Source organism: Vandammella animalimorsus (assembly GCF_002285265.1).
Classification (GTDB): domain Bacteria; phylum Pseudomonadota; class Gammaproteobacteria; order Burkholderiales; family Burkholderiaceae_C; genus Lampropedia.
Genome location: NZ_NSJB01000006.1, coordinates 1 through 57,073, shown reverse-complemented (window position 1 = coordinate 57,073; position 57,073 = coordinate 1). Strand labels below are relative to the sequence as shown.

The 57,073-nt window shown below is 64.7% G+C and carries 46 protein-coding genes (1 of these 46 cut by a window edge); 21 read left to right on the top strand and 25 right to left on the bottom strand.

Features of this window, described 5'->3' with window-relative positions; all coding sequences use genetic code 11:
* The 4 genes from CK625_RS09140 to CK625_RS09125 form a co-directional block, all read left to right on the top strand.
* Positions 1-122, top strand: the 3' portion of a protein-coding gene (locus CK625_RS09140; protein ID WP_095540011.1) for a chemotaxis protein CheW. It extends 451 nt beyond the left edge of the window; 122 of the gene's 573 nt are visible here — the last part of the coding sequence; the start codon falls outside the window, past its left edge; it ends in the stop codon at positions 120-122.
* A gap of 38 nt (positions 123-160) precedes the next feature.
* Positions 161-2,371, top strand: a complete 2,211-nt coding sequence (locus tag CK625_RS09135) for a methyl-accepting chemotaxis protein (RefSeq protein WP_095540010.1) — start codon at positions 161-163, stop codon at positions 2,369-2,371.
* A 184-nt stretch (positions 2,372-2,555) separates the two neighbouring features.
* Positions 2,556-9,449 (top strand): hybrid sensor histidine kinase/response regulator, encoded by a 6,894-nt coding sequence (locus CK625_RS09130; protein WP_143326242.1) that lies wholly within the window; start codon positions 2,556-2,558, stop codon positions 9,447-9,449.
* An 8-nt stretch (positions 9,450-9,457) separates the two neighbouring features.
* Positions 9,458-9,919: a DUF1841 family protein gene (locus CK625_RS09125; protein WP_095540009.1), complete on the top strand. Its 462-nt coding sequence runs from the start codon at positions 9,458-9,460 to the stop codon at positions 9,917-9,919.
* Positions 9,920-9,950: 31 nt separating this feature from the next.
* On the opposite strand, the gene CK625_RS13730 is transcribed toward CK625_RS09125, so the two are convergent.
* Positions 9,951-10,298 (bottom strand): hypothetical protein, encoded by a 348-nt coding sequence (locus tag CK625_RS13730; protein WP_143326241.1) that lies wholly within the window; start codon positions 10,296-10,298, stop codon positions 9,951-9,953.
* A 622-nt stretch (positions 10,299-10,920) separates the two neighbouring features.
* Here CK625_RS13730 and CK625_RS09120 point away from each other — a divergent pair.
* The 7 genes from CK625_RS09120 (at position 10,921) to CK625_RS09090 (ending at position 19,389) form a co-directional block, all read left to right on the top strand.
* A complete protein-coding gene (locus tag CK625_RS09120; RefSeq protein ID WP_095540008.1) occupies positions 10,921-11,379 on the top strand; it encodes a GspH/FimT family pseudopilin in 459 nt (152 codons plus the stop codon).
* Positions 11,380-11,384: 5 nt separating this feature from the next.
* Entirely contained in the window at positions 11,385-11,924 is a 540-nt protein-coding gene (pilV, locus tag CK625_RS09115; protein WP_172425128.1) for a type IV pilus modification protein PilV, read from the top strand.
* A gap of 9 nt (positions 11,925-11,933) precedes the next feature.
* Entirely contained in the window at positions 11,934-12,755 is an 822-nt protein-coding gene (locus CK625_RS09110; protein WP_095540006.1) for a prepilin-type N-terminal cleavage/methylation domain-containing protein, read from the top strand.
* Positions 12,752-13,345, top strand: coding sequence for a pilus assembly PilX family protein (locus tag CK625_RS09105; RefSeq protein ID WP_238945603.1), 594 nt, complete (start codon positions 12,752-12,754; stop codon positions 13,343-13,345). Before CK625_RS09110 ends, CK625_RS09105 begins: the two co-directional genes overlap by 4 nt.
* A gap of 35 nt (positions 13,346-13,380) precedes the next feature.
* Positions 13,381-17,865 carry a pilus assembly protein gene (locus CK625_RS09100; RefSeq protein WP_095540051.1) on the top strand — a complete coding sequence of 1,495 codons (4,485 nt, stop codon included), beginning with the start codon at positions 13,381-13,383 and terminating at the stop codon, positions 17,863-17,865.
* 27 nt (positions 17,866-17,892) lie between these two features.
* Complete coding sequence (locus CK625_RS09095; protein ID WP_095540004.1) at positions 17,893-18,306, top strand: type IV pilin protein; 414 nt, start codon at positions 17,893-17,895, stop codon at positions 18,304-18,306.
* Positions 18,307-18,447: 141 nt separating this feature from the next.
* Complete coding sequence (locus tag CK625_RS09090) at positions 18,448-19,389, top strand: CysB family HTH-type transcriptional regulator (protein WP_095540003.1); 942 nt, start codon at positions 18,448-18,450, stop codon at positions 19,387-19,389.
* Positions 19,390-19,468: 79 nt separating this feature from the next.
* Here CK625_RS09090 and CK625_RS09085 read toward each other — a convergent pair whose 3' ends face one another.
* The 17 genes from CK625_RS09085 to CK625_RS09005 form a co-directional block, all read right to left on the bottom strand.
* Positions 19,469-20,287, bottom strand: a complete 819-nt coding sequence (locus CK625_RS09085) for an ABC transporter ATP-binding protein (RefSeq protein ID WP_095540002.1) — start codon at positions 20,285-20,287, stop codon at positions 19,469-19,471.
* Complete coding sequence (locus CK625_RS09080) at positions 20,284-22,257, bottom strand: ABC transporter permease subunit (RefSeq protein WP_238945602.1); 1,974 nt, start codon at positions 22,255-22,257, stop codon at positions 20,284-20,286. The genes CK625_RS09085 and CK625_RS09080 overlap by 4 nt, the downstream gene beginning before the upstream one ends.
* Before the next feature lies 1 nt (position 22,258).
* Complete coding sequence (locus CK625_RS09075) at positions 22,259-23,311, bottom strand: branched-chain amino acid ABC transporter permease (RefSeq protein WP_095540001.1); 1,053 nt, start codon at positions 23,309-23,311, stop codon at positions 22,259-22,261.
* 23 nt (positions 23,312-23,334) lie between these two features.
* Positions 23,335-24,366: an FAD-binding oxidoreductase gene (locus CK625_RS09070; RefSeq protein ID WP_095540000.1), complete on the bottom strand. Its 1,032-nt coding sequence runs from the start codon at positions 24,364-24,366 to the stop codon at positions 23,335-23,337.
* A 4-nt stretch (positions 24,367-24,370) separates the two neighbouring features.
* Positions 24,371-25,432: a 4-hydroxy-2-oxovalerate aldolase gene (dmpG, locus tag CK625_RS09065; protein WP_095539999.1), complete on the bottom strand. Its 1,062-nt coding sequence runs from the start codon at positions 25,430-25,432 to the stop codon at positions 24,371-24,373.
* A 123-nt stretch (positions 25,433-25,555) separates the two neighbouring features.
* The gene (locus CK625_RS09060) at positions 25,556-26,506 is read right to left on the bottom strand and encodes an acetaldehyde dehydrogenase (acetylating) (protein WP_095539998.1); all 951 of its coding nucleotides are present in this window, start codon (positions 26,504-26,506) and stop codon (positions 25,556-25,558) included.
* Complete coding sequence (locus CK625_RS09055; protein ID WP_238945601.1) at positions 26,503-28,338, bottom strand: feruloyl-CoA synthase; 1,836 nt, start codon at positions 28,336-28,338, stop codon at positions 26,503-26,505. Before CK625_RS09055 ends, CK625_RS09060 begins: the two co-directional genes overlap by 4 nt.
* A gap of 11 nt (positions 28,339-28,349) precedes the next feature.
* Positions 28,350-29,510: an ABC transporter substrate-binding protein gene (locus CK625_RS09050; RefSeq protein WP_095539996.1), complete on the bottom strand. Its 1,161-nt coding sequence runs from the start codon at positions 29,508-29,510 to the stop codon at positions 28,350-28,352.
* Between the two features lie 64 nt (positions 29,511-29,574).
* Entirely contained in the window at positions 29,575-30,396 is an 822-nt protein-coding gene (locus tag CK625_RS09045; protein WP_238945600.1) for a 2-keto-4-pentenoate hydratase, read from the bottom strand.
* Positions 30,393-31,439, bottom strand: coding sequence for an NAD(P)H-dependent flavin oxidoreductase (locus tag CK625_RS09040; RefSeq protein WP_095539994.1), 1,047 nt, complete (start codon positions 31,437-31,439; stop codon positions 30,393-30,395). The genes CK625_RS09045 and CK625_RS09040 overlap by 4 nt, the downstream gene beginning before the upstream one ends.
* The gene (hcaB, locus tag CK625_RS09035; RefSeq protein ID WP_095539993.1) at positions 31,436-32,248 is read right to left on the bottom strand and encodes a 3-(cis-5,6-dihydroxycyclohexa-1,3-dien-1-yl)propanoate dehydrogenase; all 813 of its coding nucleotides are present in this window, start codon (positions 32,246-32,248) and stop codon (positions 31,436-31,438) included. Before hcaB ends, CK625_RS09040 begins: the two co-directional genes overlap by 4 nt.
* Before the next feature lie 12 nt (positions 32,249-32,260).
* A complete protein-coding gene (locus CK625_RS09030) occupies positions 32,261-32,824 on the bottom strand; it encodes a 3-phenylpropionate/cinnamic acid dioxygenase subunit beta (RefSeq protein WP_095539992.1) in 564 nt (187 codons plus the stop codon).
* Positions 32,821-34,239, bottom strand: a complete 1,419-nt coding sequence (locus CK625_RS09025) for an aromatic ring-hydroxylating dioxygenase subunit alpha (RefSeq protein WP_095539991.1) — start codon at positions 34,237-34,239, stop codon at positions 32,821-32,823. The genes CK625_RS09030 and CK625_RS09025 overlap by 4 nt, the downstream gene beginning before the upstream one ends.
* A gap of 26 nt (positions 34,240-34,265) precedes the next feature.
* Positions 34,266-34,613, bottom strand: a complete 348-nt coding sequence (locus tag CK625_RS09020) for a non-heme iron oxygenase ferredoxin subunit (RefSeq protein ID WP_095539990.1) — start codon at positions 34,611-34,613, stop codon at positions 34,266-34,268.
* 25 nt (positions 34,614-34,638) lie between these two features.
* Positions 34,639-35,478: a protocatechuate 3,4-dioxygenase gene (locus CK625_RS09015; RefSeq protein WP_095539989.1), complete on the bottom strand. Its 840-nt coding sequence runs from the start codon at positions 35,476-35,478 to the stop codon at positions 34,639-34,641.
* A 92-nt stretch (positions 35,479-35,570) separates the two neighbouring features.
* Entirely contained in the window at positions 35,571-35,867 is a 297-nt protein-coding gene (locus CK625_RS09010; protein ID WP_095539988.1) for an extradiol ring-cleavage dioxygenase, read from the bottom strand.
* Between the two features lie 4 nt (positions 35,868-35,871).
* Positions 35,872-36,690, bottom strand: coding sequence for an alpha/beta fold hydrolase (locus CK625_RS09005; RefSeq protein WP_095540049.1), 819 nt, complete (start codon positions 36,688-36,690; stop codon positions 35,872-35,874).
* 161 nt (positions 36,691-36,851) lie between these two features.
* On the opposite strand from CK625_RS09005, the gene CK625_RS09000 reads away from it, so the two are divergent.
* Positions 36,852-37,520, top strand: coding sequence for a TetR/AcrR family transcriptional regulator (locus tag CK625_RS09000; RefSeq protein ID WP_095539987.1), 669 nt, complete (start codon positions 36,852-36,854; stop codon positions 37,518-37,520).
* A 42-nt stretch (positions 37,521-37,562) separates the two neighbouring features.
* Here the strand turns inward: CK625_RS09000 and CK625_RS08995 are convergent, their stop codons facing one another.
* From CK625_RS08995 to argJ, 4 genes are read right to left on the bottom strand one after another with little or no spacing between them, the layout of a single operon-like run.
* Positions 37,563-38,114, bottom strand: coding sequence for a retropepsin-like aspartic protease family protein (locus CK625_RS08995; RefSeq protein WP_172425127.1), 552 nt, complete (start codon positions 38,112-38,114; stop codon positions 37,563-37,565).
* 42 nt (positions 38,115-38,156) lie between these two features.
* Positions 38,157-38,606, bottom strand: coding sequence for an NUDIX domain-containing protein (locus tag CK625_RS08990; protein ID WP_095539985.1), 450 nt, complete (start codon positions 38,604-38,606; stop codon positions 38,157-38,159).
* A complete protein-coding gene (locus tag CK625_RS08985; RefSeq protein WP_095539984.1) occupies positions 38,606-39,604 on the bottom strand; it encodes an ATP-binding protein in 999 nt (332 codons plus the stop codon). The genes CK625_RS08990 and CK625_RS08985 overlap by 1 nt, the downstream gene beginning before the upstream one ends.
* A gap of 8 nt (positions 39,605-39,612) precedes the next feature.
* On the bottom strand, positions 39,613-40,860 hold the full coding sequence (gene argJ / locus CK625_RS08980; RefSeq protein ID WP_095539983.1) for a bifunctional glutamate N-acetyltransferase/amino-acid acetyltransferase ArgJ: 1,248 nt from the start codon (positions 40,858-40,860) through the stop codon (positions 39,613-39,615).
* Between the two features lie 202 nt (positions 40,861-41,062).
* Here argJ and CK625_RS08975 point away from each other — a divergent pair, with 202 nt between their 5' ends.
* The 3 genes from CK625_RS08975 to lon all read left to right on the top strand — a co-directional run bounded on the left by CK625_RS08975 (position 41,063) and on the right by lon (position 46,407).
* The gene (locus tag CK625_RS08975) at positions 41,063-42,943 is read left to right on the top strand and encodes a glutamine--tRNA ligase/YqeY domain fusion protein (protein ID WP_095539982.1); all 1,881 of its coding nucleotides are present in this window, start codon (positions 41,063-41,065) and stop codon (positions 42,941-42,943) included.
* 31 nt (positions 42,944-42,974) lie between these two features.
* Entirely contained in the window at positions 42,975-43,826 is an 852-nt protein-coding gene (locus CK625_RS08970; protein WP_095539981.1) for a symmetrical bis(5'-nucleosyl)-tetraphosphatase, read from the top strand.
* A gap of 112 nt (positions 43,827-43,938) precedes the next feature.
* A complete protein-coding gene (lon, locus tag CK625_RS08965) occupies positions 43,939-46,407 on the top strand; it encodes an endopeptidase La (RefSeq protein WP_095539980.1) in 2,469 nt (822 codons plus the stop codon).
* A 270-nt stretch (positions 46,408-46,677) separates the two neighbouring features.
* Here the strand turns inward: lon and CK625_RS08960 are convergent, their stop codons facing one another.
* Positions 46,678-47,580: a DMT family transporter gene (locus CK625_RS08960; RefSeq protein WP_095540048.1), complete on the bottom strand. Its 903-nt coding sequence runs from the start codon at positions 47,578-47,580 to the stop codon at positions 46,678-46,680.
* A 528-nt stretch (positions 47,581-48,108) separates the two neighbouring features.
* Here CK625_RS08960 and CK625_RS08955 point away from each other — a divergent pair.
* Genes CK625_RS08955 through phnE form a run of 4 tightly spaced genes read left to right on the top strand, consistent with a single transcriptional unit; the run spans position 48,109 to position 51,719 of the window.
* Positions 48,109-48,978 carry a putative selenate ABC transporter substrate-binding protein gene (locus CK625_RS08955; RefSeq protein WP_095539979.1) on the top strand — a complete coding sequence of 290 codons (870 nt, stop codon included), beginning with the start codon at positions 48,109-48,111 and terminating at the stop codon, positions 48,976-48,978.
* 29 nt (positions 48,979-49,007) lie between these two features.
* Positions 49,008-49,913, top strand: coding sequence for a phosphonate ABC transporter ATP-binding protein (locus CK625_RS08950; protein ID WP_238945598.1), 906 nt, complete (start codon positions 49,008-49,010; stop codon positions 49,911-49,913).
* A gap of 19 nt (positions 49,914-49,932) precedes the next feature.
* Entirely contained in the window at positions 49,933-50,823 is an 891-nt protein-coding gene (locus CK625_RS08945) for a PhnE/PtxC family ABC transporter permease (protein ID WP_095539978.1), read from the top strand.
* 14 nt (positions 50,824-50,837) lie between these two features.
* Positions 50,838-51,719 carry a phosphonate ABC transporter, permease protein PhnE gene (phnE, locus tag CK625_RS08940; protein WP_095539977.1) on the top strand — a complete coding sequence of 294 codons (882 nt, stop codon included), beginning with the start codon at positions 50,838-50,840 and terminating at the stop codon, positions 51,717-51,719.
* Between the two features lie 84 nt (positions 51,720-51,803).
* On the opposite strand, the gene ubiM is transcribed toward phnE, so the two are convergent.
* Both ubiM and CK625_RS08930 read right to left on the bottom strand, forming a co-directional pair.
* The gene (gene ubiM / locus CK625_RS08935) at positions 51,804-52,979 is read right to left on the bottom strand and encodes a 5-demethoxyubiquinol-8 5-hydroxylase UbiM (protein ID WP_095539976.1); all 1,176 of its coding nucleotides are present in this window, start codon (positions 52,977-52,979) and stop codon (positions 51,804-51,806) included.
* 166 nt (positions 52,980-53,145) lie between these two features.
* A complete protein-coding gene (locus tag CK625_RS08930) occupies positions 53,146-53,547 on the bottom strand; it encodes a hypothetical protein (RefSeq protein ID WP_143326240.1) in 402 nt (133 codons plus the stop codon).
* Positions 53,548-53,802: 255 nt separating this feature from the next.
* Between CK625_RS08930 and htpG the strand changes: the two genes are divergently transcribed.
* Positions 53,803-55,836 carry a molecular chaperone HtpG gene (htpG, locus tag CK625_RS08925; protein ID WP_095539974.1) on the top strand — a complete coding sequence of 678 codons (2,034 nt, stop codon included), beginning with the start codon at positions 53,803-53,805 and terminating at the stop codon, positions 55,834-55,836.
* A gap of 240 nt (positions 55,837-56,076) precedes the next feature.
* Positions 56,077-56,922, top strand: a complete 846-nt coding sequence (hpnD, locus tag CK625_RS08920) for a presqualene diphosphate synthase HpnD (protein ID WP_095539973.1) — start codon at positions 56,077-56,079, stop codon at positions 56,920-56,922.
* The last annotated feature ends 151 nt before the right edge of the window (positions 56,923-57,073 follow it).

Sequence of the window (57,073 nt, the reverse complement as noted above, 5' to 3'; positions counted from 1 at the left end):
GCAGCACGGCGGCCGCGCCGTTTCTGGGCAACATCTATGCCGACGCAGAAGGCAGGCACTGGCAGGAATTGAATTTGCAGCGACTGGCCCAGGACAGCCGGTTTCTTGCCATCGGCCTTTGAACCAGGGCCTTTGACTGAGTGCACAGCACAACGACACCATGACGAAACAAACGACGAGCGAGGCTGCCGAGCAGCACCTGGCCGATGCAGCGGAAAACACGTGGAACTCCACCGTGATCGAGCCTGCCCCCAGTAGCGAGGAGCTGGCAGCCAAGGCCGCCGGCGGCGAGGCCGGCGCCGATGGCGCGGGCAAGGGCAAGGACAAGGCCAAGAAAAAGAAGTTCACTAGCCCGCTGGGCAATCCGACGATCGAGCTGCCTTTGCTGGGCAAGGGCAAGCTCGAGCGCCATTTGCTTTTTTCGCGGCTGTTGCTGCTGCTGGGGGTTTTGCTGTTCCTGTTCGGTGTGCTGCAGGGCATGTGGCATTCGCAGCGCGCGGGCTCGCTCTACAACACCAGCAGCGATGCCACGGAGCTGACCAGGCGCCTGGGGGTGGTGTCCTCGCTGGCATTGAATGGCGAAGCTGCGGCTTTGCAGGACGCCATCGACAGCGCCCGCTCGCTGGCCGATCAAATCGTCATCATGGGCGAGGGCCGCTTGGCCAGCAAATACGCGTTCTTCCCGGCTGTTGCCCAGCGTGGCGAGCAGATCAGGGCCTCGGCGCAGTTGCTGCAGGACGGGCGGCCCGTGCTGCGCGCGCGCGATACGGCATTGAGCTCCATGGTGAAGCTGGCCACCAGCACCCAGGATGTGCTGCTGCCCGTGGCGCAATCGGGCGCGGGGCTGCGTGAGCGTGAATGGGCCCAGCAGCTGCTGCTGGCTTTGCAGGCCATTGCAGGTGCAGCCCATGAAGTGCAGAGCACGGATGTGCTCAGCGTCGATAATTTGAAAATTTTGGGCTACAGCCTGAACCTGGCCGAGGGGTACGCGCTGCAATTGCGCGCCAGCACCAGCAATGCGCAGCTGGCCAATATCCTGCAGGCGCTGACCTACCAGCTGCAAGACAGCCAGACCGCGCTGCAAGCCCTGCAGGAGGCCCTGCCGGCGGTGAACGCGGCGCGTGACTCCTCGCGCAAGCTCTACCACCAATCCAATGCGGTGCTGCAGCCGCTGGAGACCATCAAGAACAGCCTGGCGGCCGAGGTGGGCCTGCAATGGTGGCAGATCGCGCTGATCCTGCTGGGGGGCTTGCTGACGGCTCTGGGCGGCTGGATCATGGCGTTGGCCTACATCCGCGCAGGCCGGCGGCGCTTGCTCGATGCGGCCCGCGTGCATGAGGCCACCTTGCTGAGTGAACAGGACGCCAAGCGTCTGAACGATGCCAACCAGGCGGCGATTCTGCGCTTGATGAACGAACTGCTGCTGGTGGCCGAGGGCGACTTGACCCAGGAGGCCACGGTGACCGAGGACATCACCGGGGCCATTGCCGACTCGGTGAACTACACCATCGAAGAGCTGCGCCACCTGGTGCAAAACGTGCACCAGTCGGCCGACAAGGTGACCAAGACGACGCTGTCGGTGGATGCCACATCGACCGAGCTGCTGGCCGCTTCCACCGAGCAGCTGCGCGAAATCCGCGAGACCGGGCGCGCCGTGCTGGAGATGGCGCAGCGCATCAACACCATCTCGGGCAACGCGCAGGATTCGGCGCAGGTGGCGCTGCAGTCGCGCAACGCGGCCGAGGCGGGCCTGCGTGCTGTGCAGGATTCGATCACCGGCATGAACGCCATCCGGGCGCAGATTCAGGAATCTTCCAAGCGCATCAAGCGCCTGGGCGAATCCTCGCAGGAGATCAGCGAGATCATCGAGCTGATCTCCGACATTACCGAGCAGACCAACGTGCTGGCGCTCAATGCCGCCATCCAGGCCGCCTCGGCCGGCGAGGCCGGGCGGGGCTTCTCGATCGTGGCCGAGGAAGTGCAGCGCCTGGCCGAGCGCTCGGCCGATGCCACGCGCAAGATTGCCGAGCTGGTGCACGCCATCCAGAGCGACACCCAGGATGCGGTGGCCGCCATGGAGCGCTCCACGCAAGGGGTGGTCGAGGGGGCCATGCTGGCCGATCGCGCCGGCACCCAGCTCACGGCCATCGACGAGGTTTCGCGCCAGCTGTCCATGAAGGTGGAGGAAATCTCCGGCGCAGCCTTGCAGGAAGCGGCGCTGGCCAACCAGGTGACGGAAAACATCCAGCACATTCTGGCCGTGACGGAGCAGACCAGTGACGGCACGCGCTCCACGGCCCAGCAGGTGCGGGCGCTGGCACACACGGCGCAGGAGCTGCTGCAATCCATTGCGCGCTTCAAAATTCAATAAGCCTTTTGCCGCATCAGCAAGGATGCTGTGTGTGGGGCGGGCGCCAATGCTGGCGCACAGCGCCTGCCACAGCCAGCTGGAGGGGGCGGGCCGCCGCTGCAGGCGGGGGCTGCGGGCTGATGCGGTGCCATGGCGCGGGTGTGCGCCACAGGCCGCAGAGCGGATCAGTATTTAGGGACAGACCATGAACACGACAACGCAACACACCGATACCGCCATCAAAGGGCAGGATCTGGGACCATTGGCGTGGGTGCTGACGGAGCTGCGGCAAACGTATGGGCAGGCCATTGAATACCTGCAGGGCTTTGCAACGCGCGTGGGCGATCCGGCGCAAAGCGAGGCCCTGGCCGAGCAAGCCGGCGATCTGGCGCAGGCCAAGAACCTGATCCACCAAAGCTGCGGCGCGCTGGAAATGGTGGGCGCCTTCATCCCCGCTTTTGTCTTGCGCCAGTGTGAATACGCCGTGGCCAAGATGGTGCAGCGCCCCCAATCGTGCTCGCCGCAGGCCGTGGCAGCACTGCACCGCGCGGGCATGGCCGTGGGCGAGTATCTGGAGAGCCTGCTGTTCGACGCCAGCCTCTCGCCCGTGCTGCTGTTTCCCGCGTATCGCGATGTGCATGCACTCACCGGCGCCACGCCGCCGGCCAGCCCGGCCGACCTGTGGCATCTGGAGGGGGACTTGCGCGAGCCCGAGCTGCCATTGCCGGCCAAGGCCATTGAGCCCAGCGCGCAGGTGCGCCAGCGCCTGGACCGCGCCATCTTGTCGCTGGTGCAGAACCAGCGTCTGCGGCAAAGCGGCCATGACCTGGTGCAGCTGTGCCTGGGGCTGGCGGCCAACAACCACGATTTTCGCGAGCGCACCTTCTGGAAGGTGGCCGCAGGCTTTTTCGAGGGGCTGGAGCAGCGCCTGATCAACAACGACGTGTACGTGCGCCGCGCAGCCACCCGGGTGCTGGTGCAGTACGCCTCGCTGGCCAGCAAGGGCGATACCCAGATCACGGCGCGCTGGATGCAGGATCTGCTGTTCTTCTGCGCCCAGGCGCAAAACGTGCAGCAGGACAAGTCCCCGGTGCTCTACGCCGTGCGCGAGGCCTTCGGCCTGGCCGAGCAAGCGCATGTGGACTACGCCAACAACGTCTTCAGCCTGTTGTCGCCGCAGCAGAAAAAAGATTTGGTGCAGCAGCTCAAGGCGCTGGCCGAGGACTGGAGCGCCGTGGTCGAGGGCGGCGACAACCCCTTGCAGGCCACGGCCGCCCATTTGCAGGCCTTCAGCCAGCAGATGCTCGAGCACCTGCCGGAGATGTCGGGCCTGCTGCAGACGCTGCAGCAAATCGTCGCGGCGCTGATTGCCAAGCAGCGCAAGCCCGCGCCGGAGCTGGCCATGGAAGTGGCCACCACCATCCTCTACCTGCAGGCCATGCTGGAGGACGTGCGCATCCGCGCCACGCAACTGCCCGAGCGCATGCAGGAGCTGACGCAGCGGCTGCGCAATGCCGCCAGCCAGGGCCACAGCGAGCCCCTGCCCGCGTGGATGGAGGACTTGTACACGCGCGTCAGCGATGGCGAGACCATCGGCAGCGTCGTGGGCGAGCTGCGCGCGCACCTGACGGAGGCGGAAAACTACATCGACCAATTCTTCCGCGACCCCAGCAACGCCACGCCGCTCAAGGATGCGCCGGGCATTCTCTCGCGCGCCCGCGGGGTGCTGGCCGTGCTGGGGCTGACGCCAGCGACCAAGGCCATCCAGCAAATCAACAAGGACATCCAGCAGCTGATCGAGGCGGCAGATCAGGAAGGCGCGCCTGCGTTGAGCGCATCCGATGAGCGTTTCGAAAAAATCGGCAGCAACCTGGGGGCCTTGAGCCTGCAGGTGGACATGCTGGCCTACCAGCCCACGCTGGCCAAGGAGTTGTTCGTCTTCGACGAGAAGGCCCAGCGCCTGCAGCCGCTCATGGGGCGGCTCAAGGTGTACGAAATCGGCGGGCGCGACATTTTCGAGCACGTCCAGGAATCGGCCCACGCCGCCGCTGCCGCAGGCACCGTGGCCACCGAGGGCGACGCCTTGCAGGAGGAATTGGCGCAAGGTCCCTCGTCCGGCCCGGACACCGAGCTGGACCTGCGCGATGCTTTTGCCAAGCCCACGGAGCTGGCCCCGACCCTGCCCGATGCCGCGCCCGAGACGACGCCTGAGACGCCCGCTGCTTCCGAGCCGCCTGCGCCGCTGACGCACGCCCCGCTGCAAGGGCTGGGCTCCGCCCCGGCAGTGCAGGCCCAGGCGCAGCCGGACAGCGCCATCGACGACGAGCTGCTGGATGTGTTCCTGGAAGAGGCGCATGAGGTGCTCGACAACGGCCGGCAATCGCTGGCGCAACTGGCCAATGCCCCGCAGGACGTGGAGCAACAAACCATTCTGCGCCGGGCCTTCCACACCCTCAAGGGCAGCTCGCGCATGGTGGGGCTGGAGACATTCGGTGAAGCCGCCTGGGCCATGGAGCAGGTGATGAACGGCTGGCTGGCCGAGCAAAAACCCTTCAATCCAGCGCTGCACCAGCTGTGCTCCGAAGCATTGGACGTCATGGCCCAGTGGGTGCAGGCCATCGCTGCGCGCGGCGATACCTCGGCATGGCACTCGGCGGCATTCGAGCAATCGGCCCAGGCCATGCGCAGCAGCGGCGCTTACGTGCCATTGCAGCCGGGCGGCCAAGCGCAGGGGGGCGAGGCACAAGCCGAGGCACTGCCCGCCGCCGGGCCGAGCGAGTCTGAAGCGCCGCAGGCGCAGCCAGAGATGGACCTGCCTCAAGCCCTGGAGATGGCCGAGCAGGCAGAGACCGAGGCCGAGCCCACCGAGCAAGCTGCGCCAGACGATGGCCAGCCGCCGGCCAAGGCCATGGAATGGGACATGGACGCGCTGGCGCTGGATCTGCAGCCATTCGACGATGCCGCCGCCAGCGCCGTAGGCAGCGCCCAGGATGGCGCCCAGGACAGCGACTGGACATCGGGCCTGCAGTCGGAGCTGCAGCCCATCGAGGCCAGCCCGGCGCCAGGCGATGCGCAGGCGCTGCACGACGACGAAGGCCAGGCCGCTGAGGCCGAGGCCATCAGCGACTCTCGCCTGGCAGAGGCCTTCATGGAGCTGGACAAGGACTGGGCCTCGCTGGAGCCCAAGCCCGAGCCAGAGGTCGAGGCCGAGGCCGTGCAGGCCAGCGCCGCGCCGGACTTCAGCGCCGAGGACGACAGCCACCTGGTCAACGCCATCATGGCCCTGGACGGTCTGGAGCAGGCGCAGCCGCAAGCGCGCCCCGGGGATGCCGACGAGGAGGCATCGTTGGAGCAGGTCGGCGGCGAGACAAGCCCGCAAGGCCTGCCGGAACTCGAGGAAGAGCCCGTCGCGCATTCGCAGCCACTTGCGCGGTTGGAGCAGCCGGAACAAACGCAGCAGGCATCGCTCGCCCAGGACGACGAAGCCCTGCTTGCCGCCCTGGTACAGCAGGACATGCCGCAGGATGCGCCGCCGCTGGCCGCTCCAGAGCTTGAAATCCCCGACGAGGCACAGGCCGAATCGCTGGCCAGCATGGTGTTCGATGCGCCGCTGGACTGGCAGGCCCCTGCCGCCGAGCCTGCGGCCGACGCCAGCGGCGCAGGCATGGAAGCGCTCGAGGCCACCGAGGCGCCTGCACAGCAGCCCGGTGATTTGCAGGCCACGGAAACCCTGCTCGATGAACTCGACAACAGCATTTCCGTCTCGCAGGAGGACGCCGAGCGTTGGGGCATTGGCTTCAAGGACACGGAAATCGCCGACCCTGCGCAGAACGAACAGGCCCTGGCCGATGAGCAGGCCGATGGGCATGGGCAGACAATCGATTTCAGCGGCGATGCCGCGTTGCTCAGCGACCTGGACGCGCTGGTCACCTCCATGCAGGAGCTGCCGCAGCTGGAGCCGGTGCAGCCCCCGTCGCAACAGCCGCACGCGCTGCACGAGCCGGACGTGTCGGACGACGACGCGCCCGAGGCAAGCCTGCCGGCCCAGCCCGCCGCCGCACCCTCGGCCTCGGTGCAGCAAATGGCCCGCACCGCCAAGGAATACATCGATTTGAGCCAGCAAAACGAGGCCACGCACTGGATGCTGCAGGCCTTGCAGCTGACCCAGGAGCTGGATGCGGAGCTGACCGCCTGGGCCAGCCACCCGGGCCTGCACCTGCTGTCGCCGCGCGTCGTGGGCAAAGGCAACCGCTTGGCGGCCACCGGCTCGCTGTTCAAGACCGATGCCAGCTTTGGCCAGTTGCTGCAGCAGATTGCCTCGCATCTGGCCCAGTTGAGCGTGCATGGCGCGCCCAATCCAGAGTGGGTGCGCAGCGTGCTCTCCAACAGCCTGCAGGCTGTGCAGGTGGCGCTGGACGAAATTGCCGCTGGCGTGGGCAATGGCACGATTGCGCCGCAGGAGTTCGAGCACCTCAATGAACTGGAATGGGGCGGTGACGCCGCGCGCACGGCACCGGCCGCAGCCCCAGCGCCCGAGCCGGCCGCCGCGCAGCCTGCCCCTCAGCCGGCCGAAGCGCAAGCGCCAGCGGCCGACCGGGTGGATCCGGACCTGTTCCCGATCTTCGAGGAAGAAGCCATCGAGCTGCTGCCACGACTGATTGGCGCGCTGCGCCGCTGGTCGGGTGAGCCGCAGTCGTTCGAGGCGCGCAGCGAGGCCTTGCGTGTGCTGCACACCCTCAAAGGCAGCTCGCGCCTGGCCGGGGCGCGCCAGATCGGTGAAATGGCGCACCGCTTCGAGTCGGAGATCGAGGTGCTGGAGGCCCGCGCCGAGAGTGCCCAGGCCATCGTTGCACTGCTGGCGCGCTACGACGAATTGCAGGATGCGTTCGATCTGCTGCGCCAGGCGGCCAGCGGCCAGCTGCACGGCACGCCCGCAGCGGCGCCGGCCCAGCCGGCGCAACCGGCAGCGGGCAAGGTCGAGGATGTGACCGGGCCGGAGCACCGCATTGCCGATCCGCAAAGCCCGGCAATCCCCTCATGGCAGGCATCGGAGCATGGCGCGCTGGCTGCGCCGCCGGCAAGCACGCAGGACAAGGCGCCGCCGGCCAAAGGGCAGCCGGCAGCAGGCCGGCCCGCCGCCGAACGCCTGGCTGCGCCGTATGCGCTGACGCTGGGCGCCTCCTTCGGCGATCGCCTGCCTGGGCCCACGCCGCTGGCCATCCAGCCCAACACCAAGCGCCATCAGCTGGTGCGCGTGCGCAGCACGCACATCGACCGGCTCATCAACCAGGCCGGTGAAATCCAGATCTCGCGCAGCCGGGCCGAATCGCGCCTGCGCCAGCTCAACGCGGCGCTGGAAGGCATGACGGTGGACCTCGACCGTCTGCGCCAGCAGCTGCGCGAGCTCGAAGGCCAGACCGAGTCGCAAATGCAATCGCGCCTGGCGCTGGGCAAGGAAAGCGCCAACTTCGACCCGCTGGAGCTCGACCGCTTCACCCGCGTGCAGGAACTCACGCGCATGATGGCCGAGACCGTCAACGACGTGGCCACCGTGCAGCGCACTTTGCAGGCGGCCATGGTCGGCACCGAGGACGACCTGGTGGCGCAAGAGCGCAAGGGCCGCGAGCTGCAGCGCGATTTGCTGCACACGCGCATGGTGGAGTTCGACAGCGTGGCCGAACGCCTGCACGCCGTGGTGCGTCAGGCCAGCGCCGACACCGGCAAGCAGGCCGAGCTGGTGATTGAAAACGGCTCCATTGAAATGGACCGCGTGCTGCTCGAGCGCATGATGGGCAGCTTCGAGCACATTCTGCGCAACTGCGTGGACCATGGCATCGAGGCCCCGGCCGAGCGCGAGCAGCGCGGCAAGGCGCGCATGGGGCGCGTGACCCTGACGGTCAGCCACGAAGGCAATGACGTGGCGATCACGTTCAAGGACGATGGCGCAGGCCTGGATCTGAAGGCCATTCAGCGCAAGGCCATCGAGCGCGGCCTGCTGGGCAAGGGCCAGATCATTTCGGACAAGGAAATTGCCGGCCTGATCTTCATGCCCGGCCTGACCACGGCGCAAGGGCTCACGGGCATTTCTGGCCGGGGCATCGGCATGGACGTGGTGCGCGTGGATGTCAGCGCCCTGGGCGGGCGCATCGAAACCAGCACCGAGCAAGGCCAGGGCACGACCTTCCGCCTGATCATGCCGCTGACGACGGCCGTCACCCAGGTCATGCTGGTGCGTGCCGGCACGATGACGGTGGGCATGCCCGCCAATCTGGTGGACGGCATCGAGCGCGTCAGCCACGACGAGCTGATGCGCGGCTATCAGCGCGGCAAGATCGAGATCGACGGCAAGCGCGTGCAGTTCTACTGGTCGGGCGCCATGCTGCATTACAGCCCCCGCTCCAAGGAGCTGGACAACAAGGTCTACCCAGTGGTGCTGGTGCGCAGCGCCGCGCAGGTGGTGGCCGTGCACGTGGACGAAGTGCTGGGCAACCAGGAAGTCGTGGTCAAAAACCTGGGGCCGCAGCTCTCGGCCCTGCCTGGTCTGGCTGGCATGTCGGTGCTGGCCTCGGGGGCGGTGCTGCTGATCTACAACTTCATCGCCCTGGCCAGCGTGTACGGCGCCGCTGCGCAGGCCCTGCAGCGCGAGGATGCACAAACTGCCGAGCAGCAACTGGCGGGCGCCGGTCTGCTGCACAGCGAGCAGGATGCCGAGGCGCAGACCCCGCTGGTGCTGGTGGTGGACGACTCCATCACGGTGCGCCGCGTCACCCAACGCCTGCTCAAGCGCGAGGGCTATCGCGTGGCCCTGGCAGCCAATGGCGCGCAGGCGCTGGAAATGCTGCAAGGCGAGCGGCCCATCGTCGTGCTCTCGGACATCGAAATGCCGCAGATGGACGGCTTCGAACTGCTGAGCCACATCCGCGCCGATGCCCGCATCGCCGACCTGCCAGTCATCATCATCACCTCGCGCACGGCACAAAAACACCGCGAACACGCCATTGAGCTGGGCGCCAACCACTACCTGGGCAAGCCCTATTCGGATGCCGAACTGCTCGCCCTGGTGGGCCAGTATGCGGACGCGATGCAAATGCAAAGCTGAGCGCCGCCATGCTTTTTGCCCCCACGCAGGAACAGGTGCGCCGCTTCTTTTGCGGCGTGTACGCCAAAAGCCAGGCCGGTGAGCCCCTGCAGGCCATCGAAACCCTGGCCGCCCTGTGGATTGCCGAACATCCCGAGTACCACGCAGACCTGGCCGACGTCGAAGCTGCCATCGCACGCAGCTACGACGCCTCCCGCGATGGACGCAGCAATCCCTTCCTGCATTTGTCCATGCACCTGTCCATCAGCGAGCAATGCAGCATCGACCAGCCCGCAGGCATCCGCCAGGCCGTGGAGCTGCTGGCCAGCCGCATGGACTCCTTGCACGAGGCCCATCACGAAGTCATGGACTGCCTGCAGGACATGCTGTGGCAAAGCCAGACCAGCCAGCGCCCACCTGACGCCGCAGCCTATGTGCAAGCCGTGCAGCGCCGCGCGACGCGCCGGCTTGGGAAAAACCTTCCGCGCTGAGACCGCGTAGCCAGCTTGGCCAGCAAGGCCATCAAGCCTGTGGATGCATGGCTTGTGCATCGCCGATGGCGCAAACCACACATTCGGCCCGCCCCGACCGTTGCCCATGGCTCCCGCGGCCAGCGCCATGGCACAGCAGAAGACGCGCCGCAATGTTCAACACGATGCAGATATCCTCAGACAAAAAACGGATTTTGTTGAACAGTTGACAATTTGTTGTTGTTCTGCAAGAATCCGCAGAACGGGTTTGAAGTGTGTTTCGCAAGAAGGCGCTTCGATACAGATCGAGAAGGGTCTCCCAGGTTTTTTCCGCTTGCAGCGGAACATTCCAGCTTTGTATGACTCTCATGTCGGTGAAGGTATGGGTGGTGCCCTTCATGGTTGTTTTTGACTGCGAGGCTTCCAGGCAACGCCTGGCTGACGACTCCCTTGGTGCTTCTCCTCCCTCACTCTCTATCTTCACCCTGGGTAGCCTCGCAGTCTTTTCTTTTCTAGTTTGAGCGCGCTTCGAGCGCGCTTTTTTGTGCCCGATTGAGACGTGTTGCGCCAAAGCCTGCTGACGCTCGGCGTTCTTGCCTGCGGCTTGTGGGGGGCTATCTACTTACTGTCTGATCAATCTGCGAGACGCAGGCTGTGCAACTTCCCAGTCGCGTTGTGACAAATTTCCTCAAGGGTGAGAACGTTTGAGCAAGGCTTGATACGATCGGTAGCCATTTGTCATCCTCGGCTAACCACTGATCTATAGGGCGTGGCTAGCCTTGGCCGTTCATGAGAAAAACCACCATGCCTAAAGACTAAATGCGGTTTTAGGGGTATGTGGAATTTCTGGACTTCATTGCGCGTGTAGCTAATGCGTTAATGCTGCAGTGGAACGGATGAAGTTTGACATCAAGTCTTTGAAGAATGGATGCCTTAGTCCTTTGAAGCGTATGCAAAAACATGTTCTTGATGTGGTGTGAATGATTGTCTTTTTTTACTACTGATTTTGAAGGCGCGAGAGAATGAAATTGAGATATGTGAATTTGAAGTCGGTGAGAGGCTTCACGTTGATTGAGTTGATGGTTGTGTTGGTTCTTATGGGGTTGTTGGCTGCGTGGGCGGCACCGTCATTTCGCACAATGATTGCCAATAATAAGGTTGCATCTACTGCCTCTGATCTTCAAAATTTATTGCTTTTTGCTCGATCAGAGGCTGCGCATCAGCGTTCTCAAACGGGAGCCTCTCTGGTAGGTGCAAAATGGCAAGTAAAAAAAGGTGGGGGTGTTATCCGTGAGTTTGACTTGCCGAATGGTGTTGCTGCTCAGGGTGCTAGTTCTGTCAACTTTCAATTGAATGGGACTGTGGCTGCGACAGCTAAGGTTAAGTTGACTGCAGATCACGCCAATCGACAGTTTTGTGTGGAAGTTACTCGATCTGGGCTGGTTCGATCTAAAAGACAAGATGTGGGTGAGCAATGCTGAAGTTAATGATTTTCGATGAACATATGTCTAAAAAAGTTTTAGATTCAGAAGGTGGTTTTAGCCTTTTGGAGGTTTTGATTGCCATCTTTGTCGTAAGCATTGGACTCCTCGGGGCTGCGGGAATGTACACCCGTGCTGTCGCATTTTCTCTCGATACAGAAAGGCGCCAGGTTGCTGCAATGCTGGCTGGTGAAATGCTTGAGATCATGCGCAGTGATGTGGTTCGTGTGATTGCCAGGAATGGTCTCCCTCATGCAGATCTCGGAGGTTATGCCAAGGCTTCTGGTGTGGCTTTGACGCCTACAGTGGATGAGGCCTGTGCCGATGTTCTGCCGGACTCCGTAGCTGGGCGGCTTAATTGTTGGGCTGGCCGGGCAAAAGGCCTTATACCAGATTTGACAGATGACTTAATTAATAGCCACTTTGTTATCTCGCAAAGTGCTGGTATTGTTTCTATTCAGGTGGCTTGGCCTGTCAAGGCTGGACAATGTTTAGATGGAAGTGACCATGAATATTGTACCTATAAACTGCAGTCTAGATTGTAAATAAGTCTTATGAAAAAAATGTCCTACTCTTGTTCTTCGTTGAAAAGAAAGCAGCGGGGGATCTCTTTGGTTGAAATAATGGTGAGTATGGCCATTGGTCTTATCATTATTATTTTGGTGAGTTTAATATATTTTGAAGGTATTCGAACCTTGGCGTTCAGGCAGGGGCAGAGCGAAAATCTTGGCAATGGTAGATATACACTTGAAACACTGGGCCTGGAGTTTGCGAAAGCTGGTTACCGAAGAGATCCGACGCAGTTGATGCGTGATGCATTCCCTGCAGAAGTTGCTTCAAATGAATGTGCCTTTACAGCAGGTCAGTCAATATATGTGACTTCGCAAGGTGCTTTGTGCATTCGATATCAACCACGTGATGATGGTGAGAAGGATTGTGCAGGCAGAAGTGGGGGGATTTCTGGCTTGGGCCCTTACAAGCAGGCAGATCACCCGAAAGAGGGTGGGGGCATGTTTGTTGAGAAATATTATGTTGCTAATGATAAGCTGTATTGCCAGGTTGGCAATGAACTAGTCGAAATGGCAGATGGAGTTCGGGATATTCATTTTGCTTTTGGTGTGGGTGGCTCTGTGAATGATCCATATCGACCGCGTGAGGTCGAGTCTTATAGAGACTCGGTGGATTCGGATGATGCTATTCGGGCATTGAGATTCTCAATTTTATTGGTTAGCAGCAATAGGGTGACTGGCGGTATTGAGTCCAACGTATGCTCTCGATGGAAAGAGGCCAGTGGGCGAGAAAATTGCGATGCTAGTAACGGCTATTTATATCAAATTGCTAGCAGTGCTTTGACGTTGAGGAATTTGATGCCATGAATAAATTTGCTTGTTGTTATACTGGAATGGTTGGCATGGGTAAAAATCCTGGATTAAAACAGGGAGGGGTTGTTTTGATCAGTGCACTGATCATGTTGTTGCTGACAATGATCCTTGCCATTGCGGGAATTCGTGCCATTACTTTGGAGGCTCGTATTACAGCCAATTTGCTTGATCAAAAGAGGCTTGAGGAAGTAGCTGATGGTGTATTGCGTGAAGGTGAGCGAAAAATAAATTTGTATGGGGTTGCATTGAGGCAGTGCGCTTCGGGGGCTGGAATTGTGCCCAGCGGTGGGGGTGTACCATGTTTTGTTTCTAATGCGATGACAGATAGCAATGGATTGAATACGTCTTTTGCTCAGTCGGATAAGGCAGAGGGGTTTTCTGAGCCCTATGGGTATTGGTATCCGCGTTACATTAATACAATTTGCCCAAAGGGTTCGGGAGCGACATCTGCTCTGGGTACTGCAGTCTCGGGTTGCACGGATTATTACGAAATAAATTCACAGGCAACAATGGAAAGTGGTCATGAGGAATGTGGTGAAAAGGCCCTGTGCCTTCGTTCTGCCGTAAGCCAATTCATTAGTTAACTATGGTTTTGAGTGGGGTGAATATGTGCAAGATCATGAGAAAGAAAAGCGTACTCCTGAGTGGTGTATCTTTTTTTGTTTTTTGCGGCAGCTTTGATGTTGCGGCACAAACCGATACTGCGTTGTCGCAGACGCCGCTGTTTATTAGCGAAAGCTATCCGCCTTTGAATATGTTGGTGATGGGGCGTGATCATAAGCTTTATTATGAGGCCTATAATGATGCGTCTGACCTGGATGGCGATGGCGTTGTGGATATCGGCTATAAACCGGATAGTATCGACTATTTTGGTTATTTTCATAATAGGGTTTGTTATTCGCACAGGTCTGGAATTTTTGTGCCTGTGGCGGCTGGTTTTGGGGATAATGGCAAACAGTGCGGCGGAGCCTGGAGTGGTGATTTTTTGAATTACTTGGCGACGTCGCGCATGGACGCCATTCGTAAAGTATTGTATGGTGGCTATCGAGTGATTGATACCGCTGATCGTACTGTTTTGCAGACGGCGTTCATTCCTCAAGATGCGCATAGTTGGGGTAAGGAATATTCGCCTGAGAGGGATAATTTTGATATTGCCAAGTATGCTCCTCTCTCGCCACCTGCCTCGGGACGACGCCACTTATTTGCAGTAACCACGCTAACCGATAACGGTATTCCTAGGCTTCGAGTTTTGCCAAACAGTGAGTTCAGGATTTGGCAATGGGTTTCTAAGCAAGCGCCAGTGGCTGGAGATACGTGTCAAGTAGGTGCGAGCCTGGGGAATGTTGGTACATGCGTACCCTCTGGTGCCAGCCCTATCCAGAATTATGATTTACGTGTTGAGGTCTGCAGTAGTGATGAAAATTTGAGGGATGCTGAGAGCTGTAAATCCTACCCCAATAATGGAAATACGGTTTACAAGCCATTTGGTCTGCTTCATGATTTTGGTGAAAATAAAAAAATGTATTTTGGCCTGTTGACGGGCTCATACTCTAAAAATATTGATGGGGGGGTGTTGCGTCGTAATGTTGGCTCTTTTGCTGACGAAGTGGATCTGGTTACTGGTCAGTTCAGGAGCGATGTTAAAGGCATTGTTGACAATATTAATCGCTTGCGTATTACGGGGTTTGATTATGCGGCAAATCCTCCTCAGTATCGTGAGTGTGGTTGGATTACTAACGGGCCAATTAATCATGCGAATGCTGCGAAATGTGCCATGTGGGGTAATCCCATTGGTGAAATGATGTTCGAAGCATTGCGCTATTTCTCTGGTGCTTCGGGTGGTCATTCCGCGTTTAGCGCTGGATCAATGACTGGTGATGATGCGTTGCAGTTATCAAAGCCTGCTTGGATTTCCCCTTATAAGTCCAAAAAACAAGGGGGTAGTGGGTATCAGCACTGTGCTCGTCCTGCCATCACTGTCCTGAGTGACATCAATCCTTCTTATGATGATAAGTTTCCAGGAAGTAATTTTTCAGCAGGGGTCAGTGCGGAAGCGCCAGAGCTCAGTGGTTTGAACGTGGCTACCGAAACCTCAGCAATCGGCAGTGCGGAAGCAATTGATGGAAGGCGGTTTTTTATTGGTCAATCTACATCGGCCAATGCGGATGGTGCGCCAACAGTAAAAACCATTAACAATCTCGCATGGGCTCGAGGGCTTGCGCCTGAAGAGCCGACGAAGCTGGGGAGTTATTATGCTGCCGGCGTGGCGCGGTTTGGCGCCAATAACCAGATAGCAGGTAATGCTCAGGGGAAGAATAAGGTCATGACGTACTCCGTGGCTATTGCATCTCCATTGCCTGAGATTCGCTTCCCTTTGCCTAATGGTAAGAGTGTTGTGATTTCTCCTTTTGCAAAGACAGTTGGCGCTGCCTGTGGGAGTACGTGTGTTAATGTTTGGGATCGTTTCCAGCCAACCAATCAAATTGTTGATTATTACATTTCTCGAATTGTCAACATGCCTGGTGGGGTGACGGACCTCTCTGTAAATAGTGGCCGGCCACAGATGGAGTTTAGTATTAACTTCGAGGATGTGGAGCAAGGGGCTGACCATGATATGGACTCTTTGGTGACATATATCATCTCGCTCAACTCTTCGGGAGGAATCGATGTCCGTCTTCGTTCTGAGTATGCGGCCGGTAACTATGTTCAGCATGCTGGCTATGTGATTTCTGGAACCACCCAGGATGGTACATATTTGGAGGTGCGTGACACAGACTATCCGCTGGTGAAGGTGGCGGCGAAGCTCAATACGCCCCCTGGACGCTTGCCTGGATACTGTATTAATACAGATAATCCTGGATGTAGCGATATGCCGCTGGATACGACGAGAACTTTCACGCCTTCTGCTTCTGCTACGGCTGGTGCATTTTTGAAGGATCCTCTCTGGTATGCGGCCAAATATGGTATGCCTGGCCGAGATCCAAGCTCTGTCACTGGTGATCCAGATAATTATTTCTTGGTTACGAATGCAGGAACATTGAAGGAGAAAATGGCCCGTGCCTTTAATTCCATCTTGCAAACAACAAACTCTGTGACCGCTGCTTCTGTGGAGTCCTCCGTTCCCAGTGTGCCCGGCGGAGTAGGAGATGCCTTTGTTTATCGCACTCACTTCGATGTGGATGGTTGGGCTGGTGACTTGATTAAGGAAAAAGTGGTTCGTAGCACAACTGCACATCATGATGAGCGCTCCCAAGTTTGGAGTGCCGCGAGTAAGCTGGCGAACCGAGCTTCTCCTCGAAAAATATTCTTTGCTGGAAAAAATTCGCATGGGGTTGCCGCACTTGTGCCATTCACCTGGGGTGAGTTGAATGCAGCGGGCGGCACACGGTATCCGCAATGGATGGCTGCATTGAACCGAGACCTTGCGGGTGTTGTGGATAACAAGGGGAAGCAGCGCATTGAGTTTTTGCGAGGTGAAAGCCATACGTTCCGTGAGCGGAGGCGTTTCGCTGATGGAGGTATCAATATTCTTGGTGATATTGTGAACTCCTCCGCGTTGCGAGTGAAGGGAGCTTCTTATGTTCCTGGTCGAGCAGAGCAGCTTGAAGGGCCGGGCTATGTTGCATTTGCCAATGCTCAGAATAGCCAACCGGAAATGGTTTATGTCGGTGCCAATGATGGCATGCTGCATGCCTTTGATGCGGCAAGTGGCGATGAAGTATTTGCTTATATTCCGTCTGGCGTGCGTGAAAAGTTGAATGTATTGACTGATCCACGCTATGGTAAGCCAGATGGCGCTGCACATCGCTATTTTGTCGATGGAAAATCCTTGTCGACAGATGTCTACTTTGATGGGGGGTGGCGAAAGATTTTGATTGGCACGCTGGGTGCTGGTGGACGTCAAATTTTTGCTCTCGATATTACTACTCGCAGTGATCCAAAGTTGCTGTGGGAGTTTGGGAGTGATCAGCACGCCTCCATGGGGTTTATGGCTGAGCCAGTTATTGCTAGGTTGAATGATGATGGTGTAAATAAAGGCAAGTGGGTTGCATTGGTTGCTGCAGGCTATCAAGGTAATGGCAGTGCGCAAGGGCAAGCGCGCCTTTTGGTACTGGACATCAAAGATGGCTCAGTAATTCGTGATTTCCAGCTTCAGGGAGCGGCAGGCATGTCCTCTGCGCAATTGGCTTCTTATCTGCCAATGGGTAATGGTCTTTCCAGGATCAATGCAGTGGATGGAGATGCTGATGGCAAGGTCGATGTGGCCTATGCTGGCGACATCTTTGGAAACGTCTGGCGATTTGATCTGAAGAGCGGAGCGAGTACCGCCTGGAGAGCAGACTTGCTGTATGTGGCCAAGGATGATAATGGCGCACGTCAGGCCGTTACGGCAGCGCCTTATATTGTTGATCATCCTTCGGGACATGGTGACTTGGTGGTTGTAGCCACAGGCCGTTATTTGACTTTGGAAGATAAGGGCAATGGCCAGCAACAAACAATTTATGGTATTTGGGATCGCTATGCGGCCAAGGATGCTCCTGCATTGCCGCCTACATTGCCTACTGCCAATAAGATCCGCTCTGACTTGCAGAGGCAATCGTTCAGTGCAGTGACTGGCCTGCAAGGAGCCTTTACATTGAGTGGCAATGATGTTGAATGGTTGCCGGGCGGGCAGAGTTCCAGTGCGGATGATGCACAGGTGCATAAATGGGGGTGGTATGTTGACTTGCCAGAAGCTGGAGAGCGTGTGGTTTATGACATGACGCTTTATGGCCGCGGCTTGTTTGTGACAACCATTCGCAATGAGGAAGACCCCTGCAAGCCTGGGTTGAGCGGCCGTTTGATCGCACTTGATCCTGGAACAGGTGGGGAGACTGATTACCTAGTTTTTGATGTCAATGGAGATGGTGTGATTGACAATAATGATCAGGTCAATGGCGAAGCCTTGAGTGCAATAGAGACAGGGGGCCCTGGTCAGCAGGCTATTCAGAGTGAGCATGCTTATGATCCTGCGGGTGGCCGTGTCTTGATTGCTTCTGGGGTGCAGTCTGGGCGCCAGAGCTGGCGTAAGCAGCCCCCCAATGCGGCGGCTACTACCCCTTAAGCCAGATCGCAGGAAGAGGAAACTGTTATGCGAAAAAATAGCAACAAAGGTTTTACCCTGATTGAGTTGATGATTGTGATGGTGATAGTGGGAATTTTGGCCGCTATTGCCTACCCTTCGTATCAGGAGTATGTGAGACGTGCTCGCCGGGCTGAAGCGCAGTCTTTGCTCAATGATGGCGCTGCACGACAGGAGCGCTATCGTGCGCAGAATGGCAAATATGCTGCGCCTGGAGAGGAAAGTAAGCTAAAGCTCGCTGGTAGCGATTACTATGATTTCAGCATTGTGTCGGCCAGTGGCGGGCAGAGTTATACTCTGAAGGCTAAGCGCAAAGGGCCGCAAACCAATGATCCACGCTGTGGTGACTTTGAGCTGGATCATGCAGGAATCAAGAAGATGAGTGCTGGTACGCCGGGATCGGTAGATGATTGTTGGCGCTAAAGGCTGAGATGATGAGCCTGATCTAAAGCTGGGGCCGAACGGCCCCAGCTTTTTTTGTAATCAAAGAGTTTCGTTTTTAAATAGTGGTGCGGGAGTGGAAAATGCTCGTATCACTCCAATTCACGATGCAAAACCTGATTTATGAATCTCCACCAATTTCGTTTCGTTCAAGAAGCAGTACGGCGCAATTTGAATCTGACTGAAGCGGCTAAAGCACTGCACACTTCACAGCCTGGAGTTTCCAAGGCGATCATCGAGTTGGAAGATGAGCTGGGGGTTGAGATATTCGCGCGCCATGGAAAACGGCTCAAGCGTGTGACTGAGCCCGGGCGGCATGTTTTGGCCAGTATCGAGATCATCTTGCGTGAGGTGGGCAATCTCAAACGCATTGGCCAGGATTTCAGCGTGCAGGATTCGGGCACGCTGCGCATTGCTACCACCCATACACAGGCGCGTTACGTGTTGCCTGAGCCAGTGGCGCGTTTTCGTGCGCAATTTCCCAAAGTCAGTATCAGCTTGCACCAGGCCACGCCGCATGAAGTGGCCAGCCTGGTGTTGAATGAAGCGGTGGACATCGGCATGGCGACCGAGTCGCTGGCCGATTACGAAGAGCTGGTCACCATGCCCTGTTATGAGTGGCAGCACGTGCTGATTTTTCCGCCCCAGCACCCCCTGGCGCACAAGTCGCGCATCACGCTGGAGGACATTGCCAGTGAGCCATTGATTACCTATCACCCATCGTTTACCGGGCGCGGCCGCATCGACCGTGCCTTTGCGCGCCGCAATCTCAAGCCCAACATCGTGTTGGAAGCCATCGACTCGGATGTGATCCGTACCTATGTCAGCCTGGGTCTGGGCGTTGGCATCGTGGCTGAAATGGCCGTGCAGGGCGATTTGCTGGGCCATTTGCAAGCCCGGCCCATGGGCGATTTGTTTGGCATGAACATGGCGCGGGTGGCGTTCAAGCGGGGGGCGTATTTGCGCCAGTTCGTCTACCGCTTTGCCGAGCTCATCAGCCCGCGCCTGAGCCGTGAGCAGGTGCAATTGGCCCTGAGCGGGCGCGAGAGCGATTACGAGCTGTAGTCAAAGGTCGCCACGGGGCGCAGCTTTTGCCCTGATCGGTTGTGGCTCGCCATGCTTGGCGGGCCCACACGCCCGCCATTCAAAGAGTGGCAGGCTGGCCGCTGCTGGCGGCCGAGACTTGCTTTTTGCCCAGATAGGCTTCGATGACTTGCGGGTGGTTGGCCACTTCCTGCGCCGGGCCGTGCAGGGTGATGGCGCCCAGCTCCAGCACGTAGGCGTAGCGGGCGGCGCGCAGGGCGGCGCGGGAGTTTTGCTCCACCAGCAAGATGCCCAGGCCCTGGGCGCGCAGGTCTTCGATGATGGCAAAGACTTCGTTCATGATTTTGGGCGCCAGGCCCAGCGATGGCTCGTCGAGCATGAGCGCGCGCGGGCGGCTCATGAGCGCGCGGCCGATGACGAGCATTTGCCGCTCGCCGCCGGACATGGTGCCCGCAGGCTGCTTGCGCCGCTCTTTCAGGCGCGGGAACAGGGCAAAGATCTCTTGCAGCAGGGCTTGGCGCTGGGCCGCGCCCTGGTGGCGCAGCAGGTAGCTGCCGAGGATGAGGTTGTCCTCCACGCTCATGCTGGCAAACAGCTCGCGCGTCTCGGGCACCAGCGCCAGGCCGCGTTTGACGCGCTGCTCCAGCGGCAGGGCCGAGACATCCTGCCCGGCAATGCGCACCGTGCCGCTGGCGTTGCCGTTGGCGGGCAGGCAGCCCATGAGGGCGTTGAGCAGCGAGGATTTGCCCGCGCCGTTGGGGCCGATGACGCATACCAGCTCGCCCTGGCCCAGTTGCAGCTGGGCGCCCAGCAAGGCGGCGCTTTTGCCGTAGCGCACGTGCAGGTTCTCCACGGCCAGCAACGGCGCGGCGGATACGGCTGGCGCGGCGGATGTGGGGGCTTGGTGGGCGTGGCTCATGCGCTGGCTCCTTCTGGGCGGCTGGCGGTTGGGGTGGCGGCGGTTGCTGCGTCTGCCGCGTCGGCTTGGGGGCTTTCCGGTGCGGTTTCCCCGTCGATCTCCACGCCGCCGAGGTAGGCGCGCAGCACGGCGGGGTCGTTGCGGATCTCCTCGGGCTTGCCCTGGGCGATGCGGCTGCCGAATTCCATGACGACGATGCGGTCCATCAGGCCCATGATGAAGTCCATGTCGTGCTCGACGATGAGCACGGCCATGCCTTCGCTTCGCAACTGCGTCAGCAGCCGCGCCAGGGCTTGCTTTTCTTGCAGGCGCAGGCCGGCGGCAGGCTCGTCCAGCAGCAACAGCATGGGGTCGGTGCACAGGGCGCGGGCGATTTCCACAATGCGTTGCTGGCCCAGGGCCAGGCTGCCCGCGCTTTGGTGCATCACGTCTTGCAGGCCCACGCGCTGGATTTGCCAGGCGGCCAGGCCCAGCAGGGCGGCTTCCTCATGGCGATCGGCCCGGATGGACGCGCCCAGCATGCTGGTTTTGCCGCGCAGATAGGCGCCGATGGCGACGTTTTCCAGCACGCTCATCTCCGGCATCAGGCGCACGTGCTGGAAGGTGCGGCCAATGCCGTGGCGCACGATTTCACGCGCGGGCAGGGCGTCGATGCGCTGGCCCAGAAAGCGGATTTCGCCGCTGGTGGCAGGCAGCACGCCGGTGATGAGGTTGAACATGGTGGATTTGCCCGCGCCATTGGGGCCAATGAGGGCTACCAGCTCGCCCGCGCGCACCTCGAAGCTCATGTCGTTGACGGCCACCAGACCGCCAAACTGCTTGCGCGCCTGCTGCACCGACAGCAGCGGCTGCCCGGCGGCAGGCTTGCTGCGCGAGGGCAGAGCTGGCTCGGTCTGCACCGGGCCGATGGCGTGCGCCAGGCGCGCGGCGGGCCGCCAGCGCGCGGGCAGCCGCCCCACCAGCGCAGGCCACAGGCCGCGCGCCGAGCGTTGCAGCGCCAGCACGATGATGGCGCCAAAGACCACCAGCTCCAGATTGCCCACGGAGCCAAAGAGCTTGGGCGCCCAATCCTGCAAAAAGCTCTTGAGCATGGTCAACGCCGTGGCCCCGACGATAGCCCCCCACAGGCTGGAGAGGCCGCCCACCACGGCCATGAACAGGTACTCGATGCCGGTGTTCAGCCCGAACGGCGTGGCGTTGATGGCGCGCTGCAAATGGGCGTAAAGCCAGCCGGCAATGGCAGCCATCAAGGCGGCGCAGACAAAAGTCCACAGCCGGTAGCTGGGCGTGTTGGCGCCCATGGCTTCGGCCATGCCTGCGCCGCCGTTGAGGGCGCGGATGATGCGACCGGGGCGCGAATCGAGCAGGTTGCTCACCAGCAGTAAAAACAGCGCCACCACCATCCAGATGGGGATGAGCATGGCGCGCGGCGAGTCCAGCGCCACGCCCAGCAGGCCGATGGGGGGGATGCCGCTGATGCCGTCGTACTTGCCCAGAATTTCCAGCGTGCCGAACAGGTAATAGATCGACAGCGCCCAGGCAATGGTGGCAATGGGCAGGAAGTGGCCCGAGAGGCGCACCGTCAGCGCGCCAATGGCAATGGCCGATACGCCTGCAATGGCCATGCCCGCCAGCAAGCCCAGCCAGGGCGAGAGGGCGTAATGCGTGCTCAGCACGGCGGTGGTGTAAGCGCCAATACCCACGAACGCGGCCTGGCCGAAGGAGGTCATGCCCGCCATGCCGGTGAGCAGCACCAGCCCCAGCACGACCAGGGCGGCGATGCCGACGTAGCCGCCGATGGTGTACCAGTAAGGCGGCACGGGCAGCCAGGGCAGCAGCGCAATCCAGCCGAAAAAAGCCGCGATGGCCAGGCGATCGATGCGCAGGAGGCTGCGCGCCGGGCTTTGCGGCGCTGAAAGGGGGGTAGAAGGTGGCACAGCAGGGGGGGCGGAAGAGGTCATGCGATCCATCTCAATGCTCCTCCGAATGCGGGTTTTGCAGGGAGCGCCAGACCAGCACGGGAATGATCAGCGTGAAGACGATGACCTCCTTGTACGCGCTGGCCCAGAATGAGCCAAAGCTCTCCACCAGCCCCACCAGCACCGAGCCGACCCAGGCCAGCGGATAGCTGGAGAGCGCGCCCACCATGGCTGCCACAAAGCCTTTGAGGGCGATGAGAAAGCCCGTGTCGTATTGCATCGTGGTCAGCGGCCCGGCCAGCACGCCCGCCAGCACGGCCATCAGCGTGGCCAGCGTGAAGGCGATGGCGCCCGATTGCGCTGGGGCAATGCCCATCAGCCGTGCGCCGGTGCGGTTGATGGCGGTGGCGCGCAGTGCCTTGCCGGTGAGGGTGTGCTCGAAAATCAGGTACAGCGCCACGATCATCGTCATGGAAGCTGCAATCACCAGCAGGCCCTGGCCGGAAATGCTCACCGCGCCCAGTTGCCATTGCCATTGGCTGAGCGCCTCGCTGCGCGCGCCCTCGGGGCCCAGCACCAGCAGGCCCAGGCCCAGCAGCATGAAGTGCACGCCCACGGCAATGATGAGCAGCACCAGGGTGGAGGCCTCGGCCGCCGGCTGGAAGGCCAGCCGGTACAGCATTGGCCCCATGGGCACCACCAAAAGCGCCGTCAGCAGCAGTTGCGCGGGCAGGCCGCTTTGGCCCAGGCTGGTGTGCGCCAGCAGCGCCCAGGCCAGCAGCGGCAGGCCGAGGTTGAAGGCGGCGCTGCGGCCCAGGTTGGCTGCGCTGCGCTGGGTGCCTGCGCGCAGCCGCCACAGGGTGACGGCGGCGTCCACGGCAAAGGTCAGCGCGCCCAGCCCCAGCAGCAGCCACAGCACGCCGGGCACTACGCCTTCCTGCAATTGCGCCATGGCAATGGCAGCAAAGGCAATCAGCTCGCCATGCGCCACGAAGATGACGCGGGTGACGGAAAAAATCAGGATCAAGGCCATGCCCACCAGCGCATATACCGCGCCATTGGTCAGGCCGTCCTGCAACAAAATGGATGCGATTGAAAAGTCCATTCGGTGCTCCTTGCCGCCTGCGCTCAGGCTTTCTGGAAAACAAAGGCATCGCTGAAAAAGCGCTCTGGCGCCAGCCCGGCTTGCACAAAGCTCTGGCGCGCGGCTTCCACCATCAAGGGGTTGCCGCAGGCATAGACCTCAAAGCGCGAGAGGTCAGGCCAATCCTCCAGCACCGCCTGGTGCACCAGGCCGCGGCGGCCGCGCTCTTGCGGCGGCGCGTCGGAGAACACGGGCACCACGCGCACGCCGGGGTAGCGCGTCTGCCAACTGGCCTCATCGCCCAGCGCGTACAAATCCTGGCGCTGGCGCCCGCCCCAATACAGCACGGCACCGCGCCGGGCCAGCTCGTCCAGGTGGGTGTGCAGAAAAGAGGCAATGGGCGCATAGCCCGTGCCGGAGGCCAGCAGCAGCACGGGCGCGTCGCCGCCTTGCAGCGTGAAGGAGCCAAACGGCCCCTCGATGCGCAGCATGTCGCGGGGCTTGAGCGCGTCGTAGGCGTGGGGCGAGAAGCGCCCGCCCTCGATGCGGCGGATGTGCCATTCGATCTCGCCCTTGTCGTTGGGCGCGTTGGCCATGGAGTAGCAGCGGCGGCTGCCGTCCTTGAGGATGAGGTCGGCGTACTGCCCGGCCTCAAAGCCCCAGCCCGTGGCCGGGGGCACCTGGGCCTTGACGACGACCACGTCGGCGCTGACGCGCTCGACCTGTTGCACGCGCGCCAGCGCCTTGACGATGCGCCGCCCCGGCTCGGCGGGCACGCCAGGGGCGTCCAGCGTCATGTCCGAATCGGGCACGGCCTGGCAGGCCAGGAACTGCCCGGGCGCCAGGCTTTGCAAGGTGGCAGCGTCGGCCTCGCCCTTGCCTTCGTCCGCACTGCGGTAATGAAACTGGCCGGCGAGCACCGGCATGGCGCAACTGCCGCAACTGCCCGTGCGGCAGCTATGGGGCAGCCAGTAGCCCGCCTCGGCGGCGGCCTCCAGCACGGTTTGGTCTGCGCGGCAGCTGAACTGGCCGCCCGCTGGCTCCAGCCGGATGTGGTGGATGGGTGCCTCGCTCATGGCCTTACCCCGCTTCGCTCATGACGGGGATGATGGGGTCGCGGTCATGGGCTTGCTGCTTGAGCAAGTCCAGCGCCACGTCCACGATCATGTCCTCCTGGCCGCCCACCATGCGGCGGCGGCCCAGCTCCACCAGGATGTCCACGGTTTTGAGGCCGTATTTGGCCGCGGCTGCTTCGCTGTGGCGCAAAAAGGAGCTGTACACGCCCGCGTAGCCCAGCGCCAGGGTTTCGCGGTCCACGCGCACGGGGCGGTCTTGCAGCGGGCGAACGATGTCGTCGGCAGCATCCATCAGGCGGTACAGGTCGCAGCCGTGGTGCCAGCCCATGCGCTCGGCAGCGGCGATGAAAACTTCCAGCGGCGCATTGCCCGCGCCTGCGCCCATGCCCGCCAGGCTGGCGTCCACGCGCTCGCAGCCTTCTTCCACGGCGACGATGGAGTTGGCTACGCCCAGGCTGAGGTTGTGGTGGGCGTGGATGCCCACTTGCGTCTCGGGCTTGAGCGTGTCCTTGAAGGCGCGGATGCGCTCGCGCACGCCGTTCATGGTCAGCGCGCCGCCGGAATCGACCACGTAGCACACGGTGGCGCCGTAGCTCTCCATCAGCTTGGCCTGCTCGGCCAGGCCCTGGGGCGTTTGCATGTGGCTCATCATCAGAAAGCCCACGGCCTCCATGCCCAGGTGGCGTGCGTATTCGATGTGCTGGCGCGCCACGTCGGCCTCGGTGCAGTGGGTGGCCACGCGCACGATGCGCGCGCCCGCGTCGTAGGCGGCCTTGAGGTCGTGCACGGTGCCAATGCCCGGCAGCAGCAAGGTGGCGATCTTGGCGTGTTGCACCACGCTGGCAACGGCCTCGATCCATTCCATATCGGTGTGCGCGCCAAAGCCGTAATTGAAGCTGCCGCCTTGCAGGCCGTCGCCGTGGGCCACTTCGATGGAATCGACCTTGGCCGCATCCAGCGCGCGGGCGATTTGCTGGGCTTGCGCCACACTGTATTGGTGGCGGATGGCGTGGCTGCCATCGCGCAAGGTGACGTCGGAAATATAGATTTTCGTGCCGCTGTTCATGGGGCGGATCTCCTGATGATGTGGGGCTGATGGGGAGGCCTGCCTGCCGGCAGGGGTGGGGGCAGGCCTTCAGTCGTTCAGAGGGGGCGCTCAGCCGTTGAGGCGGCTCAGGCCGGGCGGGCTTCAAGCGGCGTGGGCCATTTGCCGCGCCATGCGCTGGGCGATGTTCAGCCCGGCGCTGGTCATGATGTCCAGGTTGCCGGCGTAGGCAGGCAGGTAATGGGCTGCGCCCTCGACTTCCAGAAAGATGGAGGTTTTCAGGCCCGAGAGCGCCTGCCCCACGCCGGGGATGCGCAGGTCTTTGACGCGGTCGAACTGCACGCGCTGCTTGAGGCGGTAGCCGGGCACGTACTGCTGCATGGCCTCGACCTGCTGCTGCACCGATTCGGCGATGCGGTCTTCATCGGCCTCGTCGCTGAGGGTGTAAACGGTGTCGCGCATGATGAGCGGTGGCTCGGCCGGGTTGAGGATGATGATGGCCTTGCCCTTGGCCGCGCCGCCCACGGCCTCGATGGCGCGGGAGGTGGTTTCGGTGAACTCGTCGATGTTGGCGCGCGTGCCTGGCCCAGCGCTCTTACTGGCGATGGAGGCCACGATCTCGCCGTAATGCACGCGGGCCACGCGGCTGACGGCGGCGACCATGGGGATGGTGGCCTGGCCGCCGCAGGTGACCATGTTGACGTTGGGCGCGTCCAGGTGCGCATCGCCATTGACGGCAGGCACGCAGTACGGCCCGATGGCCGCTGGCGTGAGGTCGATGACGCGAATGCCCGGCTTGGCGCGGCGCAGCGCAGCGTCGTTTTCCACATGGGCGGCGGCGCTGGTGGCGTCGAAGACGAAGTCGATGTCGGCAAAGTCCGGGTGGGCGATCAGCCCCTGCACGCCTTCGTGCGTGGTGGCCACGCCCATGCGCGCGGCGCGCGCCAGCCCGTCGGAGGCGGGGTCGATGCCCACCATGACGCCCATTTCAATGGGGCCGCCGTGGCGCATGATCTTGATCATCAAGTCCGTGCCGATGTTGCCGCTGCCGATGATGGCCGCCTTGCGCGGGCGGCCTGAAGCTGTTTGGTTCATGTTTTGCCTGCCTTTCCAATGCCAATGATTTGCGGGTCGTTCTGGCCCGCGTACAGCCGCTGCACCTGGCTGGCGCGCCGCTCCAGGATGGCGCGCTGGTTGAGGTAGCCCTTGTCGGTGATTTCGCCCGCATCAACGTCTGGCGGCTCATCCAGGATCAGCAGCCGTGATGGGGCCTGGGCGCTGCCCGCGCCTTCGTCGTGCAGGCGCTGCAGGCCTGCACGCAGTGCGCTTTCGAGTTCTTCGCGGGGCACGGCATGCGCTGCCGGGTTGAGAAAGACCATCAGCCCGACCTCTTCACGGTTGTGGCCGGTGACGACCACGTCCTGCACATGCGGCGCCATGGCGCCGATGGCGCGCACGCGCAAGGGCCCGACCGAGACCCAGGTGCCGCTGGAGAGCTTGAAGTCCTCGGCCACGCGGCCGTCGAACACCACGCCGCTGGCTGGATTGCCTGGCTCCATGAACACGCCGGCATCGCCGATCTTGTAAAAGCCCTCTTCGTCGAAGGCCTGCTGCGTCAGCTCCGGCGCGTGCAAATAGCCCGGGAAGATGGATTGCCCGCGCACCCGCATCTCCAGCTTCTTGCCGTTGGGCAGGAACTTCAGCTCCACGCCCGGCACGGGCAGGCCGATGCAGCCGGCCTGCTCGGTGCGCCAGTGCAGTGAAGTCACCAGCGGCGCGGTTTCGGTCGCGCCCCAAGCGGTGGTGAACCAGATGCGACGCCCCGTCACGCGCTGTGCCACGGCCTCGATGCGGCTCCAGGTCGAGGCCGACAGCGCAGCGCCCGCGTAGAACACCAATTGCAGCCGGGCGAAGAACTGGCGCGCCAGCTCTTGGTCCTGCTCCAGCAGGGGCACCAGCGCATCGAAGCCGCGCGGCACGTTGAAGTACATATTGGGCTGGATCTCGCGCAGATTGCGCACCGACTTCTCCAGCAGCCCCGGCAAGGGGCGGCCCTCGTCGATGTAGAGCGAGCCGCCATGCGCCAGCACCATGTTGAAGTTGTGGTTGGTGCCAAAGGTGTGGCTCCAGGGCAGCCAGTCCACCACCAGCGGTGGCTGCTCGTGCAGAAACGGCCACACTTGGGCAATGGCCGCCTGGTTGACGCACAGCATGCGGTGGGTGTTGATGACGGCCTTGGGGATGCCGGTGGAGCCCGAAGTCAGCAGGTATTTGGCGTGGTCTTCGGGGCGGATGCGCGCGAAGTGCTCGGCCACGGCGGGCGTTTCGCGCGTATCCAGCAGCGACTGAAAGCCGCGCGCGCCCGGGATGGTTTGCGCGCCGGTGGTGAATACCTTGGGCACATCGGGCGCGGCCTCTTGCGACCGTGGGCCGTAGACACTGGCATCGGAGGCATACAGCAGCGCCGGATGCACCAGCGACAGCATTTGCTGCAGGCGCGAGGCATCTTTGGCCAGACGGGTGTAGGCGCTGGAGATGGTGCAAAACGGCCGGCCAATGTGCATGGTCGCCAGCATCAGCAGGGCGTGGTCGATGCTGTTGTCCGACAGCGCCACCACAGGCCTGCCCGGGGGCAAGTCCATGTCCAGCAGCGCCTGGGCGATCGCGCCCACGTGCTGCCGCACCTGGCGGTAGCTCAGGCGGCGCCATTGCCCTTGGGCGTCGCGCTCGGCCAGAAAGGTCTGCTCGGGGCGCTGGATGGCCCAGTGCTCCAGCCAATCGCCGATGCAGCGCACCGGCTCGGCCAGTGGCTGGGGTGAGCGCAACACCAGAATGCCGCCTTCTCGGTGGTGGACTTGGACTTCTTTGGGCGCAAGCTGGCCCGGGGCGGCGAAGAGATCGCGCCCCATGGGGGATGGGTGGTGCATGGCGCCCTCCTTTATTGGCTGCGCAGCTTCCAGCCGCCCTGATCCACTTCCAGCAGCACGCGAGAGCGCGCATCAAAGCCGGAGTGATTGCCCGGGGACATGCTGATCACGCCATGTGTGACCGCCAGCTCACTGACGTTTTCAAGTGCATCGCGCAGAGCCTGGCGGAACTCGGCCGTACCCGGCTGGGCGCTGGTTGCGGCCTTGGCCACCGCGTTGTCCAGCAGCAGGTAGGCGTCCCAGGCATAGGCGCCAAAGTTGTTGCGGCTGCCGGCGCCGTACTTGTCCTCGTAGAGCTTGACGTAGGCTGCGCCTGCGGCCTTGCTGGGATGGGCGTCGTCGAGCTGCTCGACCACCAGCACCGGGCCGGAGGGCAGGATGGCGCCCTGGCTGGCCTTGCCCGCCACGCGCAGGTAATCGTTGTTGGCAATGCCGTGGGTTTGGTAGATCTGCCCCTTGTAGCCGCGCTCATGCAGCGCGCGCATGGGCAGGGAGGCGGGGCTGCCGCTGGCGCCGATGAGCACGGCATCGGGGCGGGCGGCGCTGATCTTGAGTGTCTGGGCCGTGACCGAGGTGTCGCTGCGGCCATAGCGTTCGCTGGCCACGATCTTGAAGTCGCCGGCCTGCTCGCGCGCCTGCAGCGCCTTGAGCCAGGCCTCGCCCCAGGCGTCGGCAAAGCCTATGAAGGCCACTGTCTTGAAGCCCTTGGCCTTCATGTCATCGAACACGGCGCTGCCCATGACATCGACCGACTGCGGCAGCGGGAACACCCAGGGCAGGTGTTCGGGCTTGGGGGCGAAGGGGGCCAGCGCAATCTGCGGCGTCTTGCTGTGGGAGGCCACTTCGGCAATGGCCAGCGAAGGCGGCACGGCCGAAGAGCCGATGATCACGTCGGCCTGGTCGCTTTCAACCAGGCGGCGAGCGTTTTTGGCTGCTTGAGAAGGGTCGGTGGCGTCGTCCAGCACCACGTACTTCACCGGCTGGCCGCCCAGGGTCTTGGGCATCAGCTCGATGCTTTGCTTTTCCGGGATGCCCAGCGAGGCGGCCGGCCCGGTGCTGCTGATGGACACGCCCACCACTACGGGGGCGCCCTGGGCCAGGGCCTGGCCGCCGGCCAGGCCGACAGTCAGGCATGTGGCGGCAGCGACGGCAATCAATGTGCGACGTTTCATCGTGTGTCTCCTTTGGGTTTTATGGCCATGGGTTGATGGCAGGTTGGAATCGAAAAAAGGACGCTCAATCCAGGTAACAGCGCACGCGGCCCAGGCCGCCGATGTCCAGATCCAGGTGCTGGCCCGTTTGCAGCGGCGTCATCGGCCCCAGCGCGCCGGAGAGCACCACGTCGCCGGCCTTGAGCGGCTGGCCCAGCGCGGCCATGGTGTGCGCCAGCCAGTAGGCCGCGCGCAACGGGTGCTGCATGCAGGCCGCGCCGCTGCCGACGCTGACGGTGTGCGCGCCCGCGCGCAGCTCCATGCCTGCGCTGGCCCAATCGAGTGCGGTGAGCGCGCGCGGCTGCGTGCCCAGCACGTACAGCCCGCAGGAGGCGTTGTCGGCCACGGTGTCCACCAGGGTGATGCGCCAGTCGCGGATGGCGCTGTCGACGATTTCCAGCGCGGGCAGGGCGTATTCCACGCAGTGCAGAAACTGGCCCCAGGACAGGTGCTCGCCACTGGCATCGCGCCCCATGACGAAGGCGATTTCGCCCTCGGCCTTGGGCTGGATGAGACGGCCCAGCGCCAGCGTGTCGCCGTCGAGCAATTCCATGTCGGTAAACAGCACGCCATAGTCGGGCTGGTCCACGCCCAGTTGCTGCTGCACGGCGCGCGAGGTCAGGCCGACCTTGCAGCCCGCGATGCGCCGCCCCTCGGTCAGGGCGCGCTGGGTGTTGTGGCGCGCCACGGCATAGGCGTCTTGCAGGCTGTGGATGCCGAACTGCTCGGAGATGCGCTCAATGGGCGTGCGTGTCTGTCGTGCCTGATGCAAGGCGTCGGCCGCCTGGGCAATGGCCGCAGGCGATGCAGCCATTGCCGTGTTGGGGGAATTCGTGGAGGTGTTCATGCCTTGGCCTCTTGATGGGAATGCATTTTTTGGTAGAGCGCGCTGGCTTGCTCGCACTCTTGCGCCAGCGTGTGCAGATAGCCCGCGTGCAGCTCTTGCACGATGGCCGCCGCAGGTTGGGGCTGCTGCACGGCGCCTACGCCATGCCCGGCCGACCAGACGTGCTTCCAGGCCTTTTTGCCTGCGGCGATGTCGCCGGAAAAATCGATCCTGGCGGAGTCGATTTGTGCCGCTTCAGTCGCTTCGCTGGAGATACCCGCGCTCTCAAGCGTCTGGCGCAGCCAGTTGGCGGGCACGCCCGAGACAGCGCTGGTGAGCACCAGATCCTCCATGGCGCTGTGCGCCAGCAGCTCGCGGTAGGCGGGCGCTGCCAGGCTTTCCGTGGCGGCGATAAAGCGCGTGCCCGCCAGCACGAAGTCCGCCCCCAGCAACTGGGCGGCGCGGATGTCGCGCCCAGAGCTGATGGCCCCGGCCAGGCCCAGCGGCCCTTGCCAGAACTGGCGCACTTCGGCGATGAAGGCAAAGGGGTTGTACTGCCCGGTGTGGCCGCCTGCGCCCTGGGCCACGAGGATGAGCACATCGGCGCCCGCCTCGGCGGCCTTGCGCGCCAGCTTGGGGCTGATGACATCGGCGGCGACGATGCCGCCGTAGCCATGCACGGCATCGAGCACGCGCGCGGGGCTGCCCAGCGCGGTGGAGACGATGGCGGGCCGGTAGCGCTGCACCAGGGCCATTTCCTGCTCGAAGCGGTCGTAGGTGCGGTGCACGATCATGTTCATGGAGAACACGCTGCCAGGGCCGCATTGCGCCACGCCAGCGGCGGTGCGCGCCATCCATTCGTCCAGTTGCGCAATGGTGCGCGCGTTGGCGGCCGGGAAGCTGCCGGCCACGCCCGCTTGCGCGCAGGCGATGACCAGCTCGGGGCCGGAGACCAGGAACATGGGCGCGGCCATCAGCGGCAGCCGCCAGCCTTGCACCAGCTCCAGAAAGCGGCGCTGGGGCGCGCTGAGCGCTTGCAGGCGTTCGGGGGAATGGATCGTCATGGCGCGCTCCCGGCGCGGGCCGTGCCGCGAATTTCCCAGCCGCCATCGCTGTGGATGATGGTGGCGGTGGTGGCTGGCGAATTGGTGCGCGAGGCCAGCAGCACGTAGTGCCCGGTGTGGTCTTGCGGCTGGGCCATGAAGCCCAGCGGCATGGCATCGGCCACGGCCTGCTCGAAGCCCGGCAGGGCCGAGAGGCGCTTGTCGTGCTTGCCCAGGCTGGCCGGGCCGCGCAGTGGCGTTTGCGTGCCGCCCGGAGCCACGGCGTTGACGCGCACCAGCGGCGCCAGTTCGTAGGCCAGTTGGCGCACCAGGCCAACGCCCGCGTGCTTGGAGGCCACGTACAGCGGCCCGCCGCCGCCGGGGTAGAAGGCCGCGTTGGAGAGCGTGAAAATCATGCTGCCGCGGCTTTCGCGCAGTGCCTGCATGGCCGCGCGCGCAGCCAGTACATAGCCTTTGACGTTGACGGCGAAGATTTCGTCAAAGGCCCGATCCAGCTCCTCCAGCGAGAGCTTTTGCAGGCTGGCGAAAAAATCCCACACGCCGGCGTTGGCCACCAGGGTGTCGAGCTTGCCAAAGCGCGCCAGCGTGGCGTCCACGGCCCTCTGGTTGTCGCTGCCGCTGCGCACGTCGCCCTGCACGACCACGACGCGCTCGCCAAACTCCTGCTGGAGCGAGGCGACGTGCTCGTCGCTGCGCACCAGCGCGCCCACGCCGCGCGCGCCTTCGTCCAGAAATCGCTTGAGCACGGCGCGCCCGATGCCCGAGCCAGCCCCTGTGACCAGGGCCACATCATCTTGAAGCCATTGCATGCCGACCTCCGCTTACAAGAAGGTGTTGAGGTTTTTGGACATGAACAGCGATTGCGTGATGAGAATGGTGCGCCGCGCCAGCCGCCAACCGTGCTCGGTTTCGCGCCAGAGGTCTTCGCGGCGGCCCACCAGCATGTCGTTGTCGGCCTCGCCCCGGCTGCGGTAGTTGACGAAGTTGGAATGCACGCGGTATTCGCCCTCGACTTCGGTGCGAAAGCACTCCACATTGCTGATGACGTGCACGCAGCGCGTGGCCGGGTCTTCGGCCCAGGCCGATGGCTGCTTGAAGCGCGAGACGCGGATGGTCAGCTCGCGCAGGCTGTCGTCGTAGTACGCGCCGCGCCCGGGTTCCCAGGCGCCGAGCTTGTCGGCGCGGCGGCGGTTTTCCACGGCGGGCATCCAGTAGTGGATGTCTTCGGCCATCAGGGCCAGCCATTGATCCCACTTTTCCTCATCCAGCAGGCGCGCTTCGCGGTAGAGCAGTTGCTCAATGCGGCGCGCCAGTTCAGCGTCCACGGGGATTTCGGCGGGGGCGGCAGCGGCTGTGCCGGGGGTGTTGGTGGCGGGCTTGTTCATGCGGCCTCCTGCGGGGCATCGTGGTGGAAGGCGGATTCGTCCAGGCGGTTGGGGTCGCGCACGGGCACGTCGGCCCAGCTTTGCGCTTGCATCAAGTCCAGCCAGCGGCGGTAGAAGGCGCGCTGGTTGGCTTCGTTGACCTGGTTGCGATAGACGTTGCAGGGCAGCTCGGTGTCTTGCAGGCGCGATCCCAGCCCCAGGCCCATGTACAGGTTTTGCTGGCGGGTGAGAAAGCCGGCGTTGGTGCGGGTGGAGAACTCGAAGTTCTCGCCATCGTCCATCTCGAAAATGCCGCTGGGCGAGAAGGTCAGCATGGCCCCTTTGCGCCAGCGTTCCTTGATGTCTTGCGGGGCGGATTTGTTCACCAGCGTCCAGGTGTGCAATTCGATGCGCCCCGGCCCGCGCGGCTGCCAGACGCGGAAGGTGTTTTGCCCCGGCAGGAACGACATGTTGGGAAACACGCTGCACGAGGAGATGGCGCCAATCATCTTGGAGCGCAGCTCGCCCAGGCGAGAGGCCACGGTGGGCTGGATGCCGTAGAGGTATTTGCGCAGCTCCTTGTCGCCCAGCGTGGCGCAGTTGCCCACGGTGTCGAGGTTGAACTCCCAGCCGTGGCCGTTGTGGTTGACGTGGAAGGAGTGCTCGTCCTTGTACACCTCGGCCACGGCGCCGCCGAGCACGGCGCGGGCGGCGCTGTCGTGCGTCCACAGCGCGTGGTAGATGTCGCCAATGAAGTTTTCGGTAGGCACCTTCCAGTTGCAGTGGATGACCGATTTGACCGGGCCGCCGACGAACTCCGTGCCCTGGCCGTCCATGTCCAGCATCACATCCAGGTAGTAGCGAAAGTCGCCCAGGTATTCCGACAGCGGCGGCGCATTCGGGTCCATGTTGCCGAAGACCAGCCCCTTGTAGGAGGCCACTTGCGCCACCGGGTGCAGGCCGTGCTCGGCGCTTTTCATGCCGCTGGCGTCGAACAGCTCTTGTCCGGCCATGCCTTTGAGCGCGCCGTCGATGCCAAAGCTCCAGCCGTGGTAGTTGCACACGAAGCTGCGGGCGTTGCCAAAGTCGCTGAAGCTGATGCGGTTGCCCCGGTGCGGGCAGGTGTTGAGAAAGGCCTTGAGGCTGCCATCGCGCTGGCGCACCAGGATGACGTGGTCTTCGGCCATGTAGGTGGTGAGGAAGTCGCCGGGCTTGGGCAGTTGCGACTCATGGCCCAGGAACAGCCAGCAGCGGCCAAAGATTTTCTCCAGCTCTTGCTGATAGACCAGATCATCCCAGTACACACGCCGCGATAGGGTGCCGCGCTCGAAATCGGCCAGTTGCTCCAGGTTGGGCAGCGGCGGCGTGGAGGCCGGTTGCAGCAGGCGGTCGTGCGTGCAGTTGCCGCTGCAAGCTTTGTCGTGGGTGGTGCTCATCGTGGTGTCTCCGTCTCTTCTGGGGGTCAGATGGATGCCTGGCTGGCATCCGAAGGCTGGGAAAGATCGGCGTGAATTTCGTCGCCCTCTTCGATGATCTTGTAGGTCTGCAAGTCCACCTCGCAGGGAAAGCCCACGGCCTGCCCGGTGGGGATGTGGAACATGCCGTCGTGCACCGGGCAGGCGATCAGGTCGCCATCGACGATCTCGCCTTCGGACAGCGAGGCGGTGGCATGGGTGCAGATGTCGTGCGTGGCGTAGAACTGGCCTTCGACGCGGTACACGGCAATAGGGCAGCCGCCGGGGCTGACAACCTTGCGCACCTGGCCGTCTTCCAGTTCGTCGCGGCGCATCAGAAACACTTTTTGGCTCATGGCTGGTCTCCTTTCAAATGCGTGATCAGCGGACTTGCATGTGCACGAAACCCAGGCCAGTGACCCACTCGGGCACGGGCGCGTAGTCGATCAGCTCGCCCGTGTAGGGGCCTGCGGCGGCCATGGCGCACAGCCAATTGCGGATTTCCATGCCGCCGTTGCCGCCTTCGGCGAGGATGTATTCGTCCGTCAGCGCGGCCATGCCGTCCACATCGCCGCGCAGGGCGAAATCGAGAATGCGGCGGTCAAAAGCCTCGCTGACCCGGCCCATGTCTGCCGTGCCGACCCAGTGGCTGAGGCCGCCGCTGCCGATGACGGCTACCCGCACGTCTTCCTCAAAGGCTTCCACGGCCTGGCGGATGCCGCGCCCCACCTGGGCCGCGCGCGCCAGCGTGATGTAGGGGTCGACGCCAGAGGCCAGATAAACAGGCACGGTGCCGATGCTCTGGCCCGCCTCACGCGCAGGCTTGATGATTTTTTGCTCTGGAATGGCGATGGCGTGATCGACGGTCAGAGCGCGCGCCACGGCCCAATCCAGACCGTTGGCGCGGCCATGCGAGGCGATGAAGCCCGCCAGCGCCTCGTGCGCGGGGATGGTTTCGCGGCGCAGGCCGGGGAGCTGATCCAGCGGCCCGTCCACATCGCCCGTGCCAATCAGAAAAGCCGGCAGGCATGAAGTGCCAAACAACATGTAATGGTCGGAGCCGACCACCACGACGGCATCGGCCTTGAGCGCGGCCAAACGCTGCGCGCATTGCTCGAATGCGCCCCACATGCGGTCGCGGATTTCCTGCGCGGGTGCCTGCGGCGCCACAAACATCACCGGGTCATGCGGCACCAGAAAGCCGCCTACGATTTTTCCCATGGTTCACACCTTTTTTACGGTACAGTCGCCCCTGCCTTGCAGCGCCCTTTGGGGCGCTGCTGGCATTGAGCAATACAAAAATGGGGAAGTGCTTACTGCTTGATGGCGGCGACGTGCACGGCCTCGCCATCGGCCACGGGGCGCAAGGCCCGCATGTACTGGCGCATGTCGCGCGTGGGCGCCAGTTCTTGCCAGAAGCCCATGGTCAGCATGGGATTGACGCCCATTTGCTGCAGCGCGGCCACGTCAAAGCCCTTGAGCAAGCTGCGTTCGTGCTCGCTCAGCGCAAAACGCGCCAGGTAGCCATCCGCATCCTCGCGAAAGCGCTGCTTGGCGCTTCGGTCCACGGTCAATTGGTGCAACACCCTCTCAATGACATTGCGGCTCATGGCATTACTCGCAGAAGTTGGCAACGAGTTGGAGGAAGTCCGCGCGGCGCTCGGTTTGCACCCAGTGCCCGCAGCGCCCGAAGACGTGCAGATCGGCCGCTGGAATGGTTTGCCCCAGCAGCATGCCGCATTGCAGCGGCACCACGCGGTCTTCGCGCCCATGCAGCACCAGTGTCGGCGCCTGGATTTGCTCCAGCGACGCCTCGGGAAAGCCTTTGACCATGGTCACCCCTTCCGTGCGCGGTTTGGGGATGAGCTTGCGCAGCGCATCCTGCGCGCCAGGGCGGGCGCTGGCCTCATAGCGGGTGCGCACCATTTCTTCGGTGATGATGCTTTGATCGAAGGGGAACAGGCGCATGGTGCGCTCCATGTTCTCCATCGAAGGCTCGTACTCCCAGGCCGAGCGCAGGCCGGGGGTTTGTTCAAACTCGCCCGCTGGCGTGCCCAGCAGTACCAGCTTGTCCACCCGCTCGGGCTTGAACAGCGCCAGGCCGATGGCCAATGCGCCGCCGAAGGAGTTGCCAACAAACGAGGCCTTTTCGATTTGCAGCGCGTCCATGATGCCCAGCAGGTGCCGGGTCCACAGCTTGATGTCGTACTGGTTGCCTTCCTTGAATTCGGTGAAGCCAAAGCCGGCGATGTCGGGCACCACCACGCGGAACTGGCGCGCCAGCTCGGGCATGACCTTGCTCCAGTTCGTCCACCCGGAAACGCCCGGCCCCGAGCCGTGCAACAGGAACAAGGGCTTGCCTTGCCCCTCGTCAAAATAGTTGGTCTGGTGGTCGGCGGCCACCAGCGTCTTGCCGATTCCATCGTGGTTCATGTTGTTCTCCATACAGATTTGTATGTGTATTGTATTGATGGAGCAGTTGTTTGATCCAGCGATTTTTTATAGAGGAATACACCTAGGTATTTACCACTATTCAATTCACATTCGTATGTGAATGTCTGAATCCCGTCTTCGCCCGTCTCCAGGAGTTCCTCATGCCCAGCAGCACCAAACCCGCCGACTCATCCTCTCAGCCGCCTTTGTCACGCACCGCCGCCCGCGCGCAGAAGCAGGCGCAAAAAAAGGCCTCCCGCCCGGCGCGCGTCCAGCTCACGCCCCAGGACTGGATCGACGCCGCCATGGAGCTGCTGGTGCAGAAAAGCATCGATGCCGTGAATGTGGATGCGCTGGCCAAGCGCCTGGGCATCACCCGTGGCAGTTTTTATTGGCACTTCACCGACCGGGAGGACTTGCTGGCGCGCTTGTTGGAGAGTTGGCGCGATGCCTCGACCCATCAGGTCATCGTGCGTTTCGAGCGCCAAGGGGCTACGCCCAAGGAGCTGATCGCTGAGTTGCTGTCACTGCCCCAACGCGGCCAATCGGCCAAGCGCGCGGCCTCGATCGAGCTGGCCATTCGCGCCTGGGCGCGGCGTGATGAATTGGCCTACCAGGCGGTGGCTGCGGTCGATGCGCATCGCCTGTCCTACATCGCCCAGTGTTTTGTGGCCTTGCAGTTCAGCCTGCCCGAAGCCCAGGCCAGGGCCTTCATGCTCTACAGCTACATCCTGGCCGAGTCGAATGTGGGCGCAAACCTTCCGGCCAGCGTGCGGGCCGAGCGGCGCAGCGCGGTGGAGCGCATTTTGCTGGCGCCGCCAGCGGCGTGACATACCAGCCTGCTGTGCGCAAACCGCAGCGCAAGCCCGCTGCTACGGTGCCGGCTGACGCGGGCGCAGCACCATGGTGTCGCCCTCCATGGTGACGTGGAAATGCCGCAGCACGTTCTGGCCGAGCAGGGCCGGCTCGCCCCGGCCCATGTTCAGGCCAGTGCCAATTTCGATGTTTTTCAGCGTGAAGTCGCCCAGGCGCAGGCTGGCGGCGCGCACCACGCGCCCTGGCCGGGTGCCGTTGGCGGTGCTGAAGGTGGTCTGGCGCCCGCCGTGCAGCCGGGCGGCGTCGGCCAGCGCGTCGCTGACCGAGACCAGGCTGGCGCCGGTGTCGACCATGAATTGGACTGGCGCGCCGTTGATGGCGCCTTGTACGTAGAAGTGGCCATCGCGGTGCCGGGGCAACTGCAGGGCGGCGCTGCCATTGGCGCTTGTGATCTGGACGGCCGGGGCTGGCGCCAGCAGCCTGTCCATCAGCAGGTACATGGCGCCGATGACGAGCATCCACACCAGCCAGATCATCCAGGGGCGCAGCCGCGCCGGGGCGCTGCGCGGCGGCCTGTCGTGCTCTGGCGTGGGCTTGGGGGTGGGCATGCGGGCCATGGCCTTGCGGGTGCTTGGCGGCGTTGCGGGTGTTCAGCTGGCTTCTTGCGCCAGCGCATCGAGCACCGGGTAGGCGCCGGGCAGGATGGGCGCCACGCTGGGCGGCAGCGATTGCCAGGCGATTTGCTGGCCTTCGCGCATCTGGAATTGGCCGCGCCATTGGCGCACTTTGCACCAGTGCAGGCGCACTTGGGCGTGCTCGTAGTCGTGCTCGGTGGTGCGCCAGATTTGCACCGGGCCGATCTGGATGCCCAGTTCTTCCTCGAATTCGCGCCGCAGCGCCTGTTCGACGCTTTCGCCGGGCTCGATCTTGCCGCCCGGAAATTCCCAGTATCCGGCGTAAGGCTTGCCGGCCGGGCGGGTGCCGAGCAGAAAGCGTTGGTTGGCGCCCTGGCCTTGCAGCAGGATGCCGACGGCCACTTCGACGCGGGCGGCAGGTTTGGGCGCGGGCGCAGGGCTGTGTGTTGGGCGGTCGTTGTGCATCAGCGTGGCTTTTTGCTGCTGGCGCGCCAGGCCGGCTTGGCGCTCGGCGCGCTTTGGGCGCTTGAGGCGCTGCGCCCAGCTTTGGCGCTTTGGCTTTTCGGGGCGGCTTTGCGCTGGGGTTTGGCCAGACCATGGCGGCCGACGTAGTCGCGGGCGAATTGCCAGGCCACGCGGCCGCTGCGCGAGCCGCGCTCCAGCGCCCAGACCAAGGCCTGCTGGCGCGCCTCGGGCAGCAGTCTGGCCGGGCAGCCCAGCTGGCGCAGCCACAGCTGGGCAATGGCCAGGTATTCGTCCTGGCTGAAGGGGTAGAAGCTCAGCCACAGGCCAAAGCGCTCGGAGAGGGAGATTTTTTCCTCCACGGCCTCGCCGGGGTGGATTTCGCCGTCCTCGCTGCGCTGGCCGTGCAGGTTGTCGGCCATGGTCTCGGGCAGCAGGTGGCGGCGGTTGCTGGTGGCGTAGACCAGCACATTGGGCGTGGCCGCGGCGATGGAGCCATCGAGGATGGACTTGAGCTCCTTGTAGCCGCGCTCGCCTTCGTCGAAGCTCAGGTCGTCGCAATAGACAATGAAGCGCCAGGGCGCTGCAGCCAGGATGGCCACGATGTCGGGCAGATCGACCAGATCGCTTTTGTCCACCTCCACCAGGCGCAGCCCCTGCGGGGCAAATTGCGCCAGGCAGGCGCGCACCAGCGAGGATTTGCCGGTGCCGCGCGCGCCGGTGAGCAAGACGTTGTTGGCCGGCTGGCCGGCCATGAACTGGCGCGTGTTGGCCAGCAGGCGCTCTTTCTGGCTGCCCACTTCCAACAGATCGTCAAAACGCATCAGCGCCAGGTGCTGCACGGCTTCGAGCACGCCGCCGCCGCTGGCCTGACGGCGGTAGCGCCAGGCCAGGGCGCTGCCCCAGTCCTCGGGCGCTTGCAGCGGGCGCGGCAAGATGGCGTCGAGCCGGTCGAGCAGGCGCTCGGCCTTGTGCAGCACGTGCAGCAATTGTTCGTTCATGGGTTCGTTCATGAGCGGTAGTCGGCGTTGATGCTGACGTAGTCGTGGCTGAGGTCACAGGTCCAGACCGTGTCCTCGGCCTGGCCGCGGCCCAGGTCCACGTGCACGGTGATGTCGCTTTGCTGCATGACGCGCTGACCATCCTCCTCGCGGTATTCGGCGCGGCGCCCGCCGTCCTGCACCACGTGCACATCGCCCAGGTGCATGGCGATGCGGTTTTGATCCAGATCGGCAATGCCGGCGTAGCCCACCGCCGCCAGGATGCGGCCCAGGTTCGGGTCGCTGGCGAAGAAAGCCGTCTTCACCAGGGGCGAATGGGCAATGGCATAGGCCACCTGCGCGCACTCGGCGCGGGTCTTGCCGCCGCTCACGCGCACGGTGATGAACTTGGTGGCGCCCTCGCCATCGCGCACGATGGCCTGCGCCAGCTGCTGGGCCACGCTGCGCAGCGCGGCATATAGGGCCTGGCCGTCGGCGTCGTCCAGCGTCCGCACCGGCGTGTTGTCCGCCTGGTGTGTGGCCACCAGCATCATGCTGTCGTTGGTGGAGGTGTCGCCATCGACGCTGATGCGGTTGAACGACTCATCGGCCAGCTGCCGCGCCAGCGGCTGCAGCAGCGCCGGGGCGATGGCGGCATCGGTGGCGATGAAGCCCAGCATGGTGGCCATGTTCGGGCGGATCATGCCCGCGCCCTTGCTGATGCCGGTGACGTGGATGGTCTTGCCGCCCACCACCGCCTTGGCGCTGGCGGCCTTGGGCACAGTGTCGGTGGTCATGATGCCCTGGGCCGCCTCCAGCCAGGTGGCGGGGGTGGCGGCCTCGGGCTGGCGGGTTTTTTCCAGCAGCGCCGGCAGCGCGGCCTCAATGCGCGAAAGCGGCAGCGGCTCCATGATGACGCCGGTGGAAAACGGCAGCACCTGCGCGGGCGCCACGCCCAGCAGCTGCGCCGCCGCCGCCGCCGTGGCCTGCGCCGCCGCCAGGCCGGGCGCGCCCGTGCCGGCGTTGGCATTGCCGGTGTTGATGATGAAGGCGCGAATCGGCTGGCCCGCCCCCAGGTGCTGCTGGCAGACCTGCACCGGCGCGGCGCAGTAGCGGTTCTGCGTGAACACACCGGCCACGCTGCTGGCCTCGTGCAGCACAAAGGCCGTCAAATCCTTGCGCTGCGCCTTGCGGATGCCAGCCTCGGTCACGGCAATGCGCACGCCGGCAATGGCCAGCAGGTCATCGGCCTGGGGAACGTTCAGATTCACGGGCACAGGGCTTACCTCATCAAGAAAAACCGCCACTCGATGGCAAAGCGGCAATTATCTGGCAGAAGCGCTGCCCGGCTGGCGCGGATGCCAGCGCTGCGGTGTGAACAAGCGCGTGCATGGCATGGCTGTGCGGAAGGGCCGTGCGCGCAATTTCACCCCCTCGCCAGGCGCGGCAACGCGGGCGCCGTCCCTACAATCGGCGCCCATGAACACATCCACTACCCCAGAGAGCGCTGCGCCCGTGCAGGGCGAAGGCGCAGAGACCAAACCCAGCAACTTTCTGCGCCAGGCCATCGAGCACGATCTGGCGCAAGGCACTTACGCCCAGCGCCGCTGGGGCGGCAGCCCCGGCGACGGCGCGCATCATGCGGCGGGCATGGCCGACCCTGCGCCGGTGCGCATGCGCTTTCCGCCCGAGCCCAACGGCTATTTGCACCTGGGCCATGCCAAAAGCATCTGGCTGAACTTCTCGCTGGCGCAGGCCTACGGCGGCGCGTGCCACCTGCGCTTTGACGACACCAACCCCGAGAAGGAAGAGCAGGAATACGTTGACTCCATCCGCGAGCTGGTGCGGTGGCTGGGCTACGACACGGGCTATGCCGACGTGCCCGGCCAGCCCGGCGTGGTGCAGCCGCACCTGTACTTCGCCAGCGACTATTTCGACTTCATGTACCGCGCCGCCGAGTACCTGATCGAAGCCGGCCACGCCTACGTGGACGAGCAAACGCCCGAGCAAATGCGCGCCAACCGGGGCGACTTCGGCACGCCTGGCGTCAACAGCCCCTGGCGCGACCGCAGCCCGGCCGAGAACCTGGCGCGCTTTCGCGAGATGCGCGATGGCCAGCACCCGGACGGCAGCATGGTGCTGCGCGCCAAGATCGACATGGCCAGCCCCAACATCAACATGCGCGACCCGGCCATCTACCGCATCCGCCGCGCCACGCACCACAACACGGGCGACAAATGGTGCATCTACCCCATGTACACCTTCGCCCACCCCATTGAGGATGCGCTGGAGCAAATCACCCACAGCTTTTGCACGCTGGAGTTTGAAGACCAGCGCCCGTTCTACGACTGGCTGCTTGAGCGCCTCTGTGAAGGCGGTCTGCTGCAAAGCCCCCCGCCGCGCCAGTACGAATTTGCGCGCCTGAACCTCACCCACGTCATCACCAGCAAGCGCCGCCTGCGCCAGTTGGTGGAAGAAGGCCATGTGGACGGTTGGGACGACCCGCGCATGCCCACCCTGGCCGGGCTGCGCCGGCGCGGCTACACGCCCGAGGCGCTCAAACTCTTTTGCGAGCGCTCGGGCATCTCCAAGGCCGGCGGCTGGATCGACTACTCCGCGCTGGAAGGCGCGCTGCGCGACGTGCTCGACCCCGTCGCCCCGCGCGCCCTGGCCGTGCTCGATCCGCTCAAGCTCGAACTCACCAACTGGGATGCGCTCTTTGGCGCGGGCCACCTGGAGCCTTGCCAGGCCCCGCTGAACCCGCACGACGAAGCCGCTGGCCAGCGCCAATTCACCCTCGGGCGCGAGAGCTGGATCGAGCGCGAAGACTTCATGGCCGTGCCCAGCAAAGGCTTTCGCCGCCTGTACCCGCCGCACACCGGCGGCGACGGCCAGCCCAAGGAAGGCAACCAAGTGCGCCTCAAATACGGCTACGTCGTGCAATGCACCGGCTTTGAGCAAGACGCCGATGGCCGCGTCACCAAAGTGCTGGCCGAAGTCATCCCCGACACCAAGAGCGGCACGCCCGGTGCGGACAGCGTCAAGGTCAAGGGCGTGATCGGCTGGGTGGGCGCGCACGACGGCGCAGCGGCCGAGTTCCGCCTGTACGAGCGCCTGTTCCAGGCCGAGCACCCCGGCCAGGCCGAGCTGGCCGAAGAGCTCAACCCGCACAGCCTGCACGTGGCCCACGGCTATGTGGAAGCCGGGCTGCGCCAGGCCTTGCAGGCCGAAGGCGCCGAGCCCCGGCCCTGGCAGTTCGAGCGCCTGGGCTACTTCGTGCGCGATCGCCACAGCCCGGCCGATGCGCCCGAGCTGGTGCTCAACCGCGCCTGCGGCCTCAAGGACGGCTGGAAGGCTTGAGAACCTGCCCAATCAGCAAGGACACGGGCCCATGGCGATTTATTGCATCGGTGACATCCAGGGCTGCGACAGCGCCCTGCAGCGGCTGCTGGATCAGGCCGGCTTTTCCCCCAGCCGCGACCATGTTTATCTGTTGGGCGATCTGGTCAACCGCGGCCCCGAATCGGCCGCCGTGCTGCGCCGCTGCATGGCCGCCGATGGGGCCATCTCGGCCATCCTCGGCAACCACGACCTGCACCTGCTGGCGCGGCACTACAAGGCGCGCAAGAAGAACAAGCGCGACACCCTGGGCCAGGTGCTCAAGGCCCCCGATGCCCAGGCCATGCTGCACTGGCTGCGCCACCAGCCGCTGGCGCGCTGGGTGGAGGGCCTGGATGCGCCGCTGCTGCTGGTGCACGCCGGCGTGCTGCCGCAGTGGACGGCCCGGCAGGCGCTGGCGCTGGCCGCCGAGGTCGAGGCCGTGCTGCGCGACGAGCCGCGCTGCATCGACTTCATGCACAGCATGTACGGCAACAGCCCCGATGTGTGGGACGATGCCCTGCAAGGCGCCGATCGGCTGCGCGCCATCGTCAACGCGCTGACGCGGCTGCGCTTTTGCACGCTGCGCGAGGGGCGCATGGATTTCAGCAGCAGCGAAAGCGCCGCCCACGCGCCCGAGGGCTGCGTGCCCTGGTTCGACGTGCCCTGGCGCGCCAGCGCCGACACCATGATTGCCTTTGGCCACTGGTCCACGCTGGGCCTGCAGGACCGCGACAACGTGCTGGCGCTGGACACCGGCTGCGTCTGGGGCGGCTGCCTGAGCGCCATGCGCTTTGGCGGCGCCAGCCTGGCGCAGCGCGAGCTGCTGCAGGTGCGCTGCGAGGCCGCGCAGACCCCGGGCTGAGCCAACCCCGGCCTGAGCCAACCCCGGCCAGCCGCGCTGCAAGGCGCTTGAAACAGGCCACAATGCCCCTATGTGCAGCCCACTTGCCCCTTGGGCTGCGTGAAGGAATGCCATGACCGACCAAACCAAACCCCTGTCCGTTGACGACCAGACCCCTGGCGAAGACACCCTGCCGCTGCTGCCGCTGCGCGATGTGGTCGTGTTCCCCGGCATGGTGGTGCCGCTGTTCGTCGGCCGGGCCAAGAGCATCAAGGCGCTGGAGCTGGCCATGGGCCAGCAGCGGCGCATCGTGCTGGTGTCGCAGAAATCGGCCTCGCTGGACGAGCCCAAGGCCGAGGACTTGTTCGAGATCGGCTGCACCGCAGCCATCGTGCAAATGCTCAAGCTGCCCGATGGCACCGTCAAGGTGCTGGTCGAGGGCCAGGAGCGCGTGCGCCTGCACAGCGTGACCGAGCGCGAGTCGCACTTCGAGGCCCAGGCCAGCGCGCTGCGCGCCGATGCGCCCCAGGCGCCGCAGCAGGAGCTCGAAGCCCTGCGCCGCGCCGTGATGCAGCAGTTCGAGCAGTACGCCAAGCTCAACAAGAAAATCCCGCAGGACATTGCCGCCTCCATCGCCGGCATCGACGACGCCAGCCGCCTGGCCGACACCATCATGGCGCACCTGCCGGCCAAGCTCGAGGCCAAGCAGGCCTTGCTTGAAACCCTGGACGTGGGCCAGCGCCTGGAGGCGCTGCTGCAGCAGCTCAACGCCGAGGTGGACATCCTGCAGATCGACAAGCGCATCCGCAGCCGCGTCAAGCGCCAGATGGAGAAGAACCAGCGCGACTTCTACCTCAACGAGCAGGTCAAGGCCATCCAGAAGGAGCTGGGCGAGGGCGAGGACGGCGCCGACATCGAGGAGCTGGAGAAGAAGCTCGACGACGCCAAGATGAGCGCCGAGGCGCGCAAGAAGGCCGAGGCCGAGCTGAAAAAGCTCAAGCTCATGTCGCCCATGTCGGCCGAGGCCTCGGTGGTGCGCAACTACCTGGACGTGCTCGCCGGCCTGCCCTGGTCCAAGAAGACCAAGATCAAGAAGAACCTGCAGCTGGCCGAGAAAATCCTCAACGAGGACCACTACGGGCTGGAGAAGGTCAAGGAGCGCATCCTGGAGCACCTGGCCGTGCAGCAGCGCGTGGACAAGGTCAAGTCGCCCATCCTCTGCCTGGTGGGCCCGCCCGGCGTGGGCAAGACCTCGCTGGGCCAGTCCATCGCCAAGGCCACGGGCCGCAAGTACGTGCGCATGGCCCTGGGCGGCATGCGCGACGAGGCGGAAATCCGCGGCCACCGCCGCACCTACATCGGCGCCATGCCCGGCAAGATCCTGCAAAACCTCAGCAAGGTCGGCACGCGCAACCCGCTGTTTTTGCTCGACGAGATCGACAAGCTCGGCGCTGATTTTCGCGGCGACCCCTCCAGCGCGCTGCTGGAAGTGCTCGACCCGGAGCAGAACAACAGCTTCTCCGACCACTACGCCGAGGTTGACTTCGACCTCTCGGACGTGATGTTCGTGGCCACCTCCAACAGCATGAACATCCCGCCGGCGCTGCTCGACCGCATGGAAGTCATCCGCCTCTCGGGCTACACCGAAGACGAGAAATTCCACATCGCCCAGCGCTACCTGCTGCCCAAGCAGGTCAAGAACAACGGCATCCAGCCCGGTGAGTTGGAGGTGAGCGAAGCCGCCATCCGTGACATCGTGCGCTACTACACGCGCGAGGCCGGCGTGCGCTCGCTCGAGCGCGAAATCTCGCGCATCTGCCGCAAGGCCGTCAAAGGCATCCAGCTCAAGCAGATGCAAGCGCCCGTGCAGGTCACGGCGCAGAACCTGGCCGAGTTCCTGGGCGTGCGCAAGTTCACCTACGGCCGCGCCGAGAAGGACGACCAGATCGGCCAGGTCGTGGGCCTGGCCTGGACCGAGGTCGGCGGCGACTTGCTGACCATCGAGGCCCAGACCATGCCCGGCAAGGGCCACGTCACGCGCACCGGCTCGCTGGGCGACGTGATGAAGGAATCGGTCGAGGCCGCGCGCACCGTGGTGCGCAGCCGCGCGCTGCAGCTGGGCATTGCGCCGCAGGTGTTCGAGAAAAAGGACATCCACATCCACGTGCCCGATGGCGCCACGCCCAAGGATGGCCCCAGCGCCGGCGCGGCCATGGCCACGGCCTTCGTCTCGGCGCTGACGGGCATCCCGGTGCGCGCCGACCTGGCCATGACCGGCGAGATCACGCTGCGCGGCGAGGTCACCATCATCGGCGGCCTGAAGGAAAAGCTGCTGGCCGCGCTGCGCGGCGGCATCAAGACGGTGCTGATCCCCGAGGAGAACGTCAAGGATCTGCAGGAGATCCCGGAGAACGTGAAGAACGGCCTGGAGATCATCCCCGTCAAATGGTTCGACCAGGTGCTGCAGCACGCCCTGGTGCGCCAGCCCGCGCCGCTGTCCGAGGACGAGGTGGCTGCAGCCGCCGCATTGCCGGCCACGGCCAGCGCGGCGGCCGAGCAGGGCGCGGCCGGCGGCGGGATGATCGACATCGTTTCGCACTGAGTGTCGGCTCTGCTTGCTTGCACAGGCCCGCATGGCAAGCCCTGCGGGCCTTTTGCTTTTGGTGTTTTGGGTTTTGGGTTTGGCGTTCTGCTCAAGGATGGCGCTTGGTGGCTGCGGCTTGTACGGGCGTTGAGTGACGAGGCCGGGAGGTGCGCCCGGCGAGACAAGAAAAGGCGGCCAAAGAAGGTGCCCCCACTGCCTGCGGCCCCGGCGCTGCGCTCGGCCCTTGGCTGGGCTGCTGCACTGCCGGCGCTGGCCGCCTGCTGGCTTTCAAGGCGTGTGCCTTGCCTTGTCCCACTGGCATAGTGCAAGCCCGGCCAGGATGCACAGCGCGGCGGCCAGGTGGTAGCGCATGAAGGGCTCGTTGAGGAAGACGATGCCCATCAGCCCGCCGCTCAAGGGGATGAGGTGCGTGAACACATCGGCGCGCGCTGCGCCCACGGCGGCCACGCCCCGGCTCCAGAACACATAGGCCAGCCAGGAGGGGAAGACCACCAGATAGGCCAGGCCCAGCGCCTGCGCCGCGCCCCAGGGCCAGCCGCCGCCGGGCTGCCAGGCCGCCAGCAGCGCGGGCCAGGCGGCGGGCAGCAGCGCCAGCGCCCCCAGCCAGGACGAGAGGGTGACGAAGCTCTCGCTGGACAGCGCCTTGGGCCGGATGCGCAAGAAGGTGCAGTACACCGCCCAGCTGAGCACCGCCGCCATGGCCCACAGGTCGCCGCGCGCCAGCGCCCCTTGCGCCAGCAGGCTGGGCAGATGGCCTTTGGAGAGAATCAGCAGCACGCCCAGCGTGCTCACGGCAATGCCCAGCAGCGCGCGCGGGCGCAGTGCATCGCCGAAGAACAGCCGGCCCAGCAGCATCACGATGCAGGGCGAGGCCGCCATGTAGATGGCGCTGCGCACGGAGGTCACAGTCTGCAAGGCCAGGTACAGCGTGACCGGGAAGGCAATCTGCCCCAGCGCCGCCAGAAAGGCCAGCCGCCCCCAATCGCTGGCGCTGCGCGGCCACTGGGCCAGCACGCGCCGCCCGAACACCAGGCTGAGCAGCAGCGCCGTGCCGGCCCAGCGCAGGGCCGAGAGCAGCATGGGGTCGATGCCGGCCACCAGCACCCGGCCCACGACGTAGTTGCCGCCCCAGAACACGGCGGCCAGCGAGAGCAAGAGGTAGTAGGGCATGGGCAGGCTTTCTCTGCGGGTTTCATACGGCAAGGCCGCCAGCATGCCGCCGCCCGCGCCGCCAAGCCAATGCCGAAAACCCGCAGGCGGCCCTGGCGCGGCCTTGGCGTGGCGGCAGGGGGCGGAGCCGGTTAGAGCGAATTCTTCTCGAACGTTGACAAATCCAAGCCTGGCCGCCGACTGGCATCGCCATCTCGCAAGCAACTCTGGTCATGCCCGCGAAGGAGGGCATCCAGCGCCAGCCTTGCGCACGAGCGGGGATTGGCCAACGGCAGCGTCGCCCCCGTCAGCGTCGCAACTGGACACCCGCCTTCGCGGGTGTGACGAGAACCAGTGGCGCTTGCAGGAAATGTCTTTATCAGAATCAAAACCGCTCTAGAAGTCGCAAAAAGGGCATGGCTACAATCGCGCTCTTGTCATTTTTGAAGGGATATGGATATGCCTGAGCAATCGCCAAGCCAAGCCGCGTGTGCCGCGCCCGGGGCTGTTTTTCACCCCCCCGCAGGCTGCGCTGGCCTGGTGCGGCGCATGGGCCGGGCGCTGGGCGGCTGGGCGCGTGGCCTGGGCCTGGTGGCCGTGCTGGGCCTGGCGGCCGCAGGCGTGCATGCGCAGCAGGTGCTGCGCGTGACGGCCATTCCCGATGAGTCGCCCACCGAGCTGGCGCGCAAGTTCGAGCCCCTGGGCCAGTACCTGCAGCAGGAGCTGGGCATGGCGGTGCAGTGGACGCCGGTGACCGATTACGCCGCTGCGGTGGAGACCCTGGCCCATCGCAAGGTGGACCTGGCCTGGTTTGGCGGCTTTACCTTCGTGCAGGCGCAGCAGCGCTCGCAGGGCAAGGCCGTGCCGCTGGTGCAGCGCCAGGAGGATGCGCAGTTCCGCTCGGTGTTCATCACGCGCGCCGGCAGCGGCATCGAGGCGCTGGCCGATCTCAAGGGTCGCACGCTGGCCTTTGGCTCGCAAAGCTCCACCTCCGGCCATCTGATGCCGCGCCACTACCTGCTGGCGCAGGGCATTAACCCCGATGCCGATCTCAAGCGCGTGAGCTTCTCCGGCGCGCACGATGCCACCATCGCCGCCGTGGCCAGCGGCAAGGTCGATGCCGGGGCGCTGAACATCTCGGTGTGGGAGAAGTTCGTCACCGAAGGCCGGGTCGATGCCAGCCAGGTGCGCGTCGTCTACACCACGCCCGCCTACCACGACTACAACTGGACGGTGCACGCCGACATGCCGGCCGAGCTGCAGGAAAAAATCCGCCAGGCCTTCCTCAAGCTTGATGCGGCCGACCCTGCGGGCCAGGCCATCTTGCAGCTGCAGCGCGCCACGCGCTTCATCCCCACCGAGGCGGCGAATTACGACGGCATCCGCGCCGCGGCGCAAAGCGCCGGCCTGCTGCGCTGAGCCGGCGCGCGAGGCCGCTTGCCACTGCCATGAGCGCCGCCGCCATGAGCACCGCCGCCGCCCCGCAGGCACCAGCAGCGCAGGCGCAGGCCCCGGCCCTGGCCTTGCGCGATGCCAGCATTGCGCCCGCTGGCGCGGCCCAGCCCTTGCTGCGCGGCCTGCAGCTGCAGATTGCGCCTGGCGAGCAGGTGGCCCTGATCGGCGCCAGCGGCTCGGGCAAGAGCACGCTGATGCTGGCGTTGGCCGGGGCCTGGCCGCTGCAGGCCGGCGCGCTGCACTGGCAGGGGCAAGACCCCTGGCGGCTGCCGCGCAGCCAGCGCCAGCGGCTGCGGCGCGAGCTGTTCTATGTCCCCCAGGTGCCGCCGCTGCCGCCGCGCCAGCGCGTGGTCACGGCGGTGCTGGCCGGACGCCTGCCGCACATGGGGCTGGCCGCCAGCCTGCGCACGCTGTGGCACCCGCGCCGGGCCGATGCGCAATGGGCGCAGCAGGCGCTGCTGGCGCTGGATCTGCCCGACAAGCTCTGGCAGCGCGTGGATCGGCTCTCCGGCGGCGAGCGCCAGCGCGTCGGGCTGGCGCGCCTGCTGGCATCGCAGGCGCGCTGCTGGCTGGTCGATGAGCCGCTCTCGGCGCTCGACCCCAGCCGCGCGCAGCAGGTCATGCAGGTGCTGCGGCAGACGGCCCGCCAGCGTGGCAATACGCTGCTGTGCAGCCTGCACCAGGTGGAGGCGGCGCGGCGCTTTGCGCGCGTGCTGGCCCTCAAGGACGGGGTCATTGCCTACGATGGCCCAGGCAGCGGCCTGAGCGATGCGCTGCTGCTGCAACTCTATGGCCGCACGGCGCTGGACGATGCCCCGGCCGACGTGCAAGTCGATGTGCAGGCCCAAGCCGCGCCCTCGCCTGCATCCGTCTGGGCCGGCCCTGCGCACTGTGGCTGAGCCAGTACAAGGCCCCGCGATGACTGAGCAGGCCCACACCACCGCCCGCGCTGCCCAGGCCGCGCCCCGTGGCGCATCCTCGGTCGCAGCCGATGCCGGGCGCGACCCGGCCTGGCTGCGGCGCTGGGCTGCGCTGCTGCTGGCGCTGGCCGTGCTCTGGCCCGTGCTGCGGCTGACGGAATTTCGGCCCTGGCAGATGCTGGATGCGCACAGCCTGCAGGCCACGGCCAGCTTTTTGGCCAGCTTCGTGCCGCCGCGCCACGATTGGGCGTTTGTCTGGCTGCTGGCCAAGGAGGCCTGGCGCACCATCGCCATTGCCACGGCGGGCCTGGCGCTGGCCTGGCTCATCGGCGCGCCGCTGGCGCTGCTGGCCAGCGCCAGCCTGTCCATTAGCGCCAGCGAGGGCGCGGGCCGCATGGCCGCGCTGCCGCGGCTGCTGCGCCAGCTGCTGCGCTGGCTGCTGGTGGCCCTGCGCTCCATCCCCGAGCTGGTCTACGCCCTGCTGTTGGTGCGCGTGACCGGGCTGGGGCCTACGGCCGGCGTGCTGGCCATCGCCATTGCCTACGGCGGCATGCTGGGCAAGGTCTATGCGGAAATCCTGGAAAGCGCCGACCCGGCCCCGACCCAGGCGCTGCTGCGCGCCGGCTGCGGGCGCCTGCAGGCGTTTTTCTGCGGCACGCTGCCGCAATGCGCGCAGGAGCTGGCCGGCTACACCGTCTACCGCTGGGAGTGCGCCGTGCGCTCGTCCGTGGTGCTGGGCTTTGTCGGCGCCGGCGGCCTGGGCCAGTTGCTCGACAGCGCCGCCAAGATGTTTGCCGGCAACGAGGTCAGCGCCACGCTGCTGGTGTTCATTGGGCTGGTCTGGCTCAGCGACGGCCTGAGCGCCTGGCTGCGGCGGCGGCTGGCTTGAATCGGGGCAGGCGCATGGGCTTTGCATCCAGACCACATGACGACGCAGCCGCGCCGGGCCAGACTGGCCCTGAGCTGCCGCTGCCGCCCCGGCCGCGGCGCAGCCTGTGGACGATCCTGGCGCTGCTGGCCCTGGCAGCCCTGGTCGTGGCCAGCTTTGTGACGCTGGATTTGCAGTGGCGCGACCTGTTCTCGGCGCAGGGCCTGGGCGCGATGGGGCAATTTGTGCGCGGCTTCTTCCCGCCCGAGACTGAGCCGGGCTTCTTGCAGGCCACGGCGCGCGCCGCGCTGGAGACGCTGGCCATGTCCCTCTTGGGCACGGCCCTGGCCGCAGTGGGCGGGCTGGCCCTGGCGCTGCTGGCCAGCGCCGCGCCCGCCCAGGCTCGCGGCCAGCGCGGCTGGCGCGGCGGGCGCACGGCCCTGCGCGGCCTGGCCCTGGCGATCTTGAACCTATTGCGCGCCGTGCCCGAGCTGATCTGGGCCGTGCTGCTGCTCGTTGCCGCCGGCCTGGGGCCCATGGCCGGCACGCTGGCGCTGGCCCTGCACACCAGCGGCGTGCTCGGGCGGTTGTTTGCGCAAAGCCTGGAGAGCGCCGCCCCGGAAGTGGCGCAGGCCCTGCGCCTGCGCGGCGCGGGCGCGCTGCAAACCTTTGCCTGGGCGACCTGGCCGCAGATCGCGCCGCAGCTGCTGTCCTACACCCTGTACCGCTGGGAGAACAACATCCGCGCCGCCGCCGTGCTGGGCATCGTCGGCGCGGGCGGCCTGGGGCAAATGCTCAGCTACCACCTGGGGCTGTTTCACATGCGCGAGACCGGCACCGTGCTGCTGGCCATGCTGCTGCTGGTGGCCCTGGTCGATGGCAGCTCCTTTGCCATCCGCCGCGTGATGGCGCGCTGACATGCCAAGGCGCTGATGCGCCAGCGGCGGCGGCCTGCGCTGCGGGCCGCGCACAGGCACTCAGCAAACCTGTGAAAAGGCCATTCAGGTCTGCGTCAGGTGCCGTGCCAGGGCCTTGCGAAATGGTTGCACGGCCTGGGCCATGCGCAGCGCGCCGCCGCGCAGCCACTGGGCCGGAGCGGCATCGTTGGTGTAGAGCCGGGCGATGGCATTGGTGGCCTGGTACAGCGGCCAGGTGGCGGTGCGGTGGCGGCGCTCGTAGGCCTGCAGGAACTCCTGATCGGCCAGATCGCGGTTGCGGCGCTTGGCCAGCCACAGCTGCTCGGCCAGGCGCTGCTGGCTTTGCAGGCCGAAGTTGAAGCCGTGCGCGGTGATGGGGTGCATGCCCACGGCCGCATCGCCAATCAGCGCAAAGCGCGGCGCGACAAAGCGCTGCGCGTACACGCCCACCAGCGGGTAGGTGTGCGGCTCGCCCTCCTTGTGCATCGCGCCCAGGCGGTGCGCAAAGCGCCGCGTGATGCTGGCCGAGAAGGCCGCATCGTCCAGCGCCAGCTCGGCCTGCATGGCCTCGGGCGTCAGCGTCAGCACCACATTGCTGCGCTGGCCGTTGAGCGGCAGCAGCGCCAGCGTCTGGCCCTGGTCGAACCATTGCCAGGCCACGTGCTGGTGCGGCAGCTCGTGGCTGAAGCGGCACACCATCATGGTGCGCGCGAAATCGTGCGTGGCCGCGGCAATGCCCATCATGCGGCGGGTCTGCGAAAAGCGGCTGTCGGCGGCCACCACCAGGCGCGCCGTCAGGCTGCGGCCATCGTCGAGCTGCAGCGTCTGGCGCTCGGCCCCGCAGCGCAGGCCGCTCACGCCCACGCCGCCGATCAGTTGCACATCGCTGCGCGCCTGCACGGCCTCGAACAAGGCCTTGCGGATCAGGTGGTTGGGCACGAAGTAGCCCAGCTGCGCCACGCCCGCGATCTGCGCGTCGATGCGCAGCGCAAACAGCGATGGGCCGTTGAAGACCTGGGCATCGCGCAGGGCGCTGACCTGCGCCGGGTCGATGCGTTGCCAGACGCCCAGCTCCTGCAGGATGCGCTGCGAGGCGTGGGTCAGGGCGATCTCGCGGCCATCGAAGGCCGGCTCGGCCAGGGCCGTCAGCGGCTGGCGATCGAGCACGGCCAGGCGCAGGCCGCTGCCCTGCATGGATTGGGCGAAGGCCAGGCCCACCGGGCCGGCCCCTACGATGGCGATGTCAACGTCAACGTGCATGGGCGAGTGCGGGTGTGAGAACAGGGTGTTTGGGCGTGCGGCCGGCGCGCGCTGCTGCGCATGATAGCGGCGCGGCGGCCATGCAAAAGCCCCGGGCCGCCGTGCAGGGTGCAGGCAGGCCAGGGGCCGGTTGCGCCGCGCGCGCCGCCGAGCGGCCGCGCTCAGCTCAGTTGTACCAGCGCTGCGGATCGCGCGTGTAGTGGTGGCTGCTGGGCGGGGCGGGCATGCGCTCGTAGGTGGTCAGCACGCCGCGCTGCTGCCAGGTCATCAGCACCGGCTTGCCGCGCTGCGCCATGGCCGTGCCAAGCAGGTTTTCGCGGAACAGGCCGCCGCCGCGTACGCTGCCGGTGATGCGCACATCATTGCCGCCGCGCACGCGCGCCTCGCAAAAGCGCGGGTCGGTGTGGGCATCGCAGCGCTGCAGCGCATTGGCCTGCAGCTGGCTGTCCGAAGGCGCGCGCGCAGGCTTGCGCGCCAGTGCGGGCTGGCTCCAGGCCGCGCACAGCAGCGCGCCCAGCAACAGACCAGCGGCCGAGCGGGCCAGGGGGTGCGATGGTGTTTTTGACATAGGTGTTCCTCCTTGGGTGCGGGATTGCTCTCATGCTCGTGCCGGGCATTCTAGTGGCGCAGCCTTGCAATGGCGATACAAATTCAAACAATTGTCTTGTGCTGGCATCAAGGTCTTTGAATTGGCCCTGGTGCCAACGGGCCTGGCCCCCGCCTTGAAAAGCCTGCGCGCGGCCTCAGATGGCCACGGTCGTGGCGCGCGCTGCGCGCTGCCGCCCTTTTTTCTATTTCTTCCCCATCGATTCCTTGTGACGCCATGAGCACGAAAAAACATGCTTTCCAGGCCGAGGTGGCCCAGGTGCTGCACCTGGTGACGCACTCGCTGTACTCGAACCCCGAGATCTTCCTGCGCGAGCTGATCTCCAACGCCGCCGATGCCTGCGACAAGCTGCGCTTCGAGGCCCTGAACGACAGCGCGCTGTACGAGGGCGATGCCGAGCTGCGTGTGCGCATCCACTTCGATGAGCAGGCCAAGACCCTGACCATTGAAGACAACGGCATCGGCATGAGCCTGCAGGAGGCTATCGACAACCTGGGCACCATCGCCAAGAGCGGCACGCGCGACTTTGCCAGCCGCCTCAGCGGCGATGCGCAGGCCGATGCGCAGCTCATCGGCCAGTTTGGCGTGGGCTTTTACTCGGCCTTCATCGTGGCCGAGCAGGTGGTGGTGCAAACGCGCCGCGCCGGCCTGCCCGCCAGTGAGGGCGTGCGCTGGAGCAGCCAGGGCACGGGCGACTTCGAGGTCCAGACCATCGAGCGCGCCCAGCGCGGCGCCAGCATCACCTTGCACCTGCGCGACAGCGCCAGCGAATTCCTCAACGGCTGGAAGCTGCGCTCGCTCATCAACAAATACTCCGACCACATCAGCCTGCCCGTGCAAATGCAGCAGGAGCAATGGCAGGAGGCCGAGCAGGAAGGCCAGCCCGGCGCCATGGTCAAGACCGGCGAATGGGAGACCGTCAACCAGGCCAGCGCGCTGTGGGCGCGGCCCAAGAAGGACATCAGCGCCGAGCAGTACATCGAGTTCTACAAAAACCTCAGCCACGACTTCGAGGAGCCGCTGGCCTGGAGCCACAACAAGGTTGAAGGTGCGACCGAATACACCCAGCTGCTGTACCTGCCGGCCAAGGCCCCGCACGACCTGTGGAACCGCGACAAGCAGGCCGGCCTGAAGCTCTACGTCAAGCGCGTCTTCATCATGAACGAGGCCGATGCGCTGCTGCCGTCCTACCTGCGCTTTGTCAGCGGCGTGATCGACGCGGCCGATCTGCCGCTGAACGTCAGCCGTGAAATCCTGCAGGAAAGCCGCGACGTGCGCGCCATCCGCGACGGCAACACGCGCCGCGTGCTGGGCATGCTCGAAAGCCTGGCCGAGGAGGATGCAGCCGCAGCGCCCGCGCAGCCCACGGATCAGGCAAATCAGGCCGAGCAGGCCGGTGACGTGACCGACGTGGTCGATAAGAACGCCCCGGCCGCCGATGCCGCCCAGCCGCAGGGCGAAGGCAAGTACGCGCGCTTTTACGCCCAGTTTGGCGCCGTGCTCAAGGAGGGTCTGGGCGAAGACTTCGCGCACCGCGAACGCATCGCCCGCCTGCTGCGCTACGCCTCGACCCACAGCGACAGCCCCAGCGTCGGCCTGGCCGACTACAAGGCGCGCATGAAGGACGGGCAAAAGGCCATCTACTACATCACCGCCGACAGCCTGGCCGCCGCCAAGAGCAGCCCGCAGCTGGAGCTGTTCCGCAAAAAAGGCATCGAAGTGCTGTTCATGACCGATCGCGTCGATGAATGGGCCATGGGCTTTGTGCACGAGTTCGACGGCACGCCGCTGCAATCCATCGCCAAAGGCGCGGTGGATCTGGGCGAGCTGCAGGACGAAGCCGAACGCCAGGCCGCCCAGGCCGCGGCCGAGCAATACCAGCCCCTGGTCGAGCGCCTCAAGGCCGTGCTCAAGGGCAAGGCCGAGGACGTGCGCGTGACCACCCGCCTGGTCGATTCGCCCGCCTGCCTGGTCGTGCAGGACGGCCAGATCAGCAACCAGTTCGCGCGCCTGCTCAAGCAGGCCGGCCAGGCCCTGCCCGAAACCCTGCCGGTGCTGGAAGTCAACCCCAGCCACGCGCTGGTGCAGCGCCTGCAGGCCGCGCAGGACGCCCAGGCCGAAGGCGGCGACTTCGACGACCTGGCGCACGTGCTGTTCGACCAGGCCCTGCTGGCCGAAGGCGGCCTGCCAGACGACCCGGCCGCCTACGTGCAGCGCATCCACCGCCTGCTGCTGGCCCCTGCGGGCTGAGTAGTAGAGCCCCCTTTTCTGCCTGCTGCCCCGGCACGCAGGCAGTGGGGGGCGCCTTCTTTTGCCTCCTTTTCCTGGCGAGACAAGAAAAGGAGGTGCGCTGCCGGGCGCACATCCCGGCCTCGGCACTCAAAGCCGGCGCAGTCGGCTGTGGCAAGGGCGCGGCCAGGCCCTTGCCAGGCCCTTGCCAGGCTCCTGCCAGCCCTTGGCGCCACAGCCATCGTGTGACAATCGCGCCCCATGAGTCCACAGCAGTACGTCGCGCACAAGGCCGCCGCATCGGGCAGCAGCTTTTACTACGCGTTCCGTTTTCTCCCGGCGCCGCGCCGCGCGGCCATCACGGCGTTCTATGCCTTCTGCCGCGAAGTGGACGACGTGGTCGATGAAGTCAGCGACGCGGGCGTGGCCGCCAGCAAGCTGGCCTGGTGGCGCTCCGAAGTGGCCAATGCCTACGCCGGCCGGCCCAGCCACCCGGTCATGCAGGCGCTGATGCCCGCCGCGCAGGACTGGGGCATCGAGGCTGCGCACCTGCTGGCCATCATCGAAGGCTGCGAGATGGACCTGCAGCAAACCCGTTACCTGGACTTTGTCGGCCTGCAGCGCTACTGCCACCTGGTGGCCGGCGTGGTGGGCGAGGTCGCCGCGCGCATCTTCGGCCAGACCCAGGCGCAGACCACGCAGTACGCGCACACCCTGGGCCTGGCCTTTCAGCTGACCAACATCATCCGCGACGTGGGCGAGGACGCCATGCGCGGGCGCATCTACCTGCCCGTGGCCGAGCTGCAGCAGTTCGAGGTGCGCGCGCACGAAATCACCCAGCGCAGCTACTCGGAGCGCTTTGCCGCGCTGATGCGCTTTCAGGCCGAGCGCGCGCACCGCCTCTACGACCAGGCGCTGGCGCTGCTGCCCGAGCAGGACCGGCGCAGCCAAAAGCCCGGGCTGATGATGGCGCACATCTACCGCACCCTGCTGCGCGAGATCGAGCGCGACCAGTTCCAGGTGCTGCACCAGCGCATCCAGCTCACCCCGCTGCGCAAGCTCTGGCTGGCCTGGCAGGTGCAGGCGCTGGGGCGCATGCCGCGCTGAGCCGCGCGCGCCGGGCACAGGCAGGGCGGGGCCAATGGCAGGGGCAGCAGCACGGGCCAGCACGCACGCGATGCCGGCCGCGCAGGCCGGGCCGCTGGCAGGGCTGCGCCTGGCCGTGGTCGGCGCGGGCTGGGCCGGGCTGGCCGCCGCC

What these genes read in the sequence shown, in the direction of transcription:
- CK625_RS09135 (WP_095540010.1), top strand. Translation starts at nt 161, where the DNA reads ATGACGAAACAAACGACGAGCGAGGCTGCCGAGCAGCACCTGGCCGAT.
- CK625_RS09130 (WP_143326242.1), top strand. Translation starts at nt 2,556, where the DNA reads ATGAACACGACAACGCAACACACCGATACCGCCATCAAAGGGCAGGAT.
- CK625_RS09125 (WP_095540009.1), top strand. Translation starts at nt 9,458, where the DNA reads ATGCTTTTTGCCCCCACGCAGGAACAGGTGCGCCGCTTCTTTTGCGGC.
- CK625_RS13730 (WP_143326241.1), bottom strand. Translation starts at nt 10,298, where the DNA reads ATGAAGGGCACCACCCATACCTTCACCGACATGAGAGTCATACAAAGC.
- CK625_RS09120 (WP_095540008.1), top strand. Translation starts at nt 10,921, where the DNA reads ATGAAATTGAGATATGTGAATTTGAAGTCGGTGAGAGGCTTCACGTTG.
- pilV (WP_172425128.1), top strand. Translation starts at nt 11,385, where the DNA reads ATGATTTTCGATGAACATATGTCTAAAAAAGTTTTAGATTCAGAAGGT.
- CK625_RS09110 (WP_095540006.1), top strand. Translation starts at nt 11,934, where the DNA reads ATGAAAAAAATGTCCTACTCTTGTTCTTCGTTGAAAAGAAAGCAGCGG.
- CK625_RS09105 (WP_238945603.1), top strand. Translation starts at nt 12,752, where the DNA reads ATGAATAAATTTGCTTGTTGTTATACTGGAATGGTTGGCATGGGTAAA.
- CK625_RS09100 (WP_095540051.1), top strand. Translation starts at nt 13,381, where the DNA reads ATGAGAAAGAAAAGCGTACTCCTGAGTGGTGTATCTTTTTTTGTTTTT.
- CK625_RS09095 (WP_095540004.1), top strand. Translation starts at nt 17,893, where the DNA reads ATGCGAAAAAATAGCAACAAAGGTTTTACCCTGATTGAGTTGATGATT.
- CK625_RS09090 (WP_095540003.1), top strand. Translation starts at nt 18,448, where the DNA reads ATGAATCTCCACCAATTTCGTTTCGTTCAAGAAGCAGTACGGCGCAAT.
- CK625_RS09085 (WP_095540002.1), bottom strand. Translation starts at nt 20,287, where the DNA reads ATGAGCCACGCCCACCAAGCCCCCACATCCGCCGCGCCAGCCGTATCC.
- CK625_RS09080 (WP_238945602.1), bottom strand. Translation starts at nt 22,257, where the DNA reads ATGGATCGCATGACCTCTTCCGCCCCCCCTGCTGTGCCACCTTCTACC.
- CK625_RS09075 (WP_095540001.1), bottom strand. Translation starts at nt 23,311, where the DNA reads ATGGACTTTTCAATCGCATCCATTTTGTTGCAGGACGGCCTGACCAAT.
- CK625_RS09070 (WP_095540000.1), bottom strand. Translation starts at nt 24,366, where the DNA reads ATGAGCGAGGCACCCATCCACCACATCCGGCTGGAGCCAGCGGGCGGC.
- dmpG (WP_095539999.1), bottom strand. Translation starts at nt 25,432, where the DNA reads ATGAACAGCGGCACGAAAATCTATATTTCCGACGTCACCTTGCGCGAT.
- CK625_RS09060 (WP_095539998.1), bottom strand. Translation starts at nt 26,506, where the DNA reads ATGAACCAAACAGCTTCAGGCCGCCCGCGCAAGGCGGCCATCATCGGC.
- CK625_RS09055 (WP_238945601.1), bottom strand. Translation starts at nt 28,338, where the DNA reads ATGCACCACCCATCCCCCATGGGGCGCGATCTCTTCGCCGCCCCGGGC.
- CK625_RS09050 (WP_095539996.1), bottom strand. Translation starts at nt 29,510, where the DNA reads ATGAAACGTCGCACATTGATTGCCGTCGCTGCCGCCACATGCCTGACT.
- CK625_RS09045 (WP_238945600.1), bottom strand. Translation starts at nt 30,396, where the DNA reads ATGAACACCTCCACGAATTCCCCCAACACGGCAATGGCTGCATCGCCT.
- CK625_RS09040 (WP_095539994.1), bottom strand. Translation starts at nt 31,439, where the DNA reads ATGACGATCCATTCCCCCGAACGCCTGCAAGCGCTCAGCGCGCCCCAG.
- hcaB (WP_095539993.1), bottom strand. Translation starts at nt 32,248, where the DNA reads ATGCAATGGCTTCAAGATGATGTGGCCCTGGTCACAGGGGCTGGCTCG.
- CK625_RS09030 (WP_095539992.1), bottom strand. Translation starts at nt 32,824, where the DNA reads ATGAACAAGCCCGCCACCAACACCCCCGGCACAGCCGCTGCCGCCCCC.
- CK625_RS09025 (WP_095539991.1), bottom strand. Translation starts at nt 34,239, where the DNA reads ATGAGCACCACCCACGACAAAGCTTGCAGCGGCAACTGCACGCACGAC.
- CK625_RS09020 (WP_095539990.1), bottom strand. Translation starts at nt 34,613, where the DNA reads ATGAGCCAAAAAGTGTTTCTGATGCGCCGCGACGAACTGGAAGACGGC.
- CK625_RS09015 (WP_095539989.1), bottom strand. Translation starts at nt 35,478, where the DNA reads ATGGGAAAAATCGTAGGCGGCTTTCTGGTGCCGCATGACCCGGTGATG.
- CK625_RS09010 (WP_095539988.1), bottom strand. Translation starts at nt 35,867, where the DNA reads ATGAGCCGCAATGTCATTGAGAGGGTGTTGCACCAATTGACCGTGGAC.
- CK625_RS09005 (WP_095540049.1), bottom strand. Translation starts at nt 36,690, where the DNA reads ATGAACCACGATGGAATCGGCAAGACGCTGGTGGCCGCCGACCACCAG.
- CK625_RS09000 (WP_095539987.1), top strand. Translation starts at nt 36,852, where the DNA reads ATGCCCAGCAGCACCAAACCCGCCGACTCATCCTCTCAGCCGCCTTTG.
- CK625_RS08995 (WP_172425127.1), bottom strand. Translation starts at nt 38,114, where the DNA reads ATGCCCACCCCCAAGCCCACGCCAGAGCACGACAGGCCGCCGCGCAGC.
- CK625_RS08990 (WP_095539985.1), bottom strand. Translation starts at nt 38,606, where the DNA reads ATGCACAACGACCGCCCAACACACAGCCCTGCGCCCGCGCCCAAACCT.
- CK625_RS08985 (WP_095539984.1), bottom strand. Translation starts at nt 39,604, where the DNA reads ATGAACGAACAATTGCTGCACGTGCTGCACAAGGCCGAGCGCCTGCTC.
- CK625_RS08975 (WP_095539982.1), top strand. Translation starts at nt 41,063, where the DNA reads ATGAACACATCCACTACCCCAGAGAGCGCTGCGCCCGTGCAGGGCGAA.
- CK625_RS08970 (WP_095539981.1), top strand. Translation starts at nt 42,975, where the DNA reads ATGGCGATTTATTGCATCGGTGACATCCAGGGCTGCGACAGCGCCCTG.
- lon (WP_095539980.1), top strand. Translation starts at nt 43,939, where the DNA reads ATGACCGACCAAACCAAACCCCTGTCCGTTGACGACCAGACCCCTGGC.
- CK625_RS08960 (WP_095540048.1), bottom strand. Translation starts at nt 47,580, where the DNA reads ATGCCCTACTACCTCTTGCTCTCGCTGGCCGCCGTGTTCTGGGGCGGC.
- CK625_RS08955 (WP_095539979.1), top strand. Translation starts at nt 48,109, where the DNA reads ATGGGCCGGGCGCTGGGCGGCTGGGCGCGTGGCCTGGGCCTGGTGGCC.
- CK625_RS08950 (WP_238945598.1), top strand. Translation starts at nt 49,008, where the DNA reads ATGAGCGCCGCCGCCATGAGCACCGCCGCCGCCCCGCAGGCACCAGCA.
- CK625_RS08945 (WP_095539978.1), top strand. Translation starts at nt 49,933, where the DNA reads ATGACTGAGCAGGCCCACACCACCGCCCGCGCTGCCCAGGCCGCGCCC.
- phnE (WP_095539977.1), top strand. Translation starts at nt 50,838, where the DNA reads ATGGGCTTTGCATCCAGACCACATGACGACGCAGCCGCGCCGGGCCAG.
- ubiM (WP_095539976.1), bottom strand. Translation starts at nt 52,979, where the DNA reads ATGCACGTTGACGTTGACATCGCCATCGTAGGGGCCGGCCCGGTGGGC.
- CK625_RS08930 (WP_143326240.1), bottom strand. Translation starts at nt 53,547, where the DNA reads ATGTCAAAAACACCATCGCACCCCCTGGCCCGCTCGGCCGCTGGTCTG.
- htpG (WP_095539974.1), top strand. Translation starts at nt 53,803, where the DNA reads ATGAGCACGAAAAAACATGCTTTCCAGGCCGAGGTGGCCCAGGTGCTG.
- hpnD (WP_095539973.1), top strand. Translation starts at nt 56,077, where the DNA reads ATGAGTCCACAGCAGTACGTCGCGCACAAGGCCGCCGCATCGGGCAGC.